The organism is Gemmiger formicilis (assembly GCF_016900095.1).
Taxonomy (GTDB): domain Bacteria; phylum Bacillota; class Clostridia; order Oscillospirales; family Ruminococcaceae; genus Gemmiger; species Gemmiger formicilis_A.
This window is the reverse complement of the sequence record NZ_JACJJP010000006.1, coordinates 1-57,671: the sequence shown is the minus strand read 5'-3', so window position 1 is coordinate 57,671 and position 57,671 is coordinate 1. Positions and strand designations below refer to the sequence as shown.

The following is a 57,671-nucleotide window of genomic DNA, read 5'->3' as shown; positions in this document are numbered from 1 at the left end:
CCTGATGGTATTCCACATAGCGAACAAAGGTCATATCGCTGCGAAAGAAGAGTGGAACGAGTTCTTGAACATCACTCAGTTTGTTGCTCAAAACGGGCGGTACCTCCTTGTTCTCCAGCTTGAGGATTTCCTGAATTGCTTTGTCCAAATGCTGCAAGGAGGCGGATCGTTCATCTGTCAAGCAAAATGATTTTTCCCTTTTCGATTCGTTCTCTGCAAGCGCAAATGCTTTCAGGAACGCCATCCTTGCACCACGGAGCTTCTGGGCTCCCAATGTGCAGTGGCTGGTGGTCAGTATTTTTTCAAAACGAAGCAAGTCTGACGAACGAATCCGCCGGGTGTTCATTTGACGAACTGTTTCCGGCAGTTTATGGGCCTCATCGATGACCAGCGCCTGATAGTCTTTCAGCAGGGGCTTCCACCCGTTTTGCCGGTGGGCTGCGTCTGCCAGCAGGTAATTGTGATTGCAGACCTGAATGGTAACCGACGCACCGTTGGAATCTTTCAAATACTGTCGATACCGGCAATCGGAGTGCAAGATGCAGCTGCGGCTGCAACGCTCCGGAACACAGATCAGACGGCGATCATGACGGGATATTTCCGGCAAAAGATCCAGGTCCAGGCATTGGTTGGCAGCGCGCAATGCGGCGGCCCTTCTGCGGAACCGTTCGCCGCGAATGCCGATCTGCTTTTGTCGAATCAAGAGCCGCCTATCACAAGCAAAGCGTTCTTTTCCTTTTCGCAGTACAGCACAAATAGGTTTCTGGATGTATCCATTTTGTATTAAAACATCCGATAAAAACGGTATGTACTCTGTGAGAATAGCGCTTTGAAGGGCGACACTGGCGGTGGAAATCACCACTGGGCGCTGCATCTGTCGTGGCCTTTGCAGCTGCCACAGCACGCAGGCAACCAGGTAGGCATAGGTCTTTCCCAGCCCCACACCGGCATCACACAGGGCCACATCCAGGCCAAACAGGGCGTCCAGCATCATGTGGCACAGACGGATCTGGCCTTCGCGTGTGATCATTCCTCTGGCTGGAAAAAACTGCCGGAAAATCTGTTCTACCTGTCGGTGGGCTTTCTCGTAACCGGTTTCCGGGTTTGTCATTGAATCATCTCCTCGGTTGATGACAAAATAATGCGGCGCAGCGGTTGGTCCACTGCGCCGCACGGGTTCGACATCAACACATGGGGGCTGTTGATGTTCAGGAAAAAGAGAATAACATACAGAAATGCCATATTTGCAGCTCGCCCCCTGGCATCTGGGAACACGGTTCACTTTCGTTCGGCAAGCCGCTTGCGCAGCTTTCACTGGTGTTCCAGGGGTCTAAGGATTTCAACCCAAGGGCGGCCACCCCGTCTGACGTGCGGGGCAACAGGCGTATCATTATCTCCCTTGCAGATCATGGCGAAGCAGTTTTCGCTGCTTTTTCAGTAGAATGGATCGCTCGGTACAATCCCACCCATCTTGCTGGGTGCTGATTGTACGTCATGGCGCTTCTCTGATCACGCTTCCTGCTCTGGGAACGTGCCTCCGTGCTGGGTATTCAGTTGTCAAGGTGCTGGCAGTATTACTGCGTCAGGGCAAAATCGTGCAGGATACTCTGTATAATTTCTTGATCAGATTTCGATACCTTCGGCATCACCCGATGCAAAAAATCTCGTTGCACAGATGTAAGTCTAGAGTTCTTCGGTCGGTACCCTTCTACAAAACTGATGCCTCCGTTGTAACGACCTCTCGTTGTTTCAATCGGGTATGTAATAGATAAGAAATCTACGTCAGTCCTGATGGTGCGAACAGACACATTGAATCGGGAAGCCAGATCGCGCATCTTAACACGCATTTTTGCGTCACAAAGAATTTCGATGATCTGACATCGACGCTCCATCGCATCCATCGCACCACCTCCCTTCCGTTGCCCTATTCTTATCGTAACGGTTAAATAGGAAATAAACCTTACTATTTAAAAAATAAATTTTCCAAGAACCCTGTGACTCTTTTTATTGGAGAATTATCGCTTTTATTTATGAGAAAAACGAAAGTACAAATCCACCATACAGCAAAACGCTAACTTTCAAAAATTTCGGGCGAATTCAAACAATATCAATGTCGAATCATCCTGAAAGATAGTGTTTTATACAATTATTTGTCGAATTAAAAAGAACGCAGGCGTCCTCGCCTGCGTTCTGAAAAGTGCTAATCATTTTTAAGCTGCTTTTTTGCGAAACAATCACTGTTCCCTCAATATTTCACTTTATATTTAGTGGAGTGCCTAATACATCCTCTTTAAAATTAATGAAGCAATTCACCGTTCACTGCTTCTGCCAGTGGGAGCGGATCGTCCTGAGCGCCGGCGCCCCGCAGAAAGCATAGGGGCTCGCGTGGGCTGCATCCAGCGGCCAGTCCCACAGCGCGGCTCCACGCAGCCAGGGACGGGTTTCCATAGCTGCAAACAGGGCCTGATACCAGCGGTCCTGTTCTTTGTCATCCCGTTGCCCCTGCAAGGTCCAGTCATTGGGGACCTGCGCCGATCCCGCCACACGCATACACCCGGCTTCGGCAAAGAAAAAGGGTTTGTTCATCTGGCGCACGACCGGTTCGATGCGGTCGAGGTTCTGACCGATGGAATCTATGGGATAGTAACCGCTGGAGGCTATCACGTCCACGGCATCCCACCAGGGGACAAACGCCTCGCCGTATTTGTCGCAGTTGTAGGCGATGGCACCGCCGTATACGCTGCGCACCGAAGCGATCAGCGCCCGCCACTCCGCTTCCCTGTGTTCGGTTTTGGTCATCTCACAGCCAAGGATCAGCAGCTCGATCCCCGCCTGCTGCGCCAGTCGGGCAAAATGGGTCTGAAAGGCCGTGTAGTCCGCAAACCAGGGGCCCCATTGGGGCTCGCAGGGAACGTCATGATCGAAAAAGCTGATGTGTGCGCGCCAGGTACCGTCCAGGCAGTTCACCGTGGGTTTCCAGAACACTCGCAGCCCCAGATCTTTGGCTGCGCGGGTGATGGCCAGCAGCTCGGCATCCGATGTGGTGTGGGCGCCGGCAAAGTCCAGATGCTGGCTGAACGGCGTATCCTGCACGGCACCGGGGCAAAAGATGACCGTATCCGCGCCTGTGGATTCCTGCATTTTCCGCAGTTCCCCGCGGGCGGCTTCCCCCTCCAGTGCACCGCGCCGGGAAAAGGGCGCAAAATTGATACCATGTACCGTTTGCATCTTGTATTCCTCCTGTTTCAAAATCTTGTCATGGAACGAAAAAAAGCCGGGATTCCCGTTGCCGGTCAGCAACGGGAACCCCGGCCTTGCATTTGGATTCAGACAGTGGTTTGCAGCACCTGGCAGTTTCCATCAATGGCAAATTCTCCGCTGCCCGCCGGGAGGAAGAAGCATTCTCCCGCTTTCAGCGGCAGGCGCTGGCCGTCCAGCTGCAGCGTCCCTTCTCCGGAAAGGACCAGCAACGCGGCGAAGGAGGTATCCTCCACCTTGGCAGTACAGGGAGCCTGCAGCAGATCCACCGTAAAGTAAGGACATTGCCCCAGATGCGCCCCGAACTGCATCGGTTTGACGGGCCGGCGTTCTGTCACGTCCAGAGCCTTTTCGATATGCAAAGCACGCGGCTGGCCGTCCGCCCCTACCCGTCCATAGTCATAGACCCGGTAGGTGACGTTGGAATTCTGCTGTACTTCCGCAATGACGATTCCCTTGCAGATGGCGTGCAGCGTACCGGAAGGAATGAAGAAGACATCCCCCTTATGTACCGGCGCCACATGCAGCACCTCGGTCAGGGTGTTATTCTGGATACGGCGGACAAACTCTTCCCGGGGAATTTCCCGCTCAAAGCCGTAGTACAGGAAGGCGTCCGGTTCCGCATCCAGAACCACCCACATTTCGGTTTTTCCGTATTGGCCCTCATGCTCAAGGGCATACCGGTCGGAAGGATGTACCTGAATGGACAGATTGTCCTTGGCGTCGATGAGTTTGATCAATACGGGAAACTGCTCGAACGCCTGACAATGGGTTCCCAGGCAGCCGGGATGTGCGGCGATGTACTCGGGCAGCGATTGCCCGGTCCCCTCCAGAAGGCTGGGGCCATCCGGATGACAGGACAGCACCCATGCTTCCGCCAGGGGCTGAAGATTGGATTTTACGCCGAAATCCCGGCGCAGTTTTTCTCCGCCCCACAAGTAATCCTTGCAGGCCGGGATCAGTTTACAAGCAGGCATAATAAGAAACCCCTTCTATTTTTGGCTGTCTTCAATTTTGGCAAAGGCAGGCCGCAACAGCCGGGCCGTCAGCACGATGGCTGTACCGCCGCCGATGAACAGCCACAGCGGGAACAGATACCAGAAGATCTGCGGTTCGCTGCCATACAATACCGGCAAGGTTCCCATCATCAGCAGCCAGACCAGGGCGGCCTGCGGCCGTGCCAGACAAAGGCGGAATCCGTCCTTCACGGCGTCCCGGCCGCGGCGATAGGAAAAACGCCCCAGCAGGGCAAAGCCGCTGCCCAGTACCCCCAGCCAGACCATGCCCAGCGCAGCGGCCGCGGCGATCAGAATTCCGCCCAGCGAGCCGGAGTGGCTCAGACCCAGCCGATAATCCGCCCAGAGCAGCAGCCCCGCCACCGCCATGGCCAGCCAGGTCCGGGTGGCCAGCGCGAAGTCACGGCGGAAGGCAACCCCGTAATCATGAAAAATCCGGTACTCCTGCCCGGCGGCCATCTTACCGGCCACCGCAAAGGCTGCCGTGGTGGAAGCCCCCGCCGTAACCAGGGGCAAGCATCCGATAAGCCAGCACAGGTGCAGCAGGAAGACGTCCCCCACTATGTCCATAAAGCGGAAAAAGGGAGAATCAGGCAGGTGGTTATTTTTCATGAAAAATTCCTCCCGAAATCAGACAGAGGCAAGTTGTGTGGTGCCGAAGGGCGCGGCAGAAAGGCCGGTTCCCCCGTACAGCCGCGCCGGCCCAAAGTTGTACCAGGCATAGCGCACAAAGGCGGGATGGGGCACGGCCTCGCACTGCAGGCGGACATTGTCCCCCTGCGCGGCAGCCCGGGCGGGATGAAAAACGCCGTCCGCGCCGGCCAGTTCAAAGCCGGAGGGTTCCCCCGCCAGGGTCAGGCCGCCGGCGGCATAAGCAAAATGCAGCAGGGCCGTATCACCCTGTACGAGGGCATCGGTCAGCCGGGGAGCTTTGCCCGCGACGGGCAGACCGTACACGGTGTCCAGCGCCAGAAGGGCCAGCCGCTGCCCCACCGGGGCTTTATCCACGGGGTGGATGTTGTCCTCCTCCCCCAGGTCGGCCAGTACCACCAGCCCGGCATTGGGTTCCCGGTCGGCCACAGCGGCCTGGGCGGCCCGCAGAGTGGGCCAGCTTTCGGCGCCGGCCCCGGTGCCGAACATGGGCAGCTGCACGAGCAGGAAGGGCAGTCCGGCATTGGCATCCTGCCAGTCGGCACGCCAGCGGCGCACCAGGCAGGTCAGTTCCGCCTCGTAATCCTGGGGCCATTCCTCGTCCTGCTCGCCCTGGTAGTACCAGAATCCCCGCACGGCATAGGGGCAGATGCGGCGCAGCATGCTTTCGTACAGGTTGCCCGGCCGCTGGAAGCCGGTGCGTCCGGCCGGCGGCGGCCAGGGATACAGCCCGCAGTCCTCATTGAGAACAGCCCAGCTCACATCCGGGTCCGCAGCCCGGCGCGCCGCGATGCGGTCGTTCCATCCGTCCACCTCTTTCTGATAGGCGGCCAGTTCGGCGTCGAATTCCGCATCGGTCTTGTCGCCCACCCGGGCATCGTACCAGGTCAGGCGCCGCTGCCCTTCCGGAAAGGTGGCCAGCAGTTCCCGCGGCAGCCAGCAATGGGCATAGGTGCCGCCCCAGAAGCATTCCAGAATGCCCACATGGACATGCAGGGCATGAGCCAGTTCCCGCGCTGCATAATACGCCACCGCCGAAAGGCTGGCGGCGGTTTCCGTCCCCACGATCTGCCACCGGCTGGGGGCTGCTTCCGCCGCCGCCACGGTGGTCACTTTGGGGGTCTCATAGAAATGCAGCAGCTCGTCCTGGCAGGATGCCAGCACCGCTTCCCCGTCCCGGGAACCGGACAGAGGCAGTTCCATATTGCTCTGGCCGCCTGCCAGCCACACTTCGCCGAAATAGACGCCGGTGAAGGTCAGGGTCTCGTTGCCGCTTTGCAGCATCATGGCAAAGGGACCGCCCGCGGGCTGCGGGGGCAGCGTCAGGGTCCAGTCCCCGTCCGGGCCTGCCGTGGTCCGGGCCGAAAGGCCACCCGGCGTCAGCCGGACCTCCACGGCGGCACCGGGGGCAGCGGTTCCCCATACGGGGACGCTGGCTTCCCGCTGCAAAACCATATCGTTGCTGAACACAGCAGCGGTTTTCAGCTTCATATTACTTTCCCTCTTTCAGGTAAGCAAGATTTTGGTCGATCAGTGCACAGCGCTGGGCCACACAGTCGCGGCTGCGCAGCGGGTCGGCCGGGGTATGGAAGGCAAAGTCCAGCAGCCTGTCGATGGTGGTGGAAGCCACATGCAGCCGGGTATCGCTGGCGGCGTAGTAGATGTAGACGCTGCCATCCTCCCGGGCGATGGCGCCGTTGGTGAACACCACGTTGGACACATCCCCCACCCGCTCCCAGCCGCGGGGCGCGATGAGGAAGCCGGAGGGTTCGGCGATGACCTTCCAGGGTTCCTGCAGGTCGGTGACAAAGAGGTAGACCACATACCGCAGCCCGGCAGCGGTGTTACGCACGCCGTGGGCAATGTGCAGCCAGCCCTTGTCGGTCTTGATGGGGGTAGCGCCCTCGCCGTTCTTGGCCTCGGTGATGGTGTGGTAGCGGCGGGGGCTGGTGATGATCTCCTCGTCGATGACGGGGTGTGTGATATCCTCACACAGGCCGAAGCCGATGCCGCCGCCCGAGCCGGTGTCGATGAAATCGTCCATCGGCCGGGTGTAGAAGGCGTACTTGCCGTTCACAAACTCCGGCAGCAGATCCACGTTGCGCTGCTGGGGGCTGCGCTTGGTCACAAGATTGGGCAGGCGCTCCCAGGTTTTCAGGTCCCGGGTGCGCACGATGCCCGCCGCGGCCACCGCCGCGCTCAGGTCGGGGTTGGCGGTGTCCTTGCTCTCGGAGCAGAACACACCGTAGATCCAGCCGTCCTCGTGCCTGGTCAGCCGCATATCATAGACGTTGGTTTCCCCCGGCTCGGTGTCGGGCAGTTCCACCGGCTTTTCCCAGAAGCGGAAGCCGTCCACCGGGGAGTCGCTTTCCGCCACCGCAAAGAAGCTCTTGCGGTCGTTGCCCTCCACCCGGGCCACCAGATAGTATTTTCCGTTCAGCTCGATGGCGCCGGCGTTGAAAGCCGCGTTGACGCCCAGCCGCTCCATGAAATAGGGGTTGGTTTTGGGGTTCAGGTCAAAGCGCCACTCCAGGGGAATCATCTCCCGGGTCAGCACGGGGTACTGCCAGCGGTCGTAGATGCCGTTGTAAAAGCTGTCGTCCACCACGTTGCGGCGGGTGAGCAGCGCTTCCAGTTTCGCCTTCTGGCGGTAGTATTCGGGGTGCAGATCACACTTGGACATCGGGGTCCCTCCTCATAAGTTCCAGGCACATACGGCCGTTGTGGTAGGGGCATTTCCACGGCTCCACAATGGGGCGGCGGTCACTGGGCCGGGCCTGGTCGTCCAGGCACCAGAACCATTCGCCGCCGGGGCGCCGGTCAACAAAATGTTCGGTAATGTACTGCCAGACATCGGCGGCCGCCGCGGCAAATTCCGTCCGGCCGGATTTCTGGTACTCGTTCACAAAGCCCAGCACCGCCTCAGCCTGGACCCACCAGACCCGGGTCAGGTCGTCCTTGCCCCGCTCGCATTCGTTGATGACCGAATGCCCGCGGTAGGCTTTTTCCAGAATAGCCCGGGCCAGGTCGCTGTTGATGGCCGCGATGCGGGCCGAGAGTTCTTCGTCCCCCAGCAGGCCGCAGCCCCAGTCGATGAGCCAGCTGGACTCGATGTCGTGGCCGTAGCTGTACAGGTCGATGATGGAATGGTAGTGCTCATCAAAGAACACCAGCTGCCGGTGTAGGTCGGGCGCGTAGATCTTTTGGGCGTAGATATCCAGGATGCGGCGCATGGCCTCGCCCACCGCTTCTTCCAGGGTGGCCTCGTACAGGCCGGCATAGCCTTCAAAGACATGGAGCAGGGTGTTCATCGTCTTGGCGGCCATCACTCCGTTCTCACTGAGCTTTTCGTTGCTTTCGGGCTGCCAGTCCCGGGTAAAGGCCTCCAGGTATCCTTCGGCGTCGGTGCAATGGGTTTCGATCAGGGCAAACAGCTGCTGGGCGGTTTCCAGCGCTTGAACCTCGCCGGTCAGGCGGTAGTAGGCCGCCAGGGCGTAGATGGCAAAGGCCTGGTTGTAGGTGTGCTTGGTGGTATCCAGCGGCTGTCCGTCATAGGTCAGGCTCCAGTAAACACCGCCGTATTCCTTGTCCAGGCAATGGTCCTGCAGAAAGCGGTAGGCGTGGCGGGCATGGTCTTTCAGATCTTCCCGCCCGGTGACCTGGGCGGCCCGGGCAAAGAACCACAGGATGCGGCTGTTCAGGATGCAGCCTTTCTCGGCGGTTTTGTCCACCTGCAGATCAAAATCCATCAGGCCGTAGTAGCCGCCGTGCTCGTCGTCGCGCAGATTCATCCAGAACGGCAGGATGGTGCCGGTCAGCATTTGTTGTGCTGCCTGTGCAATGCGCATACCACTCGCCTCCTTCTCAGCGCAGGCCCAGCGAACGATCGTCGTCGTTGGCGTTGTCATGCGCTTTGATGTAGCTCACCACTTCGTCCACTGTGGTGAAAGCCAGACCCACATAGCTGTCGGCGCAGCCGTAGTAGATGGCAATGCGGCCGGTTTCGGCATCCTGCAGGGTGGCACAGGGGAAGCAGACATTGGGTACAAAGCCCCGTTCCTCGTACTCGGTTTCGGGGGTCAGCAGGTAGGTGCCGCAGCGGTAGAGCACCTTGCTGGGCTCGTCGCGGTCCAGGATGGCGCCGCCGATGGAGTACACAAAACCGTTGCAGGTGCCGGTAACGCCGTGGTAGAACAGCAGCCAGCCTTCGCTGGTTTCGATGGGGGCGGCGCCGCCGCCGATCTTCACATTCTCCCACCAGTTGCTGCCCTTGCCCATCACATGGCGGTGGCAGCCCCAGTACTTCATGTCGGGGCTTTCGCTGATGTAGATATCGCCAAAGGGGGTGTGGCCGGAATCCGAAGGACGGGACAGCAGCTTGAACTTGCCGTTGATCTTGCGGGGGAAGAGCACCGCGTTGCGGTTGAAGGGCAGGAAGGGATTTTCCACCCGGGTAAAGGTCTTGAAATCGGTGGTCTTGGCCATGCCGATGGCTGCGCCGTAGGCATCCTGGCACCAGATGATGTAGTAGGTGTCCTCCACCTTGACCAGGCGGGGGTCGTAGGCGTAGAGCGGCATAAAGGGCTCGCCCGCCTCGTTGACGAACTGGATCTTTTCCGGTTCAATGTCCCAGTGGATGGCATCCTTGCTGCGGCCCAGGTAGATAAAGGGAATGCCGTTGGTTTGCTCGCCGCGGAACACGCCGATGTAGGCGCCCTCGTAGGGCATGACGGCGGAGTTGAAGATGCGGGCCACACCGGGGATGGGATTGCGCCGGATGATGGGGTTTTCGGTATAGCGCCAGAGCGGACCGGCGCAGCCAGCGGGTTTATCCTGCCAGGGAATGTTGGGCAGGGCATCGCAGTACAGTTTTACAGTGTTCATAGAAGGGACCCTCCTGATGAGTAATAGGCGGCCGGGTGGTCCCGGAAAGCCCGGGACCGCGGCGCGCCGGAAAAGGCATCAGCCTTTGACCGCACCGGCGGCCATGCCGCTGTAGATCTGGTCCTGGCAGAGCAGGAAGATGATCAGTGCGGGGATGATGGTGATGAGCACGCCGGCACAGATGTAGTTGTACTGGCTACCCATGGGGCCGGAGAATACGTACAGAGAGGTGGAAACCACTTGGTACTTGGTCTTATCCTGCAAGTAGAGGTTGGCCATGTAGTATTCATTGTAGGTACTTACGCCCTTGAGGATGGCGCTGGTGACCACAGCCGGTTTGAGCAGCGGCAGCAGGATCTTAAAGAAAACCCCGAAGTAGCTGCAGCCGTCCAGAATAGCGCTTTCATCCAGGCTGACGGGGAGGTTCTCGAAGAACTGCAGGAAGATGTAGATGGTGATAACATCGGTACCCATCATCAGAATGATATAACCAGGCAGAGAGTTGATCAGGTGCAGTGAGGTCATGATCTGGTAGACGGTAACCTGGGTGGCAATTCCGGGGATCAGGGTGGCAATGGTAAACAGGTTGCGGATAAGGCTGTTGCCATGGAACTTGAACCGGTTAAGCACATACGCCAGCATGGAAGAAATCAATACACTGCCGGCCAGCACGCAGACCAGAACAATGAAGCTGTTCAGGAAGGCATGTCCCATATCCGCCTTCTGCCAGGCAATCACAAAGTTGTCGAAGTTAAGCCAGCTTTCGGGCAGCGTCATCACATTGGTAGTGGCGTACTCTTCATCAGTTTTGAAGGCGGTGATAACGCAGGAGACGATGGGCACCAACGCCACAAAGGCAGAAAAGATCAGCAGGGCATATTTGGCGATGTTGAGGATCAGCCGTTTGATTTTGATAATAGCAATCTCGTTAGTCATGCTGAGTCCCCCTTCAGTTCACTTTTGCGGGGCTGGCGCTCGAAGCCGTTGCCGCGGTGTTAGGATCGGTTTGTACCAGAGCTTTCGGCGTACGGCTGTCCCGCTTGTCCATCCAGCGTTCCACAGCCTTCTGGGCATAGGTTACGATCATGATCAGGAGCAGCAGCACCACCGCCATGGCAGAGGCAAGACCAACCTTCTGGTCGGTATGAGCCAGCTTATCCATGATGACAAAGTAAGTGGAGGTACCGAAGCCGCCACCGGTGACAACGTAGGGCATTTCGAAGGCGGACAGGGCGCCGGAAACCGAAATGATGAGGTTGAGCACCACGATAGTGCGGATGGACGGCAGGATGATATCCTTGAAGCGATGCCAGGCGTTGGCACCGTCAATGTCGGCGGCCTCGTAGAGGGTGGAATCCACCGAGGCGATGGCGCCGATGAACATGACAATATTGGTGCCGATATATTTCCAGATGGAGCAGGCCACCAGCACAATGTTGTTGATGGATTCATCCCGCAGCCAGTAGGGAAGGGCTTCCACATTGAAACCAACCCAGCTGAGCAGGGTATCCAGCACAAAGCCGTGGGTGAAAAAGAACTTGAAGATGAAACCTACCGAGATACCGCAGATCAGGCAGGGGAAATACAGCGCGCCGCGAAAGAATTTGTCGCCCTTGACCTTGAAGCTGAGGATGGTGGCGAACAGAAGGGCCAGAGCCATCTGTACCACGGAACCTGCCATATAGTACAAGCTCAGCAGCAGCGCCTGGAAGCAGTCGTCGCGAGTGAAAACGTCAATGTAGTTTTCCAGACCCACAAAGGTACGGCGGCCGATATAGCGCATATCAAAAAAGCTGAACTGCACCATCTTGAAGAACGGCAGGTAGGTGAAGGTGAACAGAAGCAGAAGCGGCAGGACTAGAAACACGATGGTACATACGATCTGCTGCCCACGCATGCTTTTGAGCCATTGGCCGAAGGTTTTGCGGGGTTTGGCTGCCGCAGTGGATTTGCTCATGATATTGCCTCCCTATCATAAAAAAGCTGCACGGCGGACCGGCGGTGGCCGGCCCGCCGTGCAGGGCTTGACTCCGCGCTTCGGCGGAGCGGATTCCAAATTCACTGCGGAGCGTTGCGGTCGACCGCGTCATTCCAGGCGGCGTTCCAGTCAGCCACAATGTCGTCCAGGGTTTCGTCGCCGTTGATAGCAGCCTCGACCACTCTCTTACCGTGAGTTTCGTCAGCGTTCAGGGTCAACTCGGCGTCCTGCTGGACATTGGAGGCCAGATCCGCCAGCTCGGTGGGAGCGGGCGCATCGGCAACCAGTTCAATGCCGTCGAAAGCGGCCAGAGTCTCGGGGTATTCCTGGCTCTTCAGCACAGGGATGCCGCCCTGGTCGTAAGAGAAGTTGCTGGACTCGCTCAACCATTTGATGTACAGCATGGAAGCGATTTTTTCATCGTCGCTGGAATTGATGTTGACGCCGTAGCAATAGTCAGAACCGGCAGAGGCGTACTGCACACCGTCCACGCTGATGGGGAACGGCATATAGCCGATGTCATCGGCATTGGGACCAGCCTGCTGCATCTGGACCACAGCCCAGCTGCCCAGTACCATAGTGCCAATCTCGCCGTTATTCATCATGGTCTTGCTGCCTTCCCAGTCGGTAGTGGTGGGGTCATCCTCCGTCAGGCCAAGCTTGACTGCCTGGTACAGCACATTGAACACCGCATAGGGACCACTCTCGCTGTCACCGGTGGGTACGCCGGGAGCGAAGGCATCATGGGTCTGGGGCATGGTGACGTTCATCCAGTTGGGGTCACCGGTAGAACCGCCGATGTAGGCGTCCCAGGCAGTCATGGTCCAGCCTGCCGCGTAGTTGGTGTACAGGGGGATGGCGTCGGTGTTGTCCTTGATTTTCTGCAGCGCATCCAGGAACTCGGTGGGGGTGGTGGGCAGCTCGGTGATTCCGGCTTCCTCAAACACAGCCTTGTTGTAAACCACACCCTGAGCATTGCAGATGGAGGGGATGCCGTAGACCTTGCCATCGTAGGCGCGGTTGTCGGCAAAGTTATATTCATCTTCAATTGCGCTCAGATCACACAAGGGATAGAAGTAATCGCTCAGTTCGGGCAGCGGAATGGTGGTGGGGATCATGCACACATCGCCCCAGTCCGGGTTCGTCAGGCGGGTAGTCATGTCGTTTGCATAGTCGGTGATGGTCTCATTGGTGATGGTAATGTTGGGGTACATCTCCTGGAATGCAGCCACATAGCCAGCCAGCGTGCCGTCCCCTTCCAGGTCGGTGCGGTTGGTGATGACTTTGATCTCGGCCTTCAGGTCGGTATAATCCTCACCAACAGTCAATTCGTTGTAGGCGGGCAGGGTGCTCCCGGATTCCCCCGTCTGGGAGCCGCTGCTGTTCTGGCTGCTCCCACAGCCGGCCAGAAGGCTGACGGACAAACCTGCCGCCAACGTCAGAGCAATTGCTTTCTTCATGGTTTTCCTCCTTTAATCATACGGTTTGCGGACCAAAATTTGTTGTTTCACGGAAAAGCTTCGCGTGATTTACTTTGCACATTAAGTATACGATTTAAGTTAAAAATAGTCAATATGTTAAGTAAAAGTTTGGTGAAATGGCGAAAAATCCTCCTTTCACTTAGGCAAATTGCCCGGAAAAAATCTCTTATATATGAAAAAAAGCAGGCTAAAAAGTTTTTTTAGCCTGCTTTTAAGTTAATAAATATGAGAAATTCAGGTAGAATCCCGCCGCACAAAGGCCCCGGGAACAATGGTGGTGGGAGCCAATGGCGATTTACCGTTCAGTTTTCGGCGCAGTTGGCTGACCACAGCAGCAGCCATGCCGTCCACATCAATGCGGTAGCTGGTCAGCTGGGGGCGGGAAATAGTAGAAAACCGATAGTCATCGTACCCGGTCACCGCTACATCCCGAGGGACTTCGTATCCTTCACGGCGCAGCTGTTCCACCAAATTAAACGCCACTTCGTCACAATTGCATACAAAGGCATCGGGCATTTCTTTAGGCAGGGGCGCTTGGATCAGGCGCCCGTCGGCATTGCGGTCTTCCAGGCGCCAGTCGGGCCGCGGTTCGATGCCGGCCATGAGCAAGGCACGGCAATACCCCAGATAACGGTCCATGATGGAACTGGTGGAGCGCACACTGCCCACAAAACCGATCCGTCGCCGCCCGGTGGAGAGCAGGTGTTCGGTCATCTGATACCCGCCGCTGGTGTTGTCGCTCAGCACGCTGTCCCCTGCGATGGTATCGTCGTAAAAATCCAAAAACATGAAGGGAAGCCCATACTGCAGTGCCATACTGATATAGCGTCGATGCAGTTCGCCCATAAACAACAGGGCATCTACTTTATGATTCACCAGCAGGGTGGGCATGATGCAGTTCCGTTCCGATTCAGCGGGGACGATCTCCAGCATACAGTTATAATTCAACGGTGCGCAGTGGTTCAAAACCGCACGATACAAGCTAGAATAGAACGCACTTTCGTCAAAATGACGGTCTGCCACCAGAATACCGATGTTAATACTGCGCTGTGCGGGTGTGTCTGCCTTGACAGGCATTTCGTACCCCAATTCCTGGGCAGTGGCCAGAATTTTGGCACGCATTTCATCGCTGACACCCTCTTTACCGGACAATCCTTTAGAGACCGACACCACACTGATCCCCAGCCGTTGTGCAATATCAGCCATGCGCACGCTTTTGGCCATCCTTAACACCTCTGTTTCCAAATTTACTTAAATAAAGTATATCAGCCCCTGTGGATATCGTCAATGTCAAGCTAACTTTTTTGTACTATTTGCTTAATTTTTCTTTCCCTCTTGCAACAGCTTGCCGAATGTGATACAGTGAAGAAAATTAGTTAATAAATTATTTCATTTAAGTTAAAAGAAAGGAAGTCTTGCCATGGAACAGTCCGTCTGGGAATTGCCCCAGGTCCGTATTCTGGGGCGTCACACCCGTACCGGGGATGCACTTACCTTGTTTTATACAGCCTCGGGCGTTGAATGCCTTTTTACCGGCAGCGAGCTGTGGCTGGAACTGAATGCCGACTACGAGACCTATGAACCCTGGATCAGCGTGGAACTCAACGGCGCCTGGATAAGCCGTTTTCCGGTGGCGCCCGGTCACAGCGAGATCTGCGTTTTCCGCGGCATGACGCCGGGTACACCCAAACATGTGCGGGTGTTCAAGGATGTACAGGCCATGTACGATGATCCCCGTCATTTGCTGCAAATCATGGCGCTGCGCTGGGAGCAAGGGGAGTTCTTGCCCCTTCCCGAATCGCGGTACCGTCTGGAATTTGTGGGGGACAGCATTACCAGCGGAGAAGGTGCTTTGGGGGCACAGAAAGAGGAAGACTGGATCTCTGCTTTTTTCAGTGCTATGAACCACTATGCCCGTTTTACCGCCGACGCATTGGGAGCAGAATACCGCCTGGTGAGCCAAAGCGGATGGGGGCTTCTTTCCGGTTGGGATAACGACCCCCACCGTTGTATGTTGCCCCATTACGAAACTCTATGCGGAGTGGCCCGTGGCCCGCGCAACCGGGAACTGGGCGCCCAGCAGCCCAACGATTTTGCCGCCTGGCCCGCCGACGCGGTGATCATCAACCTGGGTACCAACGACGCCGGAGCCTCTCACAACCCGCCGTGGACCGACCCGCAGACCGGCGAAACCTACGGCCAGAACACCACACCCGAACATCGGGCGCAGCTGGAACAGGCCGTAGTGGACGGCCTGCAGATGCTGCGGCGCTGCAATCCGCAGGCGTTGCTGGTCTGGGTATACGGCATGCTGGGGGATGAGCTGCGCCCCACCCTGGAACGGGCCATTGCCCGCTACCGCCGGGAAACCGGCGACGACCGCGTTTGCTTCTTCCCCCTGCCCGATACCACCCCCGAGACCGTAGGCGCCCGGCAGCACCCCGGGGTACAGTCCCACCGCCGTGCCGCCGACGCCCTGACCGCCTTTTTGCAGGAAGCACTGAACCGCTCCTGATCCGTCATATCATTCTATCAAAAGGAGTTTTGCCCTATGCAGTATCAGAAAGAATTGGACCTCTGGCTTACCCGTGCCGTGGAGGATGCCGACCTTATCACCGAACTGAAGGCCGTTGCCGGGGACGAAGCCGCCATCAGCGACCGTTTTTACCGGGACCTGGAATTCGGCACCGGCGGCCTGCGGGGCGTCATCGGCGCCGGCACCAACCGGATGAACCTGTACACCATCCGCCGGGCCACCCAGGGCCTGGCCGATTACCTCAACGCTTCCGACCTGCCCAAAAAGGTAGCCCTTGCCCATGACAGCCGCCACAAAGGCGAGCTGTTCTGCCGGGAAGCCGCCCGGGTGCTGGCTGCCAACGGCATCACCGCCTATCTCTATCCCCGCCTGGAACCCACCCCGGCCCTGTCCTGGGCGGTGCGGTACCTGGGCTGTGGGGCGGGCATCTGCGTAACGGCCAGCCACAACCCCGCCAAATACAACGGCTACAAGGTCTACGGTGCCGACGGCTGCCAGATCACCCTGGAGATGGCCGACCAGGTGCTGGCGGCCATCGGCAAGCATGACTACTTCGACAGCCCCAGGCTGGCCGACTACGACGAGGCGGTGGCGGACGGCCGCATCGTGACCATCGACGACAAATGTTTGTCGGATTTCGTGGACGCTGTGCTGGCCCTGCGCCCCGGCAACGATGTGTCCCGCCTCAAACTGGTCTACACCCCGCTGAACGGCACCGGCCTGGAGCCGGTGAAGCTGCTGCTGAACCGCATGGGAGTGACCAACGTGACGGTGGTGCCCGAGCAGGAGCAGCCCGACGGGGACTTTTCCACCTGCCCTTACCCCAACCCCGAGATCCGAGAAGCCATGGAGACCGGCCTGAGACTCTGCGACACCGTCCACCCCGACCTGATGATCGGCACCGACCCCGACTGTGATCGGATGGGCGCTGCCGTGCCCGACGGCCAGGGCGGCTACCGGCTGATCACTGGCAACGAGATGGGCGTGCTGCTCTTTGACTACATCTGCCGGGTACGGCAGGGCAACGGCACCATGCCCCAGGACCCCGTGGCGGTGACGACCATCGTTTCCACCGACATGGCCACCCCCATTGCCGCCAAGTACGGCGTGGAACTGCGCCGCACTCTCACCGGCTTCAAGTTCATCGGCGAACAGATCGGCCTGCTGGAAGCGGAAGGTCATGTGGAGCGTTATATCTTCGGCTTTGAGGAGAGCTACGGCTACCTGTCGGGCGGCCACGTGCGGGACAAGGACGGCGTCAACGCCGTCATGCTGGCCTGCGAGGCGGCGGCTTACTATGCCGCCCGGGGCATGAGCCTGCTGGACGCCGTGAACGCGCTGTACGCCGAGTATGGCTGGTACCGCAACGCCCTGCACAGCTTCACCTTTGAGGGCGAGACCGGCATGCACACCATGCAGGGCATCATGGCCCGTCTGCGGGCCCAAGCCCCCGCCGAGATCGCGGGCTATGCCGTCACCGGCTTTACCGACTACACCGCCGATGGTACCGGACTACCCCGGGCCGACGTGCTGGAGTACCGGCTGGAAAACGGCGCCAAGCTGATGGTGCGGCCCTCCGGCACCGAGCCGAAGATCAAGGTATATCTCTCTGCCGTGGCTGACAGCGCCGAGGCCGCCGATGCCATCAACGCAAAACTGGCCCAGGCTGCCGCTGCCTGGATGAAGGAGTGACAACAAACCGCAATGGCGTTCTTTCCGAAAGATTTTGTGTGGGGGGCGGCCTCTGCCGCCTATCAGATTGAGGGCGGCGTCCGGGAAAGCGGGCGCGGTCCCAGCATCTGGGATACCTTTTCCCATATCCCCGGCAAGGTAGCCCGGGATGAAAACGGAGATGTCGCCTGTGACAGCTACCATCGCTGGGCTGAGGACGTGGCAGCCCTCAAAGCCATGGGCCTGCAGGGCTACCGGTTCAGCATCGCCTGGCCGCGCATTTTTCCGGACGGCGACGGCGCCATCAACGAGGCGGGATTTGCCTATTACGATGCCCTGGTGGACGCCCTGCTGGAAAACGGCATCGAACCCTATGTGACGCTCTACCACTGGGATCTGCCCCAGGCGCTGGAAGACCGCGGCGGCTGGCAGAACATTGCCACCGCCCGGGCCTTCGGCCGGTATGCAGCGGCGGTGGCCGAGCATTTCCGCGGCCGGGTCCGCCACTGGTTCACCATCAACGAGATTGCCTGCGTGGTGGGGCTGGGCTACGGCAGCGGACTCCACGCGCCGGGGCTGCAGCTGCCGTTGGAAGGGCAGTTTGCCTGCTGGCAGCATGTACTGTACGCCCACTGCCTGGCAGAGCAGGCTCTCCACGCGGCGTATGCAGCCAACCGGGTGGGATTTGCCTCCACAGGACGGCTGTGCTATCCTGTCAGCGAGAATCCCCAGGACATCGAAGCTGCCCGCCGGCTGACCTTCGGCAGCCCCGACGATGACTGGACCTTTACCCACCAGATGGCGCTGGACCCGCTCTGTCTGGGACAGTGGCCGCAGCAGGACGTGGGGCCGCGGCTGGCGGCCTGCATCGCGGCGGTCCCCCGGGAAATCACCGAGGCGCTGGCCTTCGGCAAGCCGGATATGCTGGGACTCAACATCTATAACGCCCAGCCCGCCCGCATGGGGGAACAGGGCCCGGAATATGTCCGCCGTCCCACCGGGTATCCGCGCACGGCACTGGGCTGGCCGGTGGAGCCGGACAGCCTGGACTGGGGCCCGTACTTCATCGGGCAGCGGTATCATCTGCCTGTGTATATCACCGAGAACGGCCTGTCCTGCAATGACAAACTCTATCTTGACGGCAAGGTCCACGACGCGGACCGCATCGACTTTACGGCCCGTTATCTGAAAGCGTTGTCGAAAGGCATCGCCCGCGGTGCTAATGTGCGCGGCTACTTCCACTGGTCGCTGCTGGATAACTTCGAGTGGTACAGCGGCTACAGCGAGCGGTTCGGGCTGTATTTCCTTGATTACGCCACCGGCAACCGCCTTCCCAAGGACAGTTCTTTCTGGTACGCACGCACCGTACAGGCCAATGGCGCCAATGTGTAACATATCTCGCCATTATTTTCACAACATTGGTTATCAATTGAATGGGAAAGCCTTAGATTCTCCGTTTATACGCAATTCAATATGCAAATGGCTACCAGTAGCTCTGCCGGTATGCCCCACATAGGCAATCACTTGACCAGCCTGTACCTGCTGTCCTACTGTAACGCAAATGCTGGAACAATGCGCGTACAGAGTTTCCTGTCCATTACCATGATCGATCTTTACATGGTATCCGTAACTGCCTCCCCAACTGTCAGTGGCGTTGGCGATTGTTACGGTACCGGCTGCGGCGGCTAGGATGGGCGTTCCTTCCGGTGCGGCAATATCTGTACCGCTATGGTAACTGGTTTCACCGCTGATGGGATCAGTTCGATAACCAAACTGGGAAGTAATACTGCCGGCAACGGGGAGCGGCCATTGTAAAGCCCCATCACCAGTGCCAGTCAATCCCGGAGCCATAATATCCCCACTTCCCTGCACAAAGCCGCCCAGCAGTTCTCCCCAAAGGATTGCGGTATCTTCGCTTGACAGAAGTGTCAGGTATTCATTCTGCCTGTCTGTAAAGTGATAGGTTTCCCGCATTTCTTCCGATGTACGGTGGGTTAGTTCGATGATCAGGACGGTTTCGGTAATGGTTGTGGTTTCAGAGTTGCCATCTTCATCGGTTTGTTCTACCTCACATGTTTGTGTTTCAGTGCGCCAGCCTACTTCGTTCATGTCCCACAGCACCGTGCGCAATCGCTCAATATTATCCTCATCCAGATAGGCAACAGCGGTGCCGTTGACATCGCCCGCCGTTTGGGAAGCAAAGACCGCCAGGACATCCTGCCACGCAATGGCATAGCTGCCATCGTTAGACTCGATTTCCTGGCGGTCATATTCTACGCTGTTTTCGATTTCTTCCAGCCTGTCCCAATATTCCTCCGTAAGCTGTTCAACGGCATTCTGTACACTGATAGCATTCTCATCAGGGGACTCTGCAGCGAAAAAAATTCCATACGCCGACCCGGCCACAAGGGCAATCAAACAGACCAGTAGGATGATAAGCACGGTCACCAAGCCACCGGCAATCAGTGCAGCAGCAAGACTCTGCAGAGCAGCCAAAAGATGCCGAACTGCCGATCGGATGACAGCAATTATTTTCTTGGCTGCTTCTGCACTTTCCCGAGCAGCCTGCCGAGCCTGGTAGATTATTCTTTGTGTATGTTGCGCAGTTTGTCTTGCCTGTTTTTCCTTGCGGGCGGTATTGGCAGCCGTGCGAAGTTGTTTTTGATCCCTATCGACACCGCGTACTCCTCGGGTGGATTTCTTGATCTGTTGCTGACGCTCTTTGACTTTGCTGCTTTGCTTCTGAGCAGTGCGTCGTTTCTGCTCCTTTTTGGCAGTAGCTTGCGGATCCGAGTCAGAGACTTCATGGGCCGCGTTTTTCTTCTCTCGCAGTTCCGGAGCGTCCCTATGCACGGAATCATCCTGCGCTTGGACATCCTGTTCTCTATTGCGGGCGAACCGGTTTCTGGAAGTGGCACCTGTTTTTCGCAATGCAAAGAGAGCTCCTTCTTCCAGATAGGCTTCGCCTTGCTGGACAGTATATTCTTCCATTTCCTGTGCGAAAGCGTAGTTGCTGTCGGGCTTTGTACGTGTTGCCGAAATAATCTTTTCCTTGCTTTTCAGCCACGCCTGACGGGCAAGGGTTTTCGGCAGCCGGTTTGTCACATGCTCTTTCGGTGCTCGTCCAGAGGGTTTCTGCTTGGGTTCTTTGTGGGTATTTTCTTTCACTGAATCACCTGCTTTTTGAAAATATTTATATAAAAATGGCGGCTATCTGCTTTTCGAGCAGGTGGCCGCCTTTATCTATTTCTATGGATTACATCGGCCACAGGCTGTATAGCCTCTGGCGATCAATTCATCTCGGGAAGCATCTGTAAATTCCTTGTTCTTTTCGCTCATCTGATCGACACTGGAACACTCCGGGTAATGGAATTTCTTGGTGTGGGTATTCAGTACATAACGGCAATTTTGAGGAATTACAGTTGGAAGTGGTTCTTCGGAAACTGTCTGGTTTCCCGCGCTCCAGTCCTCGGATGGTGCCGTGCTGAACCAGCATTGCTGTCCGTCGGAATACACGGTGACTTCGCCCTGCTGATCGGTTCGATATAGGGTGATTCCATGCTGTTGCAGGGCGTTCAATGTCTGCGCTGTAGGATGTCCATACGGGTTGTCCGCCCCTACGCTAAGGAAGGCATAGGCAGGAGATGCCGCATCCAACAGTTCTTCACTGGTGGAAGAGGAACTACCGTGATGACCTACCACATATAAATCACAGGTCAGATCCTGCCCGGAAGCCACCATGTCCTGTTCGGCATCCTGCTCAGTATCTCCGGTCAGAAGGCATTGGAAATACCCGTAACAAATGCGCAAACAGAGAGATTTGTCGTTGTCCAAATCATAGTCATAATTTCGTGGCCCTACGACCTGGATTTTTGCATCGCCGAGAGAGAGGATATCTCCCTGGGTTGGGTAAATCACCGGAACATTCTTTTCTCCCAGCACGTTTTGCAGGGATTGGTAGATCTGCGTGTCGGGGATGTAGTCGGGCATTAGAGCCTGCTCCACTGGTGTGGCATGAAGCACACCCACCAGACCGCTGATGTGATCCTCATCATAGTGGGAAGCTGCCAGCCATTCCAGTTTGGTCACAGCGTGCTGTTGGAGATAGGCAACCACATAGGAGGACGCGCTGCGACCGCCGCCGTCATAGAGAAGATACTCGCCATCGGCCTGAACAAGGATAGAAAGCCCCTGCCCCACATCCAGCATGGTAAGGGAAAAATCAGCCTCGCCTGGCTCGCCCGATGTCGGTGGCACAGGCACAATAGAGCCATCTTCAGGAGTTTTGGTGACCAACGGAGTGACCGTTGGAACGGGTTCGACAGGTTCAGAATAAGAAGTACATGCCACACTGTTCAACAACAATGCCACCGCAAAAAATGCTCCGACAGCTCTACGCAAAACATCCTTTACCATACAAAACTCCCTATTTCTTGTGCACTCGCAGTTGGCTTTCAGTGTATCTTAATTGTCTTGCAAAATTAGACGAAAAGGCTCGAACGGACAGTGGGCAGGCGCGCAGAACTACCCGAATACGGGTTAATTACAGTTTACCGGCATTTTCCTGCAAAAGTCAACCCGTATTCGGGTAATTTCTCCTCGGTGCACTGCTATCATTTGTTTAACCCGAAAATGGGTAGCAGGAGGCGCCAAATGGACTATGCAAACATCTATGTAAAACGGATTCGTTCTTTATGTGAAACTCGTGGCATCAGCATCAATAAGCTGGCCACCATGAGCAACGTGAAGCAGTCAACATTGGATAATATCATGCGCGGCCTTACCAAAAATCCACGGATCAAAACGCTGCACAAAATTGCTATTGCATTCAATATGACACTGGCTGAATTTCTGGATTTCCCGGAATTAAATGCCTATTCCTTTGAAGATGACGATGAAGAGGAGTAAACAATAAAGGCACCACACGCGCATTGCAATTCACCATATTTTTATGGTATGCTAATAAAGACGTCGCTCAGTCGTTTATTTCACTTTTATGAATCATCAAAGGAGCGCTTTGACATGAATGTTCTGTTCAGTTCCAAGGAATACGATTTTCATACGCTCATCAAGGTTGCGGAAATAACCGGTCTTGCCGGGGTTGTGAGTTTTCATCAGGCAGGCGATGACTATCTTGTCACATTCCCGGATGTGGAGAAAACTGAAGAGATTGTGAAGGACTACCGGACACGGCTGCGCGATCTGGAAAATAACATCTGGTCACACTGACCTTACTTATGGGGGCCGCCTTGGGCGGCCCCTTATTTTTTTGCTTCATATACCTTATCCTTTCAATTGCTCATCGGGCTTGGTGGTCATCAGGCGGTAGAGCTGCGTATCCCGGGGGAAGCTGTTGGTAAAGGGCACCAGATTACCTGCGCAGCGGATCAGGCCGCAGCCGGCAGGCACATTGGTGATGTATCCCAGCTGGGTGTCCGAGATGTTCAGCAGTTTGGACAGCTCCTCCCGGTCAGTGGCGCTCTGGTTGAGCATGATCAAGAACTCCGAGTTGGCAAGCATCAGGCGGGCCGTATCGGAGCGCAGCAGTTCGTCCACGTTCTGCGTCATGCCGGTGATCAGGCCATTGTACTTGCGGATGCGCTTCCAGAGCTTGTAGAAGAAATTGGCGCTGTACTCGTACCGGAACAGGATGTAGAACTCGTCGCAGAAGATCCAGGTTCGGTGTCCACGCTTCCAGTTCTGGATCACGCGGTTGTAGATGGCATCCAGTGTCACCAGCATGCCGAGGGGCATCAGCTGTTCGCCCAGTTCCCGGATATCGTAGGCGATAATCCGTGCCTTGGTATCCACGTTGGTAGGCTGGGCGAAGGTGCCCAGGGTGCCGGTGATGAAGAGTTCCGAGGAAAGGGCCAGCCCCTGTGCTTCCGGTTCCGGCTGCATCTTGAGCAGACGGTAGAAGTCTTTCAACGTGGGGACTGCGCCCTTGTACCCGTTGCGGACATAGGGCATATAGACCTGCTCCGTGCAGCGGCCCAGGATGGATTTTTCCTTGGCGGTGACCAGCCCGCTCCCGATCAGCTGCTCAAACAGACTCAAGACAAATTCGCTTTTGGACACGATGGGGTTCCGCTCATCACCATAGGCGCGGTCCATATCCAGCGCATTGATGTGGGTATCCGATGTGGCCGAGATGCGGATGACCTCACCTCCGAAGGCTTCCACTAAATGCCCGAACTCGGATTCCACGTCAAGGATCAGGATATCATCCTCCGTGGACAGGGCAATCTGAGCGATCTCCTCTTTTGCGCTCATGGATTTGCCGGAGCCGGACACCCCCAAGCGGAAGCTGTTACCGTTGAGCAGCTGCCGGCGATCCACTACGATGCGGTTCTTGCTGACAGCGTTCTGTCCATAGTAGAGGCCATGGGTCTGCATGATTTCCTGGGCGCGGAAAGGAATGAGCACCGCCGTGCTTTCGGTAGTCAGGGTGCGCAGCGCCTCGATGCGCCGCAATCCATAGGGCAGTACGGTGTCCAGTCCATCCCGCTGCTGCCAGCGCAGGGTGGAAAGCTGGCACAGGTGCTTGCGGGCAACAGAGAGCAGCGATTCGGTATCATCATCCAGCTGTTCCTTGGTTCCCGCCATGTGGACGAGGGTGACCAGACCAAACATCATCCTCTGGTCGCGGGTGGTCAGATCATCCAGCATCTCCTTGGTTTCCTTGCGCTGAAGTTCCATATCATAGGGTACAATGGCCGACCAGTTGTTGTTGGCGTTCTGTTTCCGCTGCCAGTTGGTCACGTTAGTTTCTACACCCAACAGCGTATTCTGCAGCTGACGGGCGGCCTCATCGGTGGGAATGGGCAAGATGTCGATGGACAGCATCAGTTCCCGGTCCAGGTCGCAAAGTTCCGACACAAAGCTGTCCTTCAGGTAGCTTGCGAAGTCCTGGAGATAAAGCACCCGACCCACGCGGTCATCGATCTTGAAATGGTCAGCGGCGAACTCCATACTGCTGGGGCAAAGCCAGTCTTTGAAATGCTGGCCACGTCGGGCCTTCTGGTGGATATCGAACTCGGCTGCCGGCGGGTCTGCAGGACGGAAAAAGTCGCGGAAGATCCGCAGGCGCTCATTGAGGGAAAGTTCCTGCGCCACCGAGGACAGTGTCGCCAGCTTGGTGGTCAGATCAGTGCCGACGCGGGCAAAGTAGGTTCGGGCTTCCTCGATATTGCGCTTGACGACGCTGATGGTAAGATACCGCTCCCGGACGATGCTGTTGTTGCTCTCGGTGACCTGGGCGCGCAGCATCTCGTTGAATTCTTCGCGGTAATTGTCCAACCCATCCTCCTTGAGAGGCAGCAGAACAGACCGCTCGAACTCTTCCTTGTTGATCCGCCGGTTGTACAAAGTGATCTTGGCCGAGGCACCGGAGTCCAGTGCATTGAGCAGGTCGCAGTAGTCCAGGAACATTGCCGTCTTATCTTCTTTGCCGGCAATGGAATAGTTGATATCGGTGAACGACCAAGTTTTGGAGAACTGGTGGCCCACTTGGAAGATCCCATCCGCCCAAATGCGGCGGATGGGAATACAGTCCTGCACGTTGCGCGGAATGCGGAACTTTACACGCTCCTGTTTCCGCGCTTTGGACAGGGTCTTGATCAATGGCGCTTCTCCTTACGGCTGCGCTTTTTCTGTTTGGGTTTCTTCATACGCATTCCTCCCTGGATTGCATCGTAGTAATAGCTGTTGGAACGATAGACCAGCCGTTTGGGGCTCAGAATCTCGGATTTGCACCACGCCCAAAACAGCTGCTCGGCGGTCATACCGTGGTAGGAGAAAAATCCGCAGGCCGCGAAGGGTGCGGCGGCCAGGATGCAGACCCAGCCGATTTCCTCCGTTCCCAGTAGCGGACGGAGCAAAAAATAAACGCCCACCGCCACCCCAAGGGCCAGCAGTGAGCAGATAAACTGCCGGGTGTTGAGACCGAAGAAGATAGTCTCATGGTAGTCCCGGACTTCTTTGGGAATTTTGATTTCCATAGGCAATCACTCCTTTGCTTGAAACAAAAAAGCGGGCAGCCAAAATGACTGCCCGTTCCTGTTACGATCCCATTTCAGAGTTCATTCTTCATCATCCGGTGCTGGTGTCACACCAAACAGAATCCGCATGAAGTCCCGCCGTCCGTAAAGGATGCGGACAACATAGACGGATTCTTCATCGCCATGATAAAAGATGCGATAGCTTTCACTGGCAACACTACGATATCCCGTTTCGATCCCCGTAATCTGGAGCGGTGTTCCCGAATAGGGAAACTGTTCCAAAACGCGAAGAGATTTGAAGATGCGTGCCAGTACTCGCTTGGCCGCTTCCGGATTTTGCAGCTCCTCGGAAATATACCGTTTCGCATCAGATAGATCTTGTTTGGCCAGTCCTGACAGATACACTTTTGCCATAGCTCACCCCAGAAATTCTGACTCGACATCATCCAGAGCGAGCCATCCGTTCTCCCGACCGGAGCGTTCACCGCGGGCCAGTTCTGCCAGCAGCTTCAGCCCTGCACGTGTTCTTTCGTATTCCTCGATGTCTACCACAGCATAACGGCCTCTGCCGTTTCGAGTCAGAAATACCGGTTCATTCACAGACACGTCCCGCAGTACTTCGTTGTAGTTACGCAAATCCGAGATTGGCTTGATATTAGGCATAGGTACGCTCCTTTCCGCTTCTTATCCATAGTATAGCAGAAAGTGTTGCAGGATTCAACGATGAATTTTACGAAAGATTTGTCACAAGCCCACGATTTCCTTTACGATCCGGTCGCATCCTTTCACCGCGCCAACCAGCACCAGCAGGTTGAAGGCCAGTTCTCCCACATAGGTCCAAGTGGCTGTTACTACCGAGACGCTGGTATCCACAGCGGGCGGGCTGGAAGACACGGCGGAGAAGATGATGCAGGCCAAGGCGATGACTACGCCCTGCAGGCAGACACCGGCATAACTGCGCAGGAAGTTCTTGCCCACATTGGACGTGGGTTCTCCGGCAAAGGACGAAAGCGGAATGGGCGCAATGGCCGCGTACATCCAAAGGGAAAACATCCGGCCATACACGGTCAGGATCATCACGAAGGATAGTACGGTAATGAGCAGCCCGCCGATCAGCGTCACAGCCCAGAGCGGGATGGAGTCCCAGAAGCCCACCTCATTGATGGCGTCGATCAGCTCTTGGGGCAGTGTAACCGCACTCATTCCGGATACGCCGGATTGGTTGATCACCGTGGAGACCATCCCCTGCACGATCTGGAAGATGGCCAGCATCAGATCCAGGCCATAGGTCACAGCAGCCTTGGCAAGTGCGAAGCGGATAAAGAGCTTGAGAGCCTGTTCGGGGCGTTTGGCCTCCACGAAGGTTCCACAGGTCTTGACCACACCGGCTGCGAAGAAGAGCACCAGCAGCCCGTAACCAATGGCTTGCAGAGCCCCGTGGATGCCCACCATCACAGCCCATACCTGCCCGTCCTTGAAGGTCTGCGGGCTCTGGGTCAGTAGCTGCCAGATCTCCCCCAGCTTGTCATTCCAAGTGGTCAGGGCAGCATTGAGGTTGCTTACGATCCAGCTGTCACCCACGGTGCATCACCTCCTTTCCTGATATCTTCCGGCGCATCAAACTCCGGTGCCGACGATCAGGTCCAGGATCTCTTTGGCAAAGGTGATGATGATGCCGCCTGCCAGCGTCAGGAAGCCCTGGCTGCGCTGGCTGGGGTCATGGCTCTGCAGCGACAGGCCCACCTGCACAATGCCCCAGCCCAGCAGGATCAGGCCGATGGCACGGATGATGGAGAAGATGAAGGTACTGAGGTTGTTGACAACAGTCAGCGGGTCGCCGTCGGCCAGCACCGGCGTGGCGGCGCAGCAGACCAGAACCAGAGCGGCATACAGCGCGAAGGCGCGGCGGGTCAGACGTTTGGTGCGGGGCATATCAATCTTGTTGCGATGCATGGGCATCCCTCCTTGGATAAGTAAACATGGGTTTCGGTTGTTCGGCTGTCGGCAGGAAATCATCCATGTCCAGCAGTTCGTAGTTTTCGGCATCGCCCACCAGATCCTCGTGGGCATCCGGCGCGGCGGTGTAGTCATAGGGCGGCGTGCCGCCATCTTCGGTGAATCGGATGTTCGGGTGCCGGAGCAGGTTGTACTTCCAGTCCATGACCGGACGTTCCCCGCGCACAAACAGCAGCGCCTTGTCGTTGGAAAGCAGGCGCACTTCGTCGGGGGTCATCAGGTCGCGGGCTGCTTGCTGGTGGCTGGTGCTGCTACTGCCGCTGCGGCCTCGTGAAAGGCTTCGGCTGGTGGTTTCCACCGTTTCCTTGCCGATCAGCTCGGACACGTACTTGTGGGTGCCTTGCTCATTGCCGCCCAGGTAGAGAAACTCATCGCACAGGCCCACCAGCGATTCCCAGCTGTCCTTGTACATGGATTTCAGCTGGGCGATGTTCTGCACAATGATGGAACAGAAGATGCCGCGGGAACGCATGGTTGCCAGTGCTGACAAAAAGCTATCCTTGGGCAGCGAGATATTCGGGAACTCGTCCATCAGGCAGTGGACCGGCACCGGGAGCCGTCCCCGATGGACACGGTCTGCCTGATAAAAGAGAGTCTGGATCAGCTGGGTGTAGACCATGCCCACCAGATAGTTCAGGGAACGGTCCGCATCCGGGATGCAGCAGAACAGCGCCACCCGTTTTTCTCCCAGCTCGTCCAGATGCAGTTCATCGGTCATGGTCAGTCGGGCGATCTGAGGCAGATTGAAGGCAGCCAGCCGGACGCCGACACTTACCAGGATGGACTTGGCGGTTTTTCCGGCGGCCTGCTTGTAAATGCCATACTGCTTGACGGCAATGCTTTCCGGATCGCGCATGGCCAGACGCTCAAAGAGGATATCCAGGGGCGACTCGTAGCTCTCGTCCTCCTCCTTGACATGGGCGCTGCCCAGCAGCTCCATAACCATGCCGAAGTTCTGTTCCTCCGGCGGAGCCTCATGCAGCAGATACAGCATGAGGGCCTGGAGCAGCGCAGTCTCGGATTTTTCCCAAAAAGGGTCGGAGCTCTGTGCATGGGGTGGTGTGGTATTTTGGATCAGGTTGGAGATCAGCTGCAGCACATCCTTGTCATCCCGCACATACCGAAAGGGGTTATAGCAGAAAGATGCGTCAGGGTTAAGCAGATCGAACACCCGGACTTCATACCCGATTTGCTTAAGGAAGCCACCAGTTTTACGCAGAATTTCCCCTTTGGGGTCGGTGATGACCATGGAGCAGCCGGTACACAAAGCTCCCTTCATCGTCAGACGCCCGGACTCCAGCACATTGGGCACCGCATAGGTACGGGTCTTGCCGGCACCTGCGCCGCCGACGATCAGCACATTGGTGTTGTGCTTGTGCTTATAGCCATCCACGCCGATGCGGAAATTGCGCGTCATCAGCAGGTTGGGGCCTTGGGTATCCCGGTAGCGACGGTTGAGCTCTTTGGCGCTCCCCCATCTGGCAGAGCCGTGTTCCTCACCCGGACGGGTGTTGCGGTGTTCACTGGATGCGACGAGGGCAATCACAGCATACAAGCCGGTGAAGATCAGCAGGAAGCGTGGGGTCTGGCTGCTCCATGCAAGAGGAAGCGGTTCAGCCAGCATCTCATTGCAGGCGCTCAGCAGGCCGGACAGATTCATTCCGGGCTGCCAGCGCATAGCCATGGCCGCTGCGGCCCACCAGATCAGCGGAAGAGGCAGCAGCCAGATCCACCATGGAGTTGGCGTTTTCTGCAATCAGCAAACCACCCTGTTTAAGCAGATGATACTGCTTTTGATCAAAAACGCTGCACAGGCCGCAGGATCGGCAAATACGTTCGTCGCGTTGCCATCGATTCTGTTAGTCACGTGTTCTTTCCTCGCTGGAGTGTTTTCTGGATGAGCTGCGGCTTTTCTCCTGGGGTACCGCCTCCTCGATACATTCCATCACTTCCTCCAGCAATTTCTTCTTGAATACATTTTTTAAATCACTGGAGCTGCAATACATAACTCCATTGCCCTCCACAACACAAAGTAACTTTACGGTTCCGGGAATTTTCTCGTTCCTGACTGCCAGTTTTCCTTCCTCTGTAATGTGCGTGGAGAAGCCTCGTTTCTCCAAACAATCGGATACAGCCACGAAGAATTTCTGCCTTGAGGCGTTGTCAATCATAATCGAATTCCTCTCTTTATCAGCGCTCTGCCTGTTCGCAGCGCCCTGTACCGCTTCGTTGCTGAAGCCGACTGGCTTCCCAGTCCGTCCGCTTCTTCCACAAGGCCGGAAGCGCGTGCGGCAAAGCCGGGTCCACTTCTGCGGTATCGATGGTGAGCGTCTTGGCCAGTTCTTCAGCCAGATCCTCTTTGGGTTCGTCTTTGTGCTGAACCGAAAAGAAATCCCTGGGGATATTGCTTCGATGCAGCCGGTACTCGATCTCGGTCTGCAGCATCTGGTGTTCCAGGTCTTGGTCAAACCCACCCACATCGTATCTTCGGATCATCGCACGGTTCATGCAGATGCGCTCCACCTGCTGCGGCAGATCCTTGCAATCCGGATAGCGGCGGCACAGCGCCTGCCCATCGGGGGCGTCCGGTCGGAACAATGCGAGATACTTTCTGCCGGTATAAGCATACATAGCGATATACCCGCAGAGCTCCCACTCAGCTCCCCCGAAGGGCACACGCATCCTGGCCAGACGGTCAGGGGCGGCCAAGGCAGACAAATACACGGCCCGCCCCTGCATGACCAACCAGGCGCGAAAATCCATAAAGCGGTCATCGGAAGTGCCGTAGTTGATGATAGAGGCCGCCGCACACAGCTTGGGCGTATCGGCCAGCTGCATGAAGGCTTCCTGCAGCCGGTACCAGGCAAAGAAATCCCGGTCAGGCAGCTTGGTCAGTTCCCAAAACAAGGCTTCCATCATGGAGGCCTCATTCTGCGGGTCGGCCACCTGTTGGGCCCGTTCAATCAGGCTCCAGAAATCATCGATATTCAAGAACATCCCTCCTTATCGAATCGCTGCCGCAGGGCAGTAAAAAAGGCCCGCCCGGTGACGGGCAGGCCCTGTGCGGTTCTTTCTTCTTCCAAAGCAAAACGTGCCTCCAATTGTCGGGCAGTGTAGTCGGCGCGGAAAGGCTGCCAAGTATGGGCATCCATTTCCAGAAGCCGCTGCCAGAGATTCGGGCAATGTTTACGAAGCTTCCGCAGTTCCGACAGCGGCTGCAAAGGACAGCACCAGCAGGAAACCCTGCGAAAGATATCGTACAGTCCACCCCAGTCGAAGCCGCGGGCATAGCAATAGTTGAGGCAGTCTGCTTCCGTCATCCCCCATTCCACCAACGGGTAGTGCAGGTCCTTACAGCGGTGTGCTTCGTCCGCAGCAATGCCCACATACTGTACCAGATGATACTGCCTGCGCAGATCCCGCAGGTGCTTGTTGATGACGTGGGTTTTCAGACGCCCGGTACACCAGCGGCAGGAATGGGAAGGCCAGCTGAGGCCCCGGTCCGTGACCAGCTTGGCGTTGGGGTTGGCTGTATACTCGTAGAAGTATTGCTCTGCTGTCAGCGGGGCTTTCAGACGGGTAATGGGCCGCCCGATGTAGCGTTCCAGTCTGGCCAGGTGATCATACATCTGCGGAAATTCCCAGCCTGTGTCACAGAACAGGATCTCATCGATGGGTCGGGCTTCCTCCAGAAGTCGAAGAAGCATCGCCGTCGAATCTTTTCCACCTGACAGCGACGCGATGGTATAGACAGGTTTCAGATTGTTGGGTTCCAACACCCCCTAAAAGAAAAATGCCAGGGAAAACTCCCTGGCAGGATACAGATGGTAATTCAGCGCGTATGGCCGAAGAGATGGAAAGGCACTTTGGCCCGAAGCAGATTGGCAAGGGCCGCGTCGGCGGCGTCGGTGTAACCACCGCTGGCAATGCGCTGGTTGCGCAGGTCATTGAGGGCATTCCTTGCCAGCAGGTATTCGGCCTCCTCCAGACGCAGGCATCCGGGGTCTGTGGCATCGATGCGCAGGATCAGACGTCCTACTTCTTCACAAGGCTGCCCACTGGCTTTCAGGGTACGATACCGGGCATGGAGTGCGCGGATGAGAATACTTTTGTCGTTCCGGTCCATCTTCATGATACGTTCGCTCATGGGCTTCCTCCTTTGGTTTGTTTTACCGAAACAGTATCACATACAGGCGCAAATAGCTATCCCGCAAATGAAAACAAACGGAAAACTTTTACCCGCGGACCGGACCGTCCCGGTGGATTCGGATGGGCGACCTGGGCATGGGGGAATGTTCCTTGCGGGCGGCCAGAATGGCGCGGATCTCGCCCAGTTCCAGTCGGACGCTGGGACGTTTACCCCGGACCCGCACCTGGTCGGCGCGGAATCCGGGCCACATAGGCGGCGATTTCTCGCTGCTGTTCGAGGAAGGCATGGACGGAGGGGCGGGTTCCGGCTCCGTCTGGCGACGGGCCGGGAAAGGAAAAACCGGCGGTTCGTCCTCCTTCTGAGGTTCTTTCTGCGGAGTGTCCGGTGCTTCAGTGGGCACGACCTCCATGTCCTGCGCCACCTCATCCACCGCTTCTGCCATACCGGTGTCCACTACATCCAGCTGCAGGCGGTCAAAGATACGATTCACCTTGGAGGCGTCATCCGCCAGGATTGCGATCTCGATATGGTCGGGATCGGTCTTGTCCCGCATGGGGACAAACAGCAGGCCGTGCATCTTTGCCTCGTGGGCAAATTCCCGCATCCGCTCTTTTTCCACTGAGAAGAATTTTAACGGCTTGCCCTCCCTCAACAGGCGGACCAGCCGGGTTTTGCCATGGACTTTTTTCTGATCCTTGAGTATCGCGGCCACAAACTTGGCAAAGGTGATCGCCGCCGATCCCGAAAGACGCAGGGCAACTTCGGTGCCCTCCAGCGAGTAGCGAACGACCTGCTCTGCCGGTTCTGCGCCGTAGTTCATCTGGCTTCTCCTTTGTGACGCTGTACGTCTTTGGCCTTCGGACGGCTGATCACCTCGAAGGAATCCATTCCAGGCAGAAGGCTCAGAGCCCGTCCGTTGTCCCACTTCATAAGCAGCTGACCCGCATCATCCACGCCCATCACCGTGCCGGTTGTGCCGGGCGGAATGGGCTGGGGATCGTCGGGCATATTCAGCAACCGAACACGGGTGCCGGGCGGGTAGTGATCACGGGCGTACTGGGCCCGGTAATTCCATTGATTCGCGTTCATGGGCATTACTCCTTCCCTGTTCGGCACGGCGCTTTTGTTCTTCTTCCTGGCGCTGTGCCATTTCCAGCGAATGTTCTTCGATTCGCTTGCACAATTTGATGGTCTTGCGCAGTTCCCGCAGACGTTGGGTAATCAGCGGGATTTGGTCACTTTTCGGATCGGTCTTGTACAGGCGATTGCGCTCTGCGTTCAGCTGCCGCACCTCCGCTTCCGTTTGGGCACGGAGATCTCGCAGCTGCGCCAGAGTGCGGATATCCCGGTTCATCAGAAATTCGTACTGTTCAATTCGCTTGTCGAGTTGACGAATCTCCTCCCTCACGGCCGGGGATGGATACCAAGGTTTACGGGGAAAGACCCCCAGCATATACAGTTCCCGATAATAGAAAACGCGCAAGCCTTTGAGCTTGCGCGCTTTCCGGTAGGTCCCGTGCAGCCGGGTATGATGGACGTGTGGTTCTGCTGGGTAGATTTTCTGCGAGTAGAGGATGCGCTGTTTGATGGCCTCCGGGGTATACTGCTTTCCCAGGGTTTTGAAACGTACAAACCGTTCTTTGCCCGGTGGACGCAAGGTGGGATACTTCCTTCCCATGCGTATCTCATACCCTTTGCGTTCCAGCGCTCTGACAAACTGGGTCCAGGTCACACATTGGCTGACGGCTTCCTCGATATCCTGCCGGATCAGGGTCCGCCAGGTCGGCTTGCCGGCTTCTTCTGCCTGCCACTTGGCATATTGCTTTTTTCCTTTCTCCCCTTCCGGAGTTTCAATCACCGAAAGGCCGTATTTTCGGCAGAGCGCATCGGAACGGGCCCGCACCTCGGTATAGTAGGACTTGGCATTGCTGTGGTATTTCCGGCCATTGTCCAGAGCCACCGAACACCACACAATATGATTGTGATAGTGTTTGGTATTGAGGTGAGTGGTAACCACCGCCTGAAAACGGCCTTGCAGCAGCTGCTCAGCCAGCTCCACCCCGATCTGATGAGCCAGTTCCGGCGTGACTTCTCCCTCAGCGAAACTTTGAACAAGGTGATATCCCTGCACACCGGCATTTTGTTGCCAGCGCTGTACCGTATCCCGCATATCTTCGAAGGCGGTTTCACATACACAGCTGAGTCCAGTTTCAAAGCAATCCGACTCCGTCTTATCCCGGTTGAGGGCATAGTCCACTGCGTCCTGCAAAGACTTGGGACTGCGTGTTGTCTTGGTTTTATCCCGCACATAGTCCACCGCTCGGTCCAGGCGGCGGACGGGGATAATGGATGTATAGGCCATAGCTCATCTTCCTTCCTCCCTGGTTTTTCGGGGAGTTTTCCGTTTGGGTTGCGGCGCTTCTTCCGGCAGACACGGATGACTGATGTTGCGGTAGTCCATGTTGAAGAAGATGCCTCGCAGCTTGCCCGAAAAGTGGTTTTCCTTGGCGATCTTCTCCGGAGTCCCACGGCTCTCGATGTAATCGTGAGGTCCGCCATACAGGCGGGTCACCATCTCGTCCTTTTCGGGGTCATAGGACATAAAGCGCAGATCAAAGCATACCGTCGACAGCTGCATCCCTACAAAGGACGCGAAGTGCTGTTGACGGTTTTCCTGTTCCGTCAGCGGAGGATGTGCTTCTGCCGAAGGCTGCAGCTGCAGTGTGGTGGTACAGACGTTGGTCCAGAACTCCACCGGCAGATCCGACGGCAGCTTCAGGTTGGTGTGTTCGGGGACATAGGCCATATAGTAGCGCTCGGCGTCCGGCTCTTTTCCCACCAGAATGCCGTCTTTACTGATTTCACTCACCACCAGCAGGCAGTTCCATTCTTTCTTCTTCGCGTCAAATCCCATGTAGCGCTGTTTGGCGCGGATGACAACGGGCGGTCTGCGAAAGTCATCATTCACAAAAAGCTGATAGTCGGCATCGCTGAGCACCAGAGCCCGCTGTACGGAGAACTTCTGCGGCTTGCTCATAAACGGCGAAATATTCTGAAGTTCAGTAACATCCAGTACGCCGGATACAAAATTGGCGGTTTCCTGATATTTCTTTACCATTGATTTTTCACCTCCTTCCAGATTTCCTGTGAGATCCGAATCATTTTATCCACGCTCTCCTGACCGGCCACACCAGTACTGTTTGCCCGATGGGCCACCTGGTTGGCGTTGTTGCAGAGTCCGGACACTTTTCGCAGCAGGTCCTCATGATGGGTACAGGGACGCGGACGAATGGTTTCGCCCATAATCAGCGCCCGCAGGAGCTTTTCACGAGATAACCCGCTTTGCGCTGCCAGCCGGTTCAGATGCTTCAGTTCCTTCTCGGTCAGCCGAAGGGGAATAACGTGGCGGCGCTTCCGTCCGGTCACCGGACGGCATCCGGGTGTCCGATGCGAATTTCCTGGTTGTGGCACGACTCGAGGGCCACCTGCTTCTTCGGTACCCCCGTAAGATCCAGAAGTGTCTTGTCCGGGAGATAGGCACCGAACATCTGCCCGGCCACCCTGGTCAGGAGAATTGCTTCTTTTTCGGATACCGTGGTAACCAGAGAACAATGGAAGGCACCGTACACCGTATCATACCCTTCCTTGGGAATGTCGGTTTCGAATGCGTACCGCTGCCCCAGGGCACTGCAGAACTGCCGGTAGTCTTTGGGCGAGAGCTCCAGCATTTCTTCGGCAAGGAAGGGGTACGGTACGCCCTCCGCTGCTTCCTCTTTCAACCGCTCCAAGTCGGTCACCAGCGGGTAAAACTGTGCCCGCATCTCAAATCCACTCATGGTTTTCACCTGTTCCTTTCCCAAGATAATCAATATAACGCGTTACCGATCCCGTTCATGCAAAATACTGTTAATGGCCCACCTTACGGAGCACCCTTTCCGCGGGGGACTCTTCGACTACGTCGCCGGTTTCAAGATACAGTATGCTGGATTTGGGAATATACTTGTATCCATCAAACGCGTTGCCAACCGTAAACACATCCGTGGGCGCAGCCTTTCGGACTCGGGTGACAACACTTTGGTCGTCGGGCGTCTCATAATCCTCACTACAACGGATGATGGTTCCGTCCAGCAAGTGAATGAGATACTCCTGCAGCATTATGACGTCTTGTTCCATTTGTATACCTCCGGTATTCTTTCTTCTTGTACTTTGGCGGCACGGCGCTTGCAGGCCGTCGGGGGTTTGGGGCACACCCCAAAAATCTGCGTTTGGATATCCAAACGCTATGCTAGCAAAACCGTCTGCCAGCAGGTGAGAGGTCGTTCCCCTCCCCTTTCAGTCGGTGAGAAGTTCTCCCTTTTCGGCGGCCTGCAAAACGCCATCCAACGTGGTGAGGACCTTGCTGTATTTCTTGGCAAGGCCCACTTCCGCGTTGGTAGTCGCATCCGAATGCTTGCCGCAAACCACCAACACTGTGCAGCGGAGCAGTTTGTCCCGCACAATTTCGTTGAAAGCATGGCGTTCATCAGGGTTTTCCAGCACAATGAACTGCCCGTCCTGCAAACGAGGACAGACCGGCACATACCCGCACTGAAAAATCGTGCGGCAATAGCCGCGCAAAGTCTTGGAATTGGTGTCATTGGTGGCACACACATAGGCCCAGGGACGTTTCATATCAGTTCTCCTTCCAAAAATGAGGCGGAGTGAATCATGCTATGATTCACTCCGCTGTCGGTTTATGTTACGTTCAGAAAAAGTGAATCATAGCATGATTCACTTTTGGGATTCGAGCGCCTGCTTCACACGCTGGGTACCAAGCTGGAAGTAGGTGGCGGAGAGCTCGACGCCTACCGCTTCATAGCCTTCCTGGACCGCAGCCAGAATGGTGGTACCAGAACCGGCAAACGGGTCGAGGATTCGACCTCCCGGTTCACAGATCTGCACCACGTCCCGCATGAGTTGCAGGGGCTTTTCGGTCACATGAATGCGGTTGGCGGGGTTGGCCTGACGGAATACCCCCGGCAAACAACCCACATTGCGCTCCAGCGGCATCTTGCCGTTGGAACCCCAAACGATAAACTCGGCCTGCTGGCGGAACCGCCCCCGCTGCGGGCGGCTGGACGGCTTATCCCACACTGCGATTCCGCGCCAGATCCACCCGGCCCACTGCAGGGCATCGGTCATGGAGGGCAGCTGCCGCCAGTCGATGAACAGACAGATGGGCGCGCCGGGCTTGCAGGCAGCGCGCACCATCTGAAGCCATTCGCAAGTCCACCGGGTCCAGCTGCGTTGATCCATCTGGTCGCTATCGAAATCCGGCAGAGCCTTGCCGCCACGCAGGTTGCTGTACTTCTCGGTGGTCGAGCGGTTCTTGGCTGTCTGGTTGGCACCGCCGCTGGCATAGGGCGGATCGGTAATAACGGCATCAAAGACGGCTCTGGTCATGTGCGGAACAATGTGCATGACATCGCCATGCAGGATCGTCCAGTTGTTGCCGCTGACCCGTTCCGGTGCGGGCAGAGAAAAATCGTTGGAAGAAAACAACGTGTTTTGCTGGAGGGTATTCGTCAAAGGCATCATCCTTTCTGTAACTCAGCGTTCAGGTGCTTTCGGCGGCTTGACCTGCTCAATGCTGTACAGCCGCACATGGGTCCCGTTGATGGCCAGGACACTGTTGGTCGGGTTATCCACTGTGTTTCCCGGCAGGATAAAGGCATCCGCGCCCAGGTAAACCGCACCGGCCACAGTTCCCATCACGGTGGCGTGGCCTTCTACCATAGGAATGCACTCCGTACTCGGGTTTTTGCGGACAACAGCGTGCCCACATACCAATGCGCATTCCTGCACCGTACCACCGGTCACAACTGCATAATCACGGACGCGGGCCTGCCCGCCGACTTCCGCAGTCCCTGCGACCAGTGCCGTTCCACTGACCCGTGCCTGGCCGGTCAAAAATGCGTTGCCTGAAACGAATGCTTTCTCACAGCAGACCGCATCCCCATAAATCCAGGCATCATCGTTTTCCTGGGACAGATTTTCCTCGCTCTGGACATAGCCACCCAGGGTGCCGGGGCCAACGGTTTCGCTCACCCGCTGCAGGGCGCGGATACGGTGCAGGCTGGGATCTTTGGGATGCGCGATGTCGGTGATCTCGTACTTCTTCGAAGGCGTGACTTCTTCCACCGTGAAGTCGAAGTCGTGGTCCTGCCAGAAATGCACATACAGCAGGCCATCTTCGGTCTCGATTTCACGCTGTTCGAAGCCCTCGCCCCAGCCATCTGAATACTGTCCGGTCAGGTAGTCCATGAGCTTGTCCCAGCCAGGTGCCGAAAGATCCTCATCCGCCCGCACCGTGGTACAGCCATAAAGCCGCCCGTTCCAAACTTCCACCGAGGGGACCAGACTCCGAACGTGCTGCTTAATGTAATCGCTCTCATCGAAGTATTTCATGAGATCTTCGGTACCGTTGTCGGTGTAAGCCTTGACTGCCTTTTCAATTTCCTCCGCATAGAGCAGCAGTTCTTCGCCGTTGTATTCGTCGGCGGAATCCTCATATTCATACTCTCCGGCCTGGTACAGTTCACCAGTCAGCGGAGAGTACATTTTGAAAATGCGTTCACTCAATCGCATCACCTCCGTTATGGTCATCGCGCCAACTCGGTGCGATGTTGGGTACAGGCACATCTTGCCTGTTTGATTTGTTTGGCGAGGTCGGCATAGTCGCCGCCCTCGATCTGCGGCAGGCACAGGGACACTTTGTACTTGCTGCCGAGATTGCGGGCAATGGCAAGCGCCGCATGGCGGCCCGGCTCATCATTGTCCATGCACAGTTGGATGGTGTCCACATCCGGGTGCTGCCGCAGGAACTCCACCAACGCCACCGGCGTCTTGATCTCCACATTTTCTTCTTTCGGAGCATAGATGCCGCCCAGCGAGAGGCGGTATTTGTCTGCGGTATTATCGGAGAGAGTCATCTCAGCCATGGCATCAATAGCCGCCTCAAATACTGCCACTGTGGTGGAAGGATGCAGCGGCGGAATGCAGAAGCCATACCGCTTGTCGCTGCCCGGCGTTTCGGCTTTAAATGGACGGCCATGGCTGTAGGTCCCCCGAAGGGCTGCATACCGGGCCGTGCCGTTTTCATCCTTGCCGATAAACACACAGTTGTGATACGGAAGGCTTTCGTACACGAGGCCACGGTCCACACAGTAACTGAGCACCACTGGGGAGATGCCTCGCCCGCAAAGGTACGCCACAACCCGGGCGTTGTTGCGGGCAGCAGGCGGAAGAGAGAACTCCGGGCGCTTCTGCTCCACCTCCTCATGGGCGACAGGGATGTACCCTGGTACCTCATCACACAGCATCCGCACGGCTTCTACGAATCCGCACTGCTCCACATGGACGAGATAGTCCAGGGCAGACTTGCCTCCGATCCCACGACTTTTCCAGTGCCAAATGCTGGACTCTCCGTTGATCTTGAAGCTATCATGGCTGCGAAGTTCAAACTCGCCGTGGGCGCTGCTTTTGACCAGATCTGCGGAACGATACCGCCGCAAGAATTCAATGGCCGTCATCTTTTTGGCGGCGGCGATCTGTTCCTTGCTGACACCAGGCATCAGGAAAGGGCCCTCATCAGCAGGCTGCTTTTATCCACCTGCTCCCAAGGAAAATCCTCACGTCCGAAATGCCCGCCGACGGCAGTACGGGCATAGATCGGCTGCCGCAGATTGAGGGTTTCGATCATGCCTGCCGGGGTCAGATCGAACACATGGCGCACTGCCGCTGCCAGATATTCGTCATCCCAACGAAAACACGTTTGGAAGGTGTCCACCGTAACCGCCATGGGCTTGGCCATGCCGATGGCATAGGTCAGGGCCACGCGGCAACGGTCCGCAATATTGGCAGCCACAAGGTTCTTCGCAATGTAGCGGGCCATGTACGCAGCGGTCCGATCAATCTTGGTGGGGTCCTTGCCGGACAGTGCCCCGCCGCCCTGGCTCACAAAAGGCCCGTAAGCATCCACCATGAGTTTGCGGCCCGTCAGGCCGGTGTCGGCTTCCGGGCCGCCCACCACGAAGCTGCCGCTGGGGTTGAGGATGACTTCCATCCGATCATCAGTGGGCATCCCTTTGAGGGCGGGCAGAATGACCTGGGAGAAGATGTCGGCCTGGATATCCTCGATATGTACCCCCGCGTCATGCTGGACCGACAGCAGGATCTGATCTACCCGCAGCGGTTTGTCATCTTCATACTCCACAACCACCATGGCTTTGCCGTCGGAGCCGATGCCATGCACCGCGTCGGTCATGCGGGCCAGGGTCAGCAAACTGGTAAGACGATGGGCGATGATCACGGGCATGGGCATCAGTTCGGGCGTTTCGTTGCAGGCGTATCCGATGACGACACCCTGGTCCCCTGCCCCGATGGCCTCATCATCTTCAGGGCTGTCTGCGGGCACCTCAACAGCTCCGGCAATATCCGGACTCTGCGGATGCAGATAGCAGTCGATCTGAAAGCTCTTGGGGTCGTACCCAACGCTGTGCAGCACGTCCCGGGCAATGTTGAACACGTCGGGGTTTGCTTCGGTGGTAATCTCACCGGCCACAATGATGTGACCACGGGTGGCCATGACCTCACAGGCGACGCGGCTGGCGGGATCTCCGGTCAGACACGCGTCCAGGACGTTGTCTGCAATGAGATCGCAGAGCTTGTCGGGGTGGCCTTCGGTGACAGATTCAGCAGAATAAAAAGTGCGCATAGATTTCTCCTTTGTATGTTGATTGGTGTTTATGGCAAAACAAAAAGGCGCACAGCCGGGAGGGCTGCGCGCCTGGTTAAAAACATATTGGGTCATGGCTTATCTCTCTTTGTTATCCCGGTTTTTTCGGGGCCGGGTAATGCGTCCTTGTTCATCAATGTCAGGGAAGCGGAGCGCCAGCATATCCCATCCAACAGTCAGACCATACAGCATGGCCGTTTGTTGCTGTTTGGTAACACCCATTGCGGCGTTGAGGCGCTCCGCATACGTCTTGGCATCGATGCCTTCCGGGGGAGCATCGATCTCCCAATATCCATCTTTCCCGTACTGGACGAGCATCACATGGTCGAATCCTTCAACCGCACAGAAGCTCAATTCCGGCAGGTTGTGCCGGATTGCAAAATCCTGCTTGATGGATTCCGGGGTATTCGGAAGATCAGGGTTGGTATACGGCACCTGCATCAGACCGCCGCGATACGGAACAAACAGCTGCGGTTTGAAAAACATGGCTTTGTACCGCTCCACCTGCTCATCGGTCAGACTGCAGAAATCATCTTCAGTGAGCCCAACCACAAAGAAGGTCCCGGCGATCACGTCATAGTCATCCAGCGTTCGGTTAAGGGGCAGCCCTTCCAGCTTGCCTTCATCATTGCAGACTATGCAAGCGTTGTCCTGCCAGGGATACACACATTCGATGAGTCCCCCGACCACCGCCTGTTCCGCTTTCAGACTCTTTTCGATTTCCGCTTCCCGGGGATACTGCCCCGGCTCAACGATCAGCACTTTCAACCATCTATCACATCCTTTCTCCGTTCAGGCAATTCATTTCTCTACAGCGACAACGACTGTCCGAGCTCCATCCCAGTTGTAGGCACAAGTCACCAGCGTCAGCAGGCGTTTCGCTGCTTGCGGTTCATACCCTGTTCCTTCCAGCATCGTGGCGGCAAAAGCGAGGTAATCCTGTTCATCTGCAAACGCTGTCCGGTTAAAAGGGATTCTCGACAGGTCGGTTGTCAAAACTGATGCGATCTGGTATTCCAGTACTCCATCCTCCGTTTCCAAGAGAATCGTCGAATGCTGCTCACGGAACTTCTGGTCGGCCAGTTTTTCCAGCACACCAAACATGGTCCCATCATTCATGTTGTGACCGAAGATCACGACATTCTTGCTTTTGGGGGTACAGTCATACTGGAAGAACAGACTTCCAGCCATTCTCCACCGTCCATCATAATTCCGCCGAAGGTAATATTCAGGATCATCTGCACTGCTTTGCACTACAGGATAGTCCACACAGGTTCCGGGAATGGTAAGCCATGCATGAACATCCGGATAGCGAGAACGCAAGGATGCAAAATCCAATTGGTGCTTTTCCCCGCCATCCTGTTCACTCTCTGCAGATTCAGCCTGCGGCGCAGTGACAATGTATTGGGCTTTCAGATCCTCTGCATCTTTCTGCGTCAGAAACGGCTGGATTACCAGAAACCAGAGCAATCCTATGCTGCAGATGAAAAGGATTCCAAGCAGGAGCCCCTTTACAAAGCGGTGCATCATTTTTCTTTACTCTGGCTGTCTTGTCCTCCAGTGTGTTTCTTCTTCCGAGTCAGTCCCAAGCCCATGGCTGCCGCCACCCCTGTTCCGAACAGGACAGCCGGAAGCCACGGAATATCACCGGTCTGAGGAAGGACAGGGACAGACGGTGCCGGTGTGGGGGCAGGAGTACTGACCGGCTGTTCCGGAGTTGGAGTCGGAGCCGGATTATTCGGTGTGGGAGGAGTCTCAGGAGTGGGTGCATCGCGCATCACCACCATGCCGTCCGCCATCAATGTCCAATGATCGAAAATGAGCCAGTCGCGGCCAGTGCAGATATACACATCGTTCTCATTGAGAAGATCGCCGTTTTCATCCTTGCGCTGTTGCAATTTGAATTTGATGGACTCTGCAACCTCGTATCCGTTGGGCGCGGCGGTCTCCACCAGAGTGTAAACCGTATCAAATTTCAGTCCGCGGATTTCGGTGGGCTTGTCGCCGCTGACCCACTGGCGCACAACAGTACCGTCCTCGTCCTGGATGGTAAGTGTTGCCCCGGGCAACTCCTCATCTCCAGTCAGCTTCTGTTTGCTGATGAAGAAGGAAGTGGCGTCGTTCTTGAAGGTCTGCTCAAGTTTTACCACGGGCATGCTGCTGCCTGCATAGATGAAGGCCAGCTCCTGGTCGGGTGCGTCGAGGTAGTATCCTTCCGGTGCGCGCAGCTCACGAAGCAGATAGCGTCCACTGTTTGCGGTGGTGTTTTCGGGGATCTGTACGTTGCTCATGCCATAGTAGAGCCCCCGCAGCGGCAGATCACAGGTGAACGTGGTGCGCCCTTCGGAGTCGGTAGGAGCCGAGGTTGCGATCAGATCCCCTGCATGGAACAGCAGCTCGCCAGAGCCATTGTAGATATCATCCACCGTATACAGGTTGTAGACAGCACCGGCAACCAGCGCATCCGTTTTGACGTCCCGCTTGCAGACGGTGAACTCAGTTTTGACCCTCTCGTTGTAGAATTTGAGGACCTGAGCCTCTGCCTGTTCGGCGGTGGCCTCATCCGCGTTGACAACCTCAAAGGTATCCGTGGATGCATTGCCTTCCTCATCGGTAGAGGTAATGCTTTGAGCCATAACTACACTGTTGGTTTGGACATCCCAGGAAAATACCACATCGTAGCTCTGCTTGGTGCCAACATAACCATATGGAGCACTGGTTTCCTCAATGTGGTAACTGCCAAGAGGCAGCGTCACTGTCACTTCGCCTACGGTTCCATCGTGGATAATCGAGAGGAAATCATAGGTGGAATTGGTGCGGCCGGGTGCGAATGTAACGATATCGCTGGTACCGTCGCCCGTCTGTACAACAGCAACGACATCGCCTTTGGCATACCAAAGGGTCCGGTTGCCATCGGCGTCGACCTGATGATCCTGGGTGTAAATGTCCTCATTGGCTGTGATGGTGTACTCGGCATACGGAATGGGCCGATCCTCGTAAACGAAGTGGCCGGGCCACGCCTCTCCGCTATACTGCGGATCGATCAGGTCACTGTTTTCTTCTTCCCAGCCGGTCAGAACAGGGCCCGTTTTGCGGATGGTCAACCGGCCCAAGGTCTCATGGTTGATGTACTCCTGGGTAAGGATATACTCATCCATGTCGTTGACAGCATTACCAATCACTTCCCACGCCGAGTCGGAAGAGATCTCAAACTCCACCGAATACTGCTCATCGTTGAAGAAGCCGTTGGGGCCTTCCAACTCCACGACCTCATATCGGCCCAGGGGCAGTTTTTCGGGGGTTTTCATGCGGCCCTCGCTGTCGGTATAGAACACGTTGGTTTTCTCGGTTGGATCACCGCTGCTGGGATCGACCATGGACAGGCGCTCTTTGGTTCCATCCTCATGCAGCATATAGATGGCGAAAGAGGTGTTGGCCAGTTTGACTGCCTTGCCGGTTTCGGCATCCACCTTGATCAGTTTCAGATAACCTTCCATTTCCTCATCGAGGATGTTATAAGTCAGGTAACTGTTGCTGGGTTCGGTCGCACTTCCGTTGGGCTGGCACATGACGCTCTGCGGAGTAGTGCTGTCCACCGTAAAGCCAAAGGGATCGCATTGGAACACATCTTTCGGGATGGTGGACTCCACGACAAGATACTGCCCATAGGGAAGACCAGTCACTCGGAACACACCTTCCTCGTTGGTAAAGATCTCTTCGAGACGGTACTCATTGGTCGTGCCGGTGGGCACCCAGCCGAGACCGCTCCCGTTGGCATTGTCGCCTGCTTCTGTCAGAGTCGCATTGTAGACATACACCAGATCGGTGTCGCTCTCAAACATCCGCGCTACGGCTTGACTCTCCTGACTGAAATCATATTTGAGGGTTTCGTTATCGTAATTGTCCTTGCGGTAGGCGTCCAGCACGCTCTGGATGTTGTAGCTACCGTCCGGGTTGCGGGTAAACTGATCTGCCTTGCTCAGATCAGGGATGCGGTAAATGGTGAAGCCCGCGCCTTCCAGTTTGGGAGCGGGGCTGCCCGGACCGGTGGTGCTCACCAGCTTGCGCAGCTCAAAACCGCCCTTCAGCACTGCATCCAGGCTGTGCTCACTCTCACGGATCACATACCCGGACTCATCACCATAGGACAGGGTCTGATAGTGATTGACCTCATCGCAGAGGTACCCTTCGGCGTAGCTCAGGTAGTAGCCATCGTAGGTTTTGCTGCCGTCCAGCGCACGACCCTCTGCCACAGCGGAATATAGATTCTTATAGATATAGTCGGTATACTCACCATCGGACTGTTCCAGGGGAGAATACTGGCCGGTCGGCTCCAGCTCACGGTTCAGTTCCGGGTACTGTCCGGTGATGTAGAACTTGCTGTTGGTATCCACCGGCAGGACAATACCAGTAGCGCGTTCAACCAGATAATACCGACCAAGATAAAGGTTTCCGAACACCAGCTTCCCATCCTTGATCTCGGCGCTGGCCACCAGATGGTCTTTGGCAAGAATGGGAAGATAACTCTCATCCCAGCCACTATTGGTACGCACAGTGGTATGCCAGATAGGCTTACCACTACTGTCCACAATCTTGCTGTAATCAACCACCCCGGTCACACCGTCTGGATGGAGAATATCCGCAGCCGCGTAAAGATCGTACACGGCCCCTTCGATGCTGGCTTCACCGTGAGGTGCGGTACCGGATACTGCAGAGCTGCTGGCACTGCGGGGTGTATTCTGTCGCAGCTGATCCAGATCTGATTTCGTCAGAATAATCTCGCCCAAAACGCGATCATTCTGGAAGTTGCCATCCTTCGGAGTCATCGTGTAGCTGTCCTCGTTGTTTGCGAGGCCGGTGCTGTCGGTCTTATAGACACGGGTGGCATCCTTCTTTTCATCGCTGATCGTCACAGTGGTTTCCACACCGCCGGAGGTCAGCAATTTTGTGCCGCCAGTGTATTCGAAGGCGATGTCGGCATTGTAATCTTCATTGTCCAACCAGATCACACTGCCGTCATTGTCCTGCGTGATGACAATGGAATACGCACGCTTACCCAAGGGGGTGCCTGCAGTACCGGGATGTTTCGCATCAGTCCAATCGCCATAATATCCGGAGGGCGCACGAGTTTCCACGATAAGGAATCGTCCTTCATTGCGCTGCGTGTAATACATTGTCCGGCTTTTGATTGGGTCACCGGAAGCATACGCTGATCCGTTTGCCACAGAGTAGGTTCCATCCTCATTGCGAATAACCGTGTACTGATTGTACCCACCATACGGGATATACTTCTGTGTCACGGTGTCCCATTCATAGACCTTGTAAGCGGCATCGGCAGCAATCTGTTGGCCAGTTTCGCTGTCCACCTTTTTCAAGTTGATCTGAAGTGACCACTCATCGTTCTTCATAATGTAGTCGTTGGAACTGTCAGCAGGCACGGTGATGGTCTGGTGGCTGCCAAGACTGCCATTGAATTCCTCGAAACCATACGGGATTTCCACTTCATCGTAGGAGAAACGAATCGACGCCAGCTCAGCACGGGCGGCTGCAATAGCTGCATCCACCATGCCTTGCGCCTCGTTCTGCAGCTGCGAGACTGCTGCGTTCTTGGCTTCTTCTGCCGCTGCATCTGCTTCATCCTGGCTGCCGAAGGGCCCAACCTGGCCGCTGAGTGTACTAGTGCTGGTCTTGCTGACCTCATAATGCACCGACCAGGTTACCGTGCCATCGCCACCGTTGTTCTGATAGCTGTCATCGTTTGTGTGACCGGAAGTGGTAATAGTCTGCGCCCCAGCAGGACTCATCTGCCAGCTGCCGCCGTCAACACTGCCGCTTGTCTTTGTCGGGGTAATGGTAATTTTGGCACCGTCCACTTTCTCACCCGTATCCAGACCGACTTTGTCCGTATTCACGGTGAACTTCATATCAAAGCTGCCGCCGGCAGACTGAGAGGGGGCTTCCCAGCTGGCATAGTATTCTTCCGGCTGTTCCGGTTCTTCAGGTTCTCCCGGTTCTGTCGGCAGATCCGGCGGGGCATACCGCGTCACTACATTTTGCCAGCCCGGTTCCGAAGCCGCATAGACATACGCACTGCCGGAATCGCTTGCCTCTCCCCGATGTGCCCAGACGTATCTCTGTACATCCAGTTTGCTGGTGCAGCCGGCTGCCGCTGCTTTGTCCAGCAGGTCTGTTGTACCGTAATAGGTCCAGTACACGCTCGATGTGGGACGGCCACTCAATCCTTCGTCCATACAGTAGCTTTCGTTTTCACCTTCAAAGGTAATCAGCCACTCACCGCCCACTTTGGACACATCGGTAATGTGGTACTGCGTGGTGGATCTCGCCTGGGCAGCCCGGAACAGTGTCGGGGCCGCCTTCCTCGCAATGTCTGCGGCCCGGGTCACACGGTTGCCGGACTGATCCTCGTAGATAGCCGTTACCGTAAAGTCAGCACCTGACGTCACATACAGCATCCAGGCGGACTGGCTTTCCTGCTGGAACGTGCGCTTCCATTCCTGTCCAGACAGTTCCTGACCGCGGGGATCACAAAATTGGGCCGACTTATCCAACTTGACTGTCACGCTGCTGCCCTGAGCAGGTCCATCCACCTGCAGCAGAAGTGGAACGATCTTACCGGCTGCAATCTCAGCATGATCGGTTTCCGTGTTGAACAGGCTCTCATCGATATTGCCGTTTTCAGAGCCGGAGTAGTCCGAGTCCAGAACGGTCAGGCTCAGTCTTGCGGATTCAGCGGTTTCGGGTGTGGCGGCCTGTTCTTCGGTCAGCACTGTTTCCTTATCCGGCTGTTCTGCCATAGCAAAGCTCACACCGCTTCCCGTAACGAAAAGCAGCAGTGCCAATACTGTGCAGACCAGGCGAATCCATTTTTTATGGTTCATATCCAACCTCCCAGTTTATGGAAAACAAAAAGCCTCCTTGCATTTTCTGCAAGAGGGCTTTCCTCAAAATTGGTGTTTCGATTACCTGTAGTTTCTCTGATACCATTCTCTCCTTTCATTATCTCTGTGCAATCTGGCTTTCCAATTCGATCATCCGCCGCCCGATGGCTTCCACCACATTGACCGTCACGCCATTTCCGGCTTGTTTGTAGACCTGGTTGTCGCTTTGAATAGCCAGCACCTTGTCGATGCGGTCATCCGTCCAGCCCTGCAGACGCAGGCACTCCCGTGGTGTCAGGCGGCGGATGCGGCCATTGTACAGAACGCCGGAGGCCTCCCTCTTGTGATTGTGAATCCCTCCAGTCTGTTTTGCCGTCAGGCATCTGGCAATCTCGGTGATTTCCGTCTCACGGTTCATGTCGATAAAGCATGGTGTCCCTTGTGTTGATCCAGTGGTGAGGGTGTGGGCAATTTTGCGGCCTTTCCAGATTTCCTCCTTGACGGGCACACCAATGGTACGACCTCCGAAGCTACCCGCTTGTGCAGCCAGGATACGGCTTACTTCGTTGAGGGAATAGATTCGTTCTTCCTGGGTACCTGGTCGAACTTGTGCAAGAGCATTTCCTGCTGCTGTGGTGAAAGGAAGTATTTTTCCTCTACATCGAGCATCAAGATATCCGACAAGGTACACCCTGCGGCGGGACTGGGGAACGCCGAAATCTTTGCTGTTAAGCACCTGCCATTCCACACCATACCCCAGTCTGTCCAGCGTATGGAGGATCGTCGCAAACGTCCGTCCGCCGTCATGAGAAAGCAGGCCGGGTACGTTTTCAAACAGCAGATAGCGAGGCTTCCGGGCTTCAGCCAGTCGGGCCAGTTCGAAGAAGAGAGTCCCGCGGGGATCTCCAAACCCTCGTCGATTGCCGGCAAGGCTGAAAGCCTGGCAAGGAAATCCTCCGCAGAGCAGTTCGAAGTCAGGCATTGTTTCGGGATCTGCTTTTCGGGCATCGGCAATGGACCACTCTCCCTCCGTGTCAAACAGGGCACAGTAGCTGCGGTCAGCGTATTTGTCGATCTCGCAGTGTCCCATGCAAATGAAATTGCCGGCCCTGGTCAGCCCCTCCCGGAAGCCGCCCATGCCAGCGAACATATCGATATAGTGAATGGTCTTTCGCATCCGCTCCTTTCTGATCGATGGTGTTGTTATTCAGGGCACAAGCAAAGGCATTCCCCCTTTCATAGAGATATGAAAAATGCCCCGCAGGCTGTTGACCTGCGGGGCTGGCTGTTATGGTTATTCTTCTGTGTAGGCATCACCGCTTTCGCCGTATTCCGATTCGCCATCCGTGGCTTCATCGGAATCGTCCTCGGTGTAAGTCCCCTCGCCGGTGTCACTGTCCTCATCAGGGTCGTTGTTCTCCTGATCAAGGCCCGGTTCCTCTTCATCGTCCGACTCTGCCGGATCTTCCGCAGGTTCATCGCCCACGGTGTCGTGTATCTCCGCGCTGGGGTCCTGCTCCTGCGCGGCTGCCGCCTCGGCTTCCTCGTTAACAGCATCGAGTTCGGCCTCGATAAGCTGGATCATGAAGTCTTTCTGGCTCAGCTTCCGTCCGTAGGTTTCCTCATAGTGCTTGAGGTAGTCTTTGATACGCTGGTAGAGTTCTTCGGATACCTGGAATGCGATGGTTCTGGTTGCCATATCGTTTTCTCCTTTCTTGTCTTTCGTAAAGTATTTCGTGACCACCATCTCGATGAACTGGCCGGTGGTGATGCCCTTTTCTTCCAGTTCCTGCCGGATCTGTGCGTGCAGATCATCCGGAAGTGTTACCGTTAATTTGCTCATGCTATGGCTCCTTTCTTGTGCTTTTCCTCTTGGGCTAAGCAAAGCATACTGCAAACGCAAGCAGAAAGCTATTCACTAAAACCAACGATAATACATCGAATACGGTGTCCAAAACACATCATAAGCAACAATGGAGATTGAGCGGTCAGTCGCAGAGGGACGCCAAAAAATCCAGCGTTTGTTTGGGTACCTCTTTCTCCGCAGTAGGTTTTGCAGGCTCCTGGATCACAACTCCATGCGCAAGTTCTTCCCGGATCACTTCCCGCAGCATCTGCTTGAATGCTTCCCGCTGTTCTTCAGCTAGGATCGCCCTGACTAGAAAATCCTTGCGTTGATTTGCTGGCATCTGCTGAAGATAAGCCCACGCTTTTCGGTGATCCGGGATGCTCAGCTGCGGCCTGAAAACGTATTGCGGACGCTTCACCCCTCGCTCACCGTGCCTTGAACGCGGCCCAAGGCGCGCTCGAAACCGATGGCGTTCACCCGGTCATCCAGCAGCGGAATCACGCGGCACAGGCCGTCTTTGGGGCTGACGTGGCGGTTCACAATGCAGGCCCCACCGCCCAGCATGACCAGCGGCATAGCGTGTAGGTCAAAGCCCGCTTCCATGACCGCGGAGAACAATCGCTCGGTATACAGCCGGCCCTGTTTGTTCACGATGCTGCGCACCTCGTCCGACAGGCTGCAGGGCTGGCCTGCCAGGATTTGCTCGATCTGAGCATCGGTAAGCGAAAGTCCGGTTTCCTGACGGACGCGCTCCCGGATCTCATCGATGCAGCGGATCATCCCCAGTTCCAGGCTGTGTGCCGTTTCCGCTACCGGCAGGGCATTGTCGATCCGCATCAGGTCCACCGTCCAGCCGCCGATGTCCATGAGCAGCAGCGACGGTTCATCGGTCAGCAGGTCCGGCTCGGCCATCAGGGCCGCAAAACCCTGGGGAAACAACTGCACATCCGAGATGGTGATGCTGTATTCCACGCCCTCGTAACGGAACTGAACCGGCTGGGAAGGACGAAGCAGATAGCTGCGAAACTTCGGCTTGTCCCGGCCATAGCTGGTCAGCGGCAGGCCCGCCGCGATCCGCACCGTACACTCGGTGGGTGCGCCCCGGCTGCGGATTTCCTGTGCCAATGCTGCCAGTGTCAGCAGGTAGTAGTTGTCGTTGATGGTTTTGTCGCGCTGGATCGGCTGCCGTCCGGTTCCGCAAACAAAAAAACACCCGCCGAACTCAAGGAGTCCCTGGCGGGTGTAAGGTTCGTGGCTACCATAGGCTGTAAGACCGGCTGGGAAAGAACAATGCCGCGTCTTGATGGCGTAATAGCCGTGATCGATGCCAATGTTCATGGTTTTTGCCTCACTTTCGCTTTTCGTTGAGATTTGCGGATCTATGTAAACAGCTGGTAGATAACTTTTCTTCCCAGCCGGTAAATTTATACTAGGGGGAGAGGTGTGGAGAGGGGGAAAAGCAAAAAGCCGCCCGGTTCCGGCATTGCCAGAAACCGAGCGGCTAAAAATGGGCGCACTTGTCCCATGTAGTTTTCTGTTTATGAAAATGTTTAAACTGCGGTTAGTAGCGGTTCTCCATAACTAATTGTAAATCCTGATGATCTTTCAAAAAATCAGCCATCCATAAAAATGATGCGTGATTTCACCATTGTTTTCCCAATGTAAAACAGCCGCTTTCTCCCATCTAAGAGGAGAAAAGCGGCTGTTATTGCGCTGTTTGCTTAAACAACAAACCAGCGTAATAGCTGTGGTGCGGACTAAGAGTCTAGGCCGACATCTAGTTTGATTATGCTTTTGGATTTTAGAATAGCCATTTCAGCCAGCATCTGTGTGGCGTAGGAGAAGCATTCGGCGTTGGTGAGGGAGTCGGGCTAGGTGTTGCCGTAGGTTGTGGTGTTTTGGTAGGGCTTCCCATGACAATACCACAACGGCCATGGCAAACAATCCAGCAGTGTCCTCCATCAGAAGGCTCGGGTGTTGCAGATGGTAATATAAGGTATTCCATACATCAAACCTCCTTCATACAAGAATTAGGAAATTTATTAATCAAAAAGAACCGGCTGTCCGCAGTCGTCCACAACTGTCACGAAAAATGTACTACTGTATCGCATTGTTGAATCACTGATAAATCATGTGAGACTAAAATGATAATCTTATTTTCTTTGCTCTTATCGATTAATTCCATTAAAGCTTTGCCGCTTTTTGTGTCCAGAGACGATGTGGGTTCATCTAAAATAATGATTGGTGTATCCCGCAGAAAAGCTCGAATAATAGATATTTTTTGCTGTTCTCCATTTGATAGTCCTTGAATAGGAACGTCCCTGGCTAATAAACTTTTGGGCAAGTCAAAAATATCTACCAGCTTCTCAACGCGCTGATACTGTGCCAAAGTAGGATTTTTCAAGAGCAGATTATCCCAAAGTGTACCGGCAAAAGTGTAAGGAGCTTGTGCTACCACAGAGATCAAATTTTTACGTAGATAACCGGTATCCAAATCTTGAAGGTCATAGTCATCATACCAAATACATCCTTTAGGATATTTCTCATTATATAAGCCCAACAATAGACCGATCAATGTGCTTTTTCCAGCACCGTTGTGCCCAACAAGGCATGATGTCTTTCCCTTTGAAAAAGTGCAACAAATATCTTGAAAAACCTCCTGATCTGTTTCGCTATACCGAAATGTCAGGTGTTGTACCTTGATTGTTTGACATTCGTTGATTTTGATTGCTCCAGTCTTTTCCTCTGGAACGTATTGTATATCTAGTAAACGCTTGAGCGAAACAGACGCGCTTTCATACTCTTTGCCGAAGCTCAAAAAGTAACGTAAGCAAGACATTACAATAGAAAAATAGGAAGAGAACATTACAAAGAGACCAATAGAGAATCGGCCAGAAAGAATGCTATAACCACCCAATAGAAAAAGTGCGATTTGTAAAGCAAAGCCAATTACACTATCTAGGCTTCCAAACACCATTAAAAATTTTTGACTATTTATTGTTGCTTTGTAGAGCTCCTGATAGGGTGTGTCTAACCGCTCCCGAAAGAAATTCTCGGCACTATTCTCTTTCAGAAAACGGATATTTGCCAATTGCTCGTACATTCGCCCGAAAAAATGGCTTTGTGCCTCTTTACAGGTGTAGTCATAAAGGAATAACATTTTTTTGGTCGTTAGGAAGAGAAAAATGTAAAGAACTGAGAAGGCAAGTAATACGCTAGCTACTAATGAATTTAGTATGACACAGACGGATATCACAATTGGAAGTATAAACAAATTTGCTATAAAATTCTGCAGCACTCCAAGTGTAAACATGATCAAAACATTTACATCTGTGTTAATTTGCTGATTAAGATGGGCGAGATCTTTCCCTTCGCTATATGATATTGGGGCCTGTTGGACATGGAATACTAGATTTGTATTGAAAAGATAGACCGACGACATTTGTAAATTAACATATAGGAGATTGATAATATAATTTAATAGTAACCCCAATAACGAGAATACAAGAAAGGCTAAACAATATTTCAAAACAAAGTCCAGTGTTTGATTTCGATTTAGTCCGTCAATAAAGCTACCGATTAGGTATGGCATCAGTAACCCAAAAAGTTGAGAAATCATCGCAAGCCCCGTGAAAATAATGAGCTTGCCATAATTGTTTTGAAAGTATTTTTTACATACGCGTAATATTGTCATTATCTATTGTCACTCCCTTAGAACAGAGGAGCGATCCACGCTGACATCATCCTATTTGGAAGTAACGGATGTCAGTTGGACAATCGATTATTAATCTATAAAAATAATGCCTGCCGTCTACATGGAATATGGGCCGTTCAATCCAAGTAGAAGGAAAAAATATATTGCTCCGCTTTTGCAGAACCATATACTATTTCTCAATCAGAGCAACCGGCAGATTTCTTTTCTTCTAATAATTTATGTGCAACAGCGATCAAATACTCTTGCAGTTCTGTACGGTAAACTGAACACAGATTTTCCTGCCGGTCATGTACACGGTAATAAGGACATCCTCCCATACACAAAGGCAAGACATCACAGTGTGAACACTGCGGGTCAGTTGTAGGATCAAATAACATATAATCAAAATAAAGAGACAAATTGTCTGGTGTGCTCCTCAAGAGGTTCGCTACCGCGTAAGAATGATTTCCGATCTCATTCCAGCACCGGTATATAAATCCGTCAGGATCAATTACCATCGCTTGGTAACAATCGGCTCCACAATAATTGCCTTTTAAAGTGGGATATTTTCCGAACCAGTCAAGGTGGGATGAGTGCGAAAAAGTGTATTCCAAATCGAGCTTTGCAAATTCTGAAGTTGTAAAACAAATAGACTCTAACTCTGGATCTCCGTTATCATTAGTGATTTTTCCCAAATACGGTACAACATGGTCAGAAAGACCAGATTCCTCTAATTTTTCAAAAATGGAATCCACTGCCTGTACATTATTGTGGCCCACATTAACACGCATAGAAACATTGGTTAATAAGTCCGCACATTGTACCAAATTGTCAAATATCTTATCATAGGTTCCTGCGCCATTTTTTAGTGGCCGGGATGCGTCATGGCTTTCTCTGGTACCATCAATAGTGATTTGATAAAAAGTGACCTTTGCAGCTGCTAGCATCTCCGCTTTTTCTCTGGTGAGGAGATATCCGTTGGTGATGATTCCTGCAGTGTAGGTAATATCATTTTTTTCGCAAATTTCAATAAACCGTTTAGAAAGGCGGAGAATTATTTCAAATGCCAGTAGAGGTTCGCCACCATACCATGTCACAGAGAAATTGCGAATATGCTTAGCCCGTTCTTCAAGAAGTTTCACCACTGCTTCTTGTACTTCAACACTCATATAGGTGTGGTGAATTACCTTGCTCTCATAACAATAAACACACCGGAAATTGCAATCCATAGTGGGGGCCAGGGTCAACCCAAAGGAGGTGCTATCATATCTGGTTGAGTGTAAACGCAAGCGTAGGAGAGCCAGTTCATCAACATTATCTTCGAGCAAAAATCCTCCTATCGTTAGCTGCTTTTTTAACTCTGAATCATCAATAGGAGTTTGTGCTTTTGCAAAACTTATAAACTGCTGGAACTTTTCGGGTTCGATGCGGGCTAATGCATTGGTAAATGCATTATAGAGAAGCATTTGCCCTTTCTCGTCTAGGGGATAAGCGTGCCAATACTTGGTGACCTTCATTGCAATAATCCCTTCCTTATATATTGCAGTTTTATGTCAAAGAAAGTATATATTTTTGTGCTTGCTCCTTGCGGTCTCTTAATGCTTTCACATAAACTCAAAGGTCACCACTCCCATCGCTTAATGAAATATTAAGAGGAAAACGAGTATGTGGATTACGCTTGAAAGCATAGATAATAGACATCATATAAGAATCCTTGGCTGATACATTGTGTGTCTATAACGCTCTTGGTGGAGAAAATCTAATATACTCAGAGTGTTTATAAAATTGATGCGAATATCTATACTATAAATCACCTCATATATAACTAAATATATCATTCTGTACAGTTGGTGTCAACAAAAGCCGTTACCAAAGCATAGTAATGCACAAACATGCGGTCGCTTATGTTGCTTTAGGAGGAATGAGGGCTATCTTCGCATTTTCCTTTTAGCTTGCACTTTTCTCCTGGCGGGTGTAAGGTTCGTGGCTGCCGTAGGCTGTAAGACCGGCTGGGAAAGAGCAGTGCCGCGTCTTAATAGCATAATAGCCGTGATCGATGCCAATGTTCATGGTTTTTGCCTCACTTTTGTTTTTCGTTAAAATTTGCGGATCTATGTAAACGGCTGGTAGATAACTTTTCTTCCCAGCCGGTAAATTTATACTAGGGGGAGAGGTGTGGAGAGATTAACTATTAAAAGTCAACCTCAAGAAGTGAATGGTGGTGGTGAATATGAGATGGCGCAAAAAGGCATAGCAAAGCAGAGGCTCGCAGGAGCCCCGACACAGGCTAACAAGAAAACGCTACGCTGCTGAGGTGCAATACGGTCGCCCAGATTTCTCCATAGCAAAAATAAGACGAACAAGTTTCTTCGCGGCGTGAGAGATGGCAACGTTGTAGTGCTTTCCCTCTGTCCGCTTCTTGGCGAGATAAGCGGCAAAGATCAATTCCCACTGGCAGACGTACTTGGTTGCGTTGTAAAGTGCATAGCGCAGGTATCGTGAGCCGCGCTTTTCCATATGCGGATAACAATTTTTGAGTTGCCCGGACTGGTAAGTTGAGGGAGACATCCCGGCATAGGCCAATAACTTGTCCGGGGATTCAAACCTTGAGAAGTCGCCAACTTCAGCAAGGATCATGGCAGCCATACGGAAGCCCATTCCGGGGATGGTGGTAATGGGAGAATGAAGCTCATCCATAATAGATTGGATTTGTTCTTCGATTTCAGCAATTTCATTATCCAGTTCACGGATGAGCCGGATAGTGTGCTGTAATTCAAGGGACTTGGCGGGCATCCAAGAACCAATAGAGTTTCTGGCAGCCTTTCGGATTTCAAGAGCCATATCCCGTTTGTAGCGACCTTTCGAGGCGGTTTCAAGAAGTGCTTTCAGCCGTGCCAAATGGGTTGCGGCAACCTGTTTAGCGCCAGGAAACTCCTCCAGCAGAGCGTACACAGAAGCAATATGCAGAGAGGGAACGAGTTTTTCCAGTTCTGGGAACAGGATGCAAACCAATCGGGCAATGGAACTTTTCAGCTTGGCACGCTCTTTCACCTTGTCAAAACGATATCTGGTAAGTGACTTTAGTTCCTCGGTGTGGTATGCCGTATCTGTGTAGGGGTTGAGGCTTGCATCGGATAACAACATAAACGCAATCGTTCGTGCATCCACCCGGTCGGTTTTTGTTTTTCGCAGACTGAGGCTCTTTCGGTAAAGGTTTGTACGCAAGGGGTTCAGGACATAGGTGGTTAGACCATTGTCAAGAAGAAAACCGAGCAGATTGTAGCTGTAATGCCCGGTTGCCTCAAGCCCTACCTTTATTTTGTCCTGTGTGCTGGTGCAATCCTGGATTCTTCGCAACAGACAGTGAAATCCGTTTATGGTGTTGGGGATAGTGAACACATCCGACAGAACTTCACCATCAGAAGTGACGATGAAACAATCGTGCTTATCTTTTGAAACATCAATGCCAACAGAAACCATCATAACAAATACCTCCGACGAAAAATGTGATGCTTCATCCACAGAGCGCCTTACTTTTGTAGCCTTGTTCCACATAAACCGTCTAGCGGTATTTAACTGATTAACAAAATGTAAGGGACTGTGGTTGGAACCTCTCCAGAACCATCTTGTGGTAGGGGGAAATGCACCGATCCGCAGCATCCCTTACAGTGTAGCACAGCCCTTGGGGAGGGGCTTTAATAACTACGACTCTATAATACAAGGGGGAAAAGCAAAAAGCCGCCCGGTTCCGGCATTGCCAGAAACCGAGCGGCTAAAAATGGGCATACTTGTCCTATCTATTTTGATATTCTAATATAAGCATTTGGGAACAAGAACATCGGGTGAGCAAGCGAAATCGAAACAACGGGCGATTTAGCTGTATATACCGATTTAATCCTTAACGGTGATCCTGCTGTCTACCTCAAAAAAGTTACGGATACCAACGCCTTGATACTGCTTTTAAGAAATCATGATAACGTCATAAAAAACGCACGACAAACATGAGATCTACGGCCATATCATCAAGTCAAGACCCCCGGCTAAGCCGGGGGCTTGTGTAAGCCCTAGAAGGGCATCGTACCGGCAAGCCTCTCAAGAGGCACTGAAAAATCCGCCACTTGCATCACTTGCCCTACAGCCCGTAAACGGGCGCTGTCTATCCAAGATCAGCTTTCTTGACAATGGTAAAGTTGCTGCTCCCTTCTCGCTTCGCTCGATGCTTGAAGCTAAAGCTTTTTTACTCTCCCCAGCAGAGCTGGGGGTTCTCATTTCGCTAAAGCATACAATAAAATAGGCTGCAACAATTGTTGCAGCCTATTTTTGGTGCGCCATCGGGGACTCGAACCCAGGACCCACTGATTAAGAGTCAGTTGCTCTACCAACTGAGCTAATGGCGCGTATGAGGATTTTCCGCGTTACAGCGTCAAATCCTGTTTTGAATAGTTCAGCGGCTTTCAGCTTTAGTATTGGCTACTAACGCTACCAACTGAGCTAATGGCGCTTATAAAAGCAATCTCCGGACCGGGCCTATGGCTCGGCCCGGAGGCTGCTGTTTGTAAGAGAAGCCGGCATCTACCTATTTTCACAGGCCGTCTCCAGCCAACTATCTTCGGCACCAGTGAGCTTAACTTCTGTGTTCGGAATGGGAACAGGTGGATCCTCACCGTCATCGACACCGGCCATTTGCATGGCCACTTGTCATGCTTCTCTTTTCTGAGGTATGTGCCCTCAAAACTGAATATCGAACTGCTGGCAAATGAAGTACTCTAAGAAAATGGGGTCAAGCCCTCGACCTATTAGTACACGCTAGCT

The 57,671-nt window shown here is 54.6% G+C and carries 55 protein-coding genes, 1 tRNA gene and 1 rRNA gene (1 of these 57 running past the window's edge); 5 read left to right on the top strand and 52 right to left on the bottom strand.

What is annotated here, in order from left to right:
• The 14 genes from H6B15_RS04475 to H6B15_RS04415 form a co-directional block, all read right to left on the bottom strand.
• A protein-coding gene (locus tag H6B15_RS04475; RefSeq protein ID WP_204646548.1) for an ATP-dependent DNA helicase crosses the window boundary here: on the bottom strand, positions 1-1,111 show its 5' portion. It extends 911 nt beyond the left edge of the window; the window shows 1,111 of its 2,022 coding nt (coding positions 1-1,111); its start codon is at positions 1,109-1,111; its stop codon lies off the left edge, out of view.
• Positions 1,108-1,242: a hypothetical protein gene (locus H6B15_RS15665; RefSeq protein WP_275950959.1), complete on the bottom strand. Its 135-nt coding sequence runs from the start codon at positions 1,240-1,242 to the stop codon at positions 1,108-1,110. Before H6B15_RS15665 ends, H6B15_RS04475 begins: the two co-directional genes overlap by 4 nt.
• A 332-nt stretch (positions 1,243-1,574) precedes the next feature.
• Positions 1,575-1,901 (bottom strand): HTH domain-containing protein, encoded by a 327-nt coding sequence (locus H6B15_RS04470; protein WP_204646546.1) that lies wholly within the window; start codon positions 1,899-1,901, stop codon positions 1,575-1,577.
• A 415-nt stretch (positions 1,902-2,316) separates the two neighbouring features.
• On the bottom strand, positions 2,317-3,228 hold the full coding sequence (locus H6B15_RS04465) for a glycoside hydrolase family 113 (RefSeq protein WP_204646545.1): 912 nt from the start codon (positions 3,226-3,228) through the stop codon (positions 2,317-2,319).
• A gap of 98 nt (positions 3,229-3,326) precedes the next feature.
• Positions 3,327-4,235, bottom strand: coding sequence for a type I phosphomannose isomerase catalytic subunit (locus H6B15_RS04460; RefSeq protein ID WP_204646544.1), 909 nt, complete (start codon positions 4,233-4,235; stop codon positions 3,327-3,329).
• 15 nt (positions 4,236-4,250) lie between these two features.
• Positions 4,251-4,886, bottom strand: coding sequence for a YesL family protein (locus H6B15_RS04455; RefSeq protein ID WP_204646543.1), 636 nt, complete (start codon positions 4,884-4,886; stop codon positions 4,251-4,253).
• An 18-nt stretch (positions 4,887-4,904) separates the two neighbouring features.
• The gene (locus H6B15_RS04450; protein ID WP_204646542.1) at positions 4,905-6,416 is read right to left on the bottom strand and encodes a sialate O-acetylesterase; all 1,512 of its coding nucleotides are present in this window, start codon (positions 6,414-6,416) and stop codon (positions 4,905-4,907) included.
• 1 nt (position 6,417) lies between these two features.
• Positions 6,418-7,608, bottom strand: coding sequence for a glycoside hydrolase family 130 protein (locus H6B15_RS04445; RefSeq protein ID WP_204646541.1), 1,191 nt, complete (start codon positions 7,606-7,608; stop codon positions 6,418-6,420).
• Positions 7,595-8,773: an AGE family epimerase/isomerase gene (locus H6B15_RS04440; protein ID WP_204646540.1), complete on the bottom strand. Its 1,179-nt coding sequence runs from the start codon at positions 8,771-8,773 to the stop codon at positions 7,595-7,597. The genes H6B15_RS04445 and H6B15_RS04440 overlap by 14 nt, the downstream gene beginning before the upstream one ends.
• 16 nt (positions 8,774-8,789) lie before the next feature.
• Entirely contained in the window at positions 8,790-9,809 is a 1,020-nt protein-coding gene (locus H6B15_RS04435; RefSeq protein ID WP_204646539.1) for a glycoside hydrolase family 130 protein, read from the bottom strand.
• A gap of 78 nt (positions 9,810-9,887) precedes the next feature.
• A complete protein-coding gene (locus tag H6B15_RS04430) occupies positions 9,888-10,745 on the bottom strand; it encodes a carbohydrate ABC transporter permease (RefSeq protein ID WP_207751484.1) in 858 nt (285 codons plus the stop codon).
• Positions 10,746-10,758: 13 nt separating this feature from the next.
• On the bottom strand, positions 10,759-11,766 hold the full coding sequence (locus H6B15_RS04425; RefSeq protein ID WP_204646538.1) for a carbohydrate ABC transporter permease: 1,008 nt from the start codon (positions 11,764-11,766) through the stop codon (positions 10,759-10,761).
• Between the two features lie 101 nt (positions 11,767-11,867).
• Entirely contained in the window at positions 11,868-13,247 is a 1,380-nt protein-coding gene (locus tag H6B15_RS04420) for an ABC transporter substrate-binding protein (RefSeq protein ID WP_204646536.1), read from the bottom strand.
• A 255-nt stretch (positions 13,248-13,502) separates the two neighbouring features.
• The gene (locus H6B15_RS04415) at positions 13,503-14,474 is read right to left on the bottom strand and encodes a LacI family DNA-binding transcriptional regulator (RefSeq protein WP_243424275.1); all 972 of its coding nucleotides are present in this window, start codon (positions 14,472-14,474) and stop codon (positions 13,503-13,505) included.
• Between the two features lie 214 nt (positions 14,475-14,688).
• Here H6B15_RS04415 and H6B15_RS04410 point away from each other — a divergent pair, with 214 nt between their 5' ends.
• The 3 genes from H6B15_RS04410 to H6B15_RS04400 are packed head-to-tail and all read left to right on the top strand — an operon-like array spanning position 14,689 to position 18,867.
• Positions 14,689-15,783: an SGNH/GDSL hydrolase family protein gene (locus H6B15_RS04410; protein WP_204646532.1), complete on the top strand. Its 1,095-nt coding sequence runs from the start codon at positions 14,689-14,691 to the stop codon at positions 15,781-15,783.
• Between the two features lie 36 nt (positions 15,784-15,819).
• Positions 15,820-17,496 carry a phospho-sugar mutase gene (locus H6B15_RS04405; protein WP_204646530.1) on the top strand — a complete coding sequence of 559 codons (1,677 nt, stop codon included), beginning with the start codon at positions 15,820-15,822 and terminating at the stop codon, positions 17,494-17,496.
• Between the two features lie 12 nt (positions 17,497-17,508).
• Positions 17,509-18,867, top strand: coding sequence for a GH1 family beta-glucosidase (locus H6B15_RS04400; protein WP_204646522.1), 1,359 nt, complete (start codon positions 17,509-17,511; stop codon positions 18,865-18,867).
• Between the two features lie 33 nt (positions 18,868-18,900).
• On the opposite strand, the gene H6B15_RS15760 is transcribed toward H6B15_RS04400, so the two are convergent.
• Together H6B15_RS15760 and H6B15_RS04390 are read right to left on the bottom strand one after the other, a co-directional pair.
• Positions 18,901-20,643 (bottom strand): M23 family metallopeptidase, encoded by a 1,743-nt coding sequence (locus H6B15_RS15760; RefSeq protein ID WP_345941931.1) that lies wholly within the window; start codon positions 20,641-20,643, stop codon positions 18,901-18,903.
• An 81-nt stretch (positions 20,644-20,724) separates the two neighbouring features.
• The gene (locus H6B15_RS04390; RefSeq protein WP_204646520.1) at positions 20,725-21,891 is read right to left on the bottom strand and encodes a ComEC/Rec2 family competence protein; all 1,167 of its coding nucleotides are present in this window, start codon (positions 21,889-21,891) and stop codon (positions 20,725-20,727) included.
• 237 nt (positions 21,892-22,128) lie between these two features.
• On the opposite strand from H6B15_RS04390, the gene H6B15_RS04385 reads away from it, so the two are divergent.
• Both H6B15_RS04385 and H6B15_RS04380 read left to right on the top strand, forming a co-directional pair.
• Positions 22,129-22,383, top strand: a complete 255-nt coding sequence (locus tag H6B15_RS04385) for a helix-turn-helix domain-containing protein (protein ID WP_204646519.1) — start codon at positions 22,129-22,131, stop codon at positions 22,381-22,383.
• A 114-nt stretch (positions 22,384-22,497) separates the two neighbouring features.
• On the top strand, positions 22,498-22,704 hold the full coding sequence (locus tag H6B15_RS04380; RefSeq protein ID WP_204646518.1) for a hypothetical protein: 207 nt from the start codon (positions 22,498-22,500) through the stop codon (positions 22,702-22,704).
• 54 nt (positions 22,705-22,758) lie between these two features.
• Here H6B15_RS04380 and H6B15_RS04375 read toward each other — a convergent pair whose 3' ends face one another.
• The 36 genes from H6B15_RS04375 to rrf all read right to left on the bottom strand — a co-directional run bounded on the left by H6B15_RS04375 (position 22,759) and on the right by rrf (position 57,539).
• Complete coding sequence (locus tag H6B15_RS04375; RefSeq protein ID WP_204646517.1) at positions 22,759-25,098, bottom strand: VirB4-like conjugal transfer ATPase, CD1110 family; 2,340 nt, start codon at positions 25,096-25,098, stop codon at positions 22,759-22,761.
• Entirely contained in the window at positions 25,095-25,475 is a 381-nt protein-coding gene (locus tag H6B15_RS04370; protein ID WP_204646516.1) for a PrgI family protein, read from the bottom strand. Before H6B15_RS04370 ends, H6B15_RS04375 begins: the two co-directional genes overlap by 4 nt.
• Positions 25,476-25,556: 81 nt before the next feature.
• Positions 25,557-25,889, bottom strand: a complete 333-nt coding sequence (locus H6B15_RS04365; RefSeq protein WP_204646515.1) for a type II toxin-antitoxin system RelE/ParE family toxin — start codon at positions 25,887-25,889, stop codon at positions 25,557-25,559.
• Positions 25,890-25,892: 3 nt separating this feature from the next.
• Positions 25,893-26,138: a type II toxin-antitoxin system prevent-host-death family antitoxin gene (locus tag H6B15_RS04360; RefSeq protein ID WP_204646514.1), complete on the bottom strand. Its 246-nt coding sequence runs from the start codon at positions 26,136-26,138 to the stop codon at positions 25,893-25,895.
• Between the two features lie 81 nt (positions 26,139-26,219).
• Positions 26,220-27,056 carry a hypothetical protein gene (locus H6B15_RS04355; RefSeq protein WP_204646512.1) on the bottom strand — a complete coding sequence of 279 codons (837 nt, stop codon included), beginning with the start codon at positions 27,054-27,056 and terminating at the stop codon, positions 26,220-26,222.
• Between the two features lie 36 nt (positions 27,057-27,092).
• A complete protein-coding gene (locus H6B15_RS04350) occupies positions 27,093-27,428 on the bottom strand; it encodes a TrbC/VirB2 family protein (RefSeq protein ID WP_242853501.1) in 336 nt (111 codons plus the stop codon).
• Entirely contained in the window at positions 27,409-29,175 is a 1,767-nt protein-coding gene (locus H6B15_RS04345; protein WP_204646510.1) for a VirD4-like conjugal transfer protein, CD1115 family, read from the bottom strand. Before H6B15_RS04345 ends, H6B15_RS04350 begins: the two co-directional genes overlap by 20 nt.
• A complete protein-coding gene (locus tag H6B15_RS04340) occupies positions 29,117-29,254 on the bottom strand; it encodes a hypothetical protein (RefSeq protein WP_204646508.1) in 138 nt (45 codons plus the stop codon). The genes H6B15_RS04345 and H6B15_RS04340 overlap by 59 nt, the downstream gene beginning before the upstream one ends.
• Positions 29,255-29,350: 96 nt before the next feature.
• Complete coding sequence (locus H6B15_RS04335; RefSeq protein ID WP_204646506.1) at positions 29,351-29,662, bottom strand: hypothetical protein; 312 nt, start codon at positions 29,660-29,662, stop codon at positions 29,351-29,353.
• Between the two features lie 19 nt (positions 29,663-29,681).
• A complete protein-coding gene (locus tag H6B15_RS04330; protein ID WP_243424273.1) occupies positions 29,682-30,482 on the bottom strand; it encodes a DUF4240 domain-containing protein in 801 nt (266 codons plus the stop codon).
• Entirely contained in the window at positions 30,479-31,270 is a 792-nt protein-coding gene (locus tag H6B15_RS04325) for a phosphoadenosine phosphosulfate reductase family protein (RefSeq protein WP_345941930.1), read from the bottom strand. Before H6B15_RS04325 ends, H6B15_RS04330 begins: the two co-directional genes overlap by 4 nt.
• Positions 31,271-31,323: 53 nt before the next feature.
• A complete protein-coding gene (locus tag H6B15_RS04320) occupies positions 31,324-31,638 on the bottom strand; it encodes a hypothetical protein (RefSeq protein WP_204646504.1) in 315 nt (104 codons plus the stop codon).
• 88 nt (positions 31,639-31,726) lie between these two features.
• Positions 31,727-32,461 (bottom strand): PcfB family protein, encoded by a 735-nt coding sequence (locus H6B15_RS04315; protein WP_204646503.1) that lies wholly within the window; start codon positions 32,459-32,461, stop codon positions 31,727-31,729.
• Positions 32,458-32,730 (bottom strand): DUF4314 domain-containing protein, encoded by a 273-nt coding sequence (locus tag H6B15_RS04310; protein ID WP_204646502.1) that lies wholly within the window; start codon positions 32,728-32,730, stop codon positions 32,458-32,460. Before H6B15_RS04310 ends, H6B15_RS04315 begins: the two co-directional genes overlap by 4 nt.
• Positions 32,687-33,910, bottom strand: coding sequence for a relaxase/mobilization nuclease domain-containing protein (locus tag H6B15_RS04305; RefSeq protein ID WP_243424271.1), 1,224 nt, complete (start codon positions 33,908-33,910; stop codon positions 32,687-32,689). The genes H6B15_RS04310 and H6B15_RS04305 overlap by 44 nt, the downstream gene beginning before the upstream one ends.
• Positions 33,911-34,006: 96 nt before the next feature.
• A complete protein-coding gene (locus H6B15_RS04300) occupies positions 34,007-34,759 on the bottom strand; it encodes a hypothetical protein (RefSeq protein WP_204646498.1) in 753 nt (250 codons plus the stop codon).
• Positions 34,753-35,067: a plasmid mobilization protein gene (locus H6B15_RS04295; RefSeq protein WP_204646497.1), complete on the bottom strand. Its 315-nt coding sequence runs from the start codon at positions 35,065-35,067 to the stop codon at positions 34,753-34,755. The genes H6B15_RS04300 and H6B15_RS04295 overlap by 7 nt, the downstream gene beginning before the upstream one ends.
• Positions 35,064-35,486: a hypothetical protein gene (locus H6B15_RS04290; RefSeq protein ID WP_204646495.1), complete on the bottom strand. Its 423-nt coding sequence runs from the start codon at positions 35,484-35,486 to the stop codon at positions 35,064-35,066. Before H6B15_RS04290 ends, H6B15_RS04295 begins: the two co-directional genes overlap by 4 nt.
• 61 nt (positions 35,487-35,547) lie before the next feature.
• On the bottom strand, positions 35,548-35,814 hold the full coding sequence (locus tag H6B15_RS04285; protein ID WP_204646493.1) for a hypothetical protein: 267 nt from the start codon (positions 35,812-35,814) through the stop codon (positions 35,548-35,550).
• 159 nt (positions 35,815-35,973) lie between these two features.
• Entirely contained in the window at positions 35,974-36,312 is a 339-nt protein-coding gene (locus H6B15_RS04280; protein ID WP_204646491.1) for a hypothetical protein, read from the bottom strand.
• Positions 36,313-36,411: 99 nt separating this feature from the next.
• Positions 36,412-37,218, bottom strand: a complete 807-nt coding sequence (locus tag H6B15_RS04275; protein ID WP_204646489.1) for a DNA methyltransferase — start codon at positions 37,216-37,218, stop codon at positions 36,412-36,414.
• A gap of 12 nt (positions 37,219-37,230) precedes the next feature.
• A complete protein-coding gene (locus tag H6B15_RS04270) occupies positions 37,231-38,262 on the bottom strand; it encodes a hypothetical protein (protein ID WP_204646488.1) in 1,032 nt (343 codons plus the stop codon).
• Positions 38,263-38,282: 20 nt separating this feature from the next.
• Complete coding sequence (locus H6B15_RS04265) at positions 38,283-39,254, bottom strand: DUF3991 domain-containing protein (RefSeq protein ID WP_204646486.1); 972 nt, start codon at positions 39,252-39,254, stop codon at positions 38,283-38,285.
• Positions 39,254-40,396, bottom strand: a complete 1,143-nt coding sequence (gene metK / locus H6B15_RS04260; RefSeq protein WP_204646484.1) for a methionine adenosyltransferase — start codon at positions 40,394-40,396, stop codon at positions 39,254-39,256. The genes H6B15_RS04265 and metK overlap by 1 nt, the downstream gene beginning before the upstream one ends.
• A gap of 99 nt (positions 40,397-40,495) precedes the next feature.
• On the bottom strand, positions 40,496-41,179 hold the full coding sequence (locus H6B15_RS04255) for a DUF3846 domain-containing protein (protein ID WP_345941932.1): 684 nt from the start codon (positions 41,177-41,179) through the stop codon (positions 40,496-40,498).
• A gap of 39 nt (positions 41,180-41,218) precedes the next feature.
• Positions 41,219-41,947, bottom strand: coding sequence for a class B sortase (locus tag H6B15_RS04250; protein WP_204646480.1), 729 nt, complete (start codon positions 41,945-41,947; stop codon positions 41,219-41,221).
• Positions 41,944-47,316 (bottom strand): SpaA isopeptide-forming pilin-related protein, encoded by a 5,373-nt coding sequence (locus tag H6B15_RS04245; RefSeq protein WP_204646478.1) that lies wholly within the window; start codon positions 47,314-47,316, stop codon positions 41,944-41,946. The genes H6B15_RS04250 and H6B15_RS04245 overlap by 4 nt, the downstream gene beginning before the upstream one ends.
• Before the next feature lie 118 nt (positions 47,317-47,434).
• Complete coding sequence (gene dcm / locus H6B15_RS04240) at positions 47,435-48,493, bottom strand: DNA (cytosine-5-)-methyltransferase (RefSeq protein ID WP_204646476.1); 1,059 nt, start codon at positions 48,491-48,493, stop codon at positions 47,435-47,437.
• Between the two features lie 117 nt (positions 48,494-48,610).
• Positions 48,611-49,159 carry a translation initiation factor 2 gene (locus tag H6B15_RS04235; RefSeq protein ID WP_204646472.1) on the bottom strand — a complete coding sequence of 183 codons (549 nt, stop codon included), beginning with the start codon at positions 49,157-49,159 and terminating at the stop codon, positions 48,611-48,613.
• Between the two features lie 145 nt (positions 49,160-49,304).
• The gene (locus H6B15_RS04230; RefSeq protein ID WP_204646464.1) at positions 49,305-49,583 is read right to left on the bottom strand and encodes a hypothetical protein; all 279 of its coding nucleotides are present in this window, start codon (positions 49,581-49,583) and stop codon (positions 49,305-49,307) included.
• Complete coding sequence (locus H6B15_RS04225; RefSeq protein ID WP_204646462.1) at positions 49,580-50,503, bottom strand: ParM/StbA family protein; 924 nt, start codon at positions 50,501-50,503, stop codon at positions 49,580-49,582. The genes H6B15_RS04230 and H6B15_RS04225 overlap by 4 nt, the downstream gene beginning before the upstream one ends.
• A gap of 745 nt (positions 50,504-51,248) precedes the next feature.
• The gene (locus H6B15_RS04220; RefSeq protein ID WP_204646460.1) at positions 51,249-52,859 is read right to left on the bottom strand and encodes an ABC transporter transmembrane domain-containing protein; all 1,611 of its coding nucleotides are present in this window, start codon (positions 52,857-52,859) and stop codon (positions 51,249-51,251) included.
• 197 nt (positions 52,860-53,056) lie between these two features.
• On the bottom strand, positions 53,057-54,376 hold the full coding sequence (locus tag H6B15_RS04215; protein WP_204646458.1) for a radical SAM/SPASM domain-containing protein: 1,320 nt from the start codon (positions 54,374-54,376) through the stop codon (positions 53,057-53,059).
• A gap of 784 nt (positions 54,377-55,160) precedes the next feature.
• Complete coding sequence (locus H6B15_RS04210) at positions 55,161-56,339, bottom strand: IS110 family transposase (RefSeq protein WP_204646628.1); 1,179 nt, start codon at positions 56,337-56,339, stop codon at positions 55,161-55,163.
• An 841-nt stretch (positions 56,340-57,180) separates the two neighbouring features.
• Positions 57,181-57,256, bottom strand: a tRNA-Lys gene (locus H6B15_RS04205).
• A gap of 166 nt (positions 57,257-57,422) precedes the next feature.
• Positions 57,423-57,539 (bottom strand): 5S ribosomal RNA (rrf, locus tag H6B15_RS04200).
• Between the last annotated feature and the right edge of the window lie 132 nt (positions 57,540-57,671).

What these genes read in the sequence shown, in the direction of transcription:
- H6B15_RS04455 (WP_204646543.1), bottom strand. Translation starts at nt 4,886, where the DNA reads ATGAAAAATAACCACCTGCCTGATTCTCCCTTTTTCCGCTTTATGGAC.
- H6B15_RS04360 (WP_204646514.1), bottom strand. Translation starts at nt 26,138, where the DNA reads ATGCCTAATATCAAGCCAATCTCGGATTTGCGTAACTACAACGAAGTA.
- H6B15_RS04345 (WP_204646510.1), bottom strand. Translation starts at nt 29,175, where the DNA reads ATGGCTATGCGCTGGCAGCCCGGAATGAATCTGTCCGGCCTGCTGAGC.
- H6B15_RS04435 (WP_204646539.1), bottom strand. Translation starts at nt 9,809, where the DNA reads ATGAACACTGTAAAACTGTACTGCGATGCCCTGCCCAACATTCCCTGG.
- H6B15_RS04250 (WP_204646480.1), bottom strand. Translation starts at nt 41,947, where the DNA reads ATGATGCACCGCTTTGTAAAGGGGCTCCTGCTTGGAATCCTTTTCATC.
- H6B15_RS04235 (WP_204646472.1), bottom strand. Translation starts at nt 49,159, where the DNA reads ATGAGCAAATTAACGGTAACACTTCCGGATGATCTGCACGCACAGATC.
- H6B15_RS04220 (WP_204646460.1), bottom strand. Translation starts at nt 52,859, where the DNA reads ATGACAATATTACGCGTATGTAAAAAATACTTTCAAAACAATTATGGC.
- H6B15_RS04365 (WP_204646515.1), bottom strand. Translation starts at nt 25,889, where the DNA reads ATGGCAAAAGTGTATCTGTCAGGACTGGCCAAACAAGATCTATCTGAT.
- H6B15_RS04470 (WP_204646546.1), bottom strand. Translation starts at nt 1,901, where the DNA reads ATGGATGCGATGGAGCGTCGATGTCAGATCATCGAAATTCTTTGTGAC.
- H6B15_RS04400 (WP_204646522.1), top strand. Translation starts at nt 17,509, where the DNA reads ATGGCGTTCTTTCCGAAAGATTTTGTGTGGGGGGCGGCCTCTGCCGCC.
- H6B15_RS04460 (WP_204646544.1), bottom strand. Translation starts at nt 4,235, where the DNA reads ATGCCTGCTTGTAAACTGATCCCGGCCTGCAAGGATTACTTGTGGGGC.
- H6B15_RS04390 (WP_204646520.1), bottom strand. Translation starts at nt 21,891, where the DNA reads ATGGTAAAGGATGTTTTGCGTAGAGCTGTCGGAGCATTTTTTGCGGTG.
- H6B15_RS04370 (WP_204646516.1), bottom strand. Translation starts at nt 25,475, where the DNA reads ATGGAAATCAAAATTCCCAAAGAAGTCCGGGACTACCATGAGACTATC.
- H6B15_RS04225 (WP_204646462.1), bottom strand. Translation starts at nt 50,503, where the DNA reads ATGAACATTGGCATCGATCACGGCTATTACGCCATCAAGACGCGGCAT.
- H6B15_RS04405 (WP_204646530.1), top strand. Translation starts at nt 15,820, where the DNA reads ATGCAGTATCAGAAAGAATTGGACCTCTGGCTTACCCGTGCCGTGGAG.
- H6B15_RS04350 (WP_242853501.1), bottom strand. Translation starts at nt 27,428, where the DNA reads ATGCATCGCAACAAGATTGATATGCCCCGCACCAAACGTCTGACCCGC.
- H6B15_RS04380 (WP_204646518.1), top strand. Translation starts at nt 22,498, where the DNA reads ATGAATGTTCTGTTCAGTTCCAAGGAATACGATTTTCATACGCTCATC.
- H6B15_RS04320 (WP_204646504.1), bottom strand. Translation starts at nt 31,638, where the DNA reads ATGAGCGAACGTATCATGAAGATGGACCGGAACGACAAAAGTATTCTC.
- H6B15_RS04265 (WP_204646486.1), bottom strand. Translation starts at nt 39,254, where the DNA reads ATGCCTGGTGTCAGCAAGGAACAGATCGCCGCCGCCAAAAAGATGACG.
- H6B15_RS04440 (WP_204646540.1), bottom strand. Translation starts at nt 8,773, where the DNA reads ATGCGCATTGCACAGGCAGCACAACAAATGCTGACCGGCACCATCCTG.
- H6B15_RS04275 (WP_204646489.1), bottom strand. Translation starts at nt 37,218, where the DNA reads ATGATGCCTTTGACGAATACCCTCCAGCAAAACACGTTGTTTTCTTCC.
- H6B15_RS04425 (WP_204646538.1), bottom strand. Translation starts at nt 11,766, where the DNA reads ATGAGCAAATCCACTGCGGCAGCCAAACCCCGCAAAACCTTCGGCCAA.
- H6B15_RS04465 (WP_204646545.1), bottom strand. Translation starts at nt 3,228, where the DNA reads ATGCAAACGGTACATGGTATCAATTTTGCGCCCTTTTCCCGGCGCGGT.
- H6B15_RS04210 (WP_204646628.1), bottom strand. Translation starts at nt 56,339, where the DNA reads ATGGTTTCTGTTGGCATTGATGTTTCAAAAGATAAGCACGATTGTTTC.
- H6B15_RS04280 (WP_204646491.1), bottom strand. Translation starts at nt 36,312, where the DNA reads ATGAAACGTCCCTGGGCCTATGTGTGTGCCACCAATGACACCAATTCC.
- H6B15_RS04420 (WP_204646536.1), bottom strand. Translation starts at nt 13,247, where the DNA reads ATGAAGAAAGCAATTGCTCTGACGTTGGCGGCAGGTTTGTCCGTCAGC.
- H6B15_RS04310 (WP_204646502.1), bottom strand. Translation starts at nt 32,730, where the DNA reads ATGAACGCGAATCAATGGAATTACCGGGCCCAGTACGCCCGTGATCAC.
- H6B15_RS04245 (WP_204646478.1), bottom strand. Translation starts at nt 47,316, where the DNA reads ATGAACCATAAAAAATGGATTCGCCTGGTCTGCACAGTATTGGCACTG.
- H6B15_RS04410 (WP_204646532.1), top strand. Translation starts at nt 14,689, where the DNA reads ATGGAACAGTCCGTCTGGGAATTGCCCCAGGTCCGTATTCTGGGGCGT.
- H6B15_RS04445 (WP_204646541.1), bottom strand. Translation starts at nt 7,608, where the DNA reads ATGTCCAAGTGTGATCTGCACCCCGAATACTACCGCCAGAAGGCGAAA.
- H6B15_RS04430 (WP_207751484.1), bottom strand. Translation starts at nt 10,745, where the DNA reads ATGACTAACGAGATTGCTATTATCAAAATCAAACGGCTGATCCTCAAC.
- H6B15_RS04315 (WP_204646503.1), bottom strand. Translation starts at nt 32,461, where the DNA reads ATGAACTACGGCGCAGAACCGGCAGAGCAGGTCGTTCGCTACTCGCTG.
- H6B15_RS04415 (WP_243424275.1), bottom strand. Translation starts at nt 14,474, where the DNA reads ATGGCTGATATTGCACAACGGCTGGGGATCAGTGTGGTGTCGGTCTCT.
- H6B15_RS04215 (WP_204646458.1), bottom strand. Translation starts at nt 54,376, where the DNA reads ATGAAGGTCACCAAGTATTGGCACGCTTATCCCCTAGACGAGAAAGGG.
- H6B15_RS04450 (WP_204646542.1), bottom strand. Translation starts at nt 6,416, where the DNA reads ATGAAGCTGAAAACCGCTGCTGTGTTCAGCAACGATATGGTTTTGCAG.
- H6B15_RS15665 (WP_275950959.1), bottom strand. Translation starts at nt 1,242, where the DNA reads ATGGCATTTCTGTATGTTATTCTCTTTTTCCTGAACATCAACAGCCCC.
- dcm (WP_204646476.1), bottom strand. Translation starts at nt 48,493, where the DNA reads ATGCGAAAGACCATTCACTATATCGATATGTTCGCTGGCATGGGCGGC.
- H6B15_RS04285 (WP_204646493.1), bottom strand. Translation starts at nt 35,814, where the DNA reads ATGGAACAAGACGTCATAATGCTGCAGGAGTATCTCATTCACTTGCTG.
- H6B15_RS04385 (WP_204646519.1), top strand. Translation starts at nt 22,129, where the DNA reads ATGGACTATGCAAACATCTATGTAAAACGGATTCGTTCTTTATGTGAA.
- H6B15_RS04335 (WP_204646506.1), bottom strand. Translation starts at nt 29,662, where the DNA reads ATGATTGACAACGCCTCAAGGCAGAAATTCTTCGTGGCTGTATCCGAT.
- metK (WP_204646484.1), bottom strand. Translation starts at nt 40,396, where the DNA reads ATGCGCACTTTTTATTCTGCTGAATCTGTCACCGAAGGCCACCCCGAC.
- H6B15_RS04300 (WP_204646498.1), bottom strand. Translation starts at nt 34,759, where the DNA reads ATGGTAAAGAAATATCAGGAAACCGCCAATTTTGTATCCGGCGTACTG.